We start from the raw sequence: 57,017 nt of genomic DNA, 5'->3' as shown, positions 1-57,017 counted from the left end.
GCGCCGAGGACGCTGCGCATGGTGATCGTCCCGCCGATGTCGGAGAACATCTGCACCGAGGCGGTCCACACGGTGTGATCGGCCGCGTAGCCGTGCAGGTCACCGGTGAGCTCGTGGTCGAACCGGGAGAGCGGGCCCCAGCCGGTCTGCACCAGGGCCGCGAGGGCGGCGAACAGTCCGGCGCAACAGACCGCGAGTGCCGCGTGCCGGAGCAGGTGGCGATCACGCGCGGTGATGATGGGCGAGCTGTTGGTCAGGTGCATGGCTGTCACCTTCCCAGCCGCCTGTGCCGAGCGCGCGCTGCGGTGATAGCGATTTGGCATCTTTTGTGCGGAGAACCTGCGTGCGCCGGTGCGGGAGCGCGGGTCCGCGCGGGAACGCGCCCGGCGCCGGCGGGGTTGTGCCTGACGGGGGCCGTGCGCGGGGTGCGCCGGAACGGTCCCGAAACGGCACCCGTGGTGCCCGCACGGTCACCCTCCGCTCGGAATCGGGGGAAAATCTCGCAGGATACTGCATCCCTGGAAGAATCTGAGCGACTTGGGAATGTTGTCCGGAATCTGTTCGTTGGATCGTTACGTGCAAGGCCCTCCGGGCCCGCATGTCGCGCCCTCCTGGGGGCAGGCAGCCAGACCTCGGCAACACCAGCAAAGGGAGCACAAGCATGGCCACCCGTGCCGTCGTTCGCGACAGGGCCGACCGGACTCGCGCGGCCCGCCCGACCAACTTCGAGGCCGACCGTGACCTGGTCGGCATGTATCTCGACGAGATCGCCAGGACACCCCTGCTCGATGCCGCCGAGGAGGTCGAGCTCTCGCTGCGGATCGAGGCCGGTGTCTACGCGCAGCACCTGCTGGAGGAGGGAGCGCTCCCCGAGGGGGTGCGACGCGAGGAGCTCGAGGCGATAGCCGAGGACGCCGAGCGTGCCAAGGACGTCTTCATCCGATCGAACCTCCGCCTCGTGGTCGCCGTGGCCCGGCGCTACCCGCGCAGTGGTCTGCCCCTGCTGGACCTCATCCAGGAGGGCAACGCGGGTCTGGTCCGCGCCGTGGAGAAGTTCGACTACGCCAAGGGCTTCAAGTTCTCCACCTACGCGACGTGGTGGATCCGCCAGGCCATCACCCGGTCGATCGCCGACCAGTCGCGCACCATCCGCCTGCCCGTCCACCTGGTCGAGGAGCTGGGCCGGATCCGGCGGGTGCAGCGGGAGAAGTCGAAGGAGCTGGGCCGTGAGCCCGAGCCGGCCGAGATCGCGGCCGAGCTGGACACCACCGAGACCCGGATCAAGGACGTGCTGGACTGGGCGCGCGACCCGGTCAGTCTGAACATGTCGGTCGACGACGAGGGCGAGACCCAGTTCGGCGACCTGGTCGAGGACACCGGGGCCACGTCCCCCGAGGACGCCGTGATGGTCATGCTCCGCCGCGAGGAGCTGGACGGCCTGATCGGGCGGCTGGACGACCGGACGGCGTCGATCATCCGCTCCCGTTACGGCATGGAGGACGGCCGCGAGCGCACTCTCACCGAGGTGGGCAAGCAGCACGGGCTGACCCGTGAGCGGATCCGCCAGATCGAGAAGCACGCGCTGGCGGAGCTGAAGAAGATAGCCGACCACGCGGGCTTCGAGGCCGCGTAGCAGCGGTCCACGGGTGTCGCGGACACGGCGTGCGGGAGCACGGCGCGCGGGGCGCCGGGTTGAGCGGGTGCGGACGGGTACGGCCCGGTGGGCCCGGTGCGGAGCGGTCCGCGCCGGGCCCACCGTCGTCCCGGGGCCGCGTCAGGGCCTTCTAGGCTTGGTGGGCGGGGGCGGACGGCGGCGGCGGGGTACGAGAGCGGTGGAGAAGACGATGGCGAAGGACACGACGGACGACCGGCCGGGCCAGGAGTCGGAGCCCGGCACGGCGCCCGGCACGGGGGACGGGTCGGCGCAGGCCGCCCCGAAGGCCCGGCCGGGCGCGGACGCGGCGGCGAAGGCCCGGCTGATCTTCGGCGACCCGCTGGACCGGCAGTCCCGGGACGACACCGACACCGGGTGGGGCGACCGCCCCGGGGCCGGGGAGAGTGGTGGACGGGGGCTGGACTGGTACCTGAGCCAGCGCCCGCCGCACCACGGGGACTGATCCGGAGGGACGGGACCGCCGGACCGGGCCCGGGCCCGGTCGGGTGCCGCAGGGTCGGGTGTCGCGGGGTCGGACGGCTCGGGGGTCGGGCAGCCCGGTCTTCAGGCGGCCCGGGTGACCAGGGCGTCGCGGATCTCGGTGAGCAGCAGGACCTCCTTGGCCTCGGCCTCGGCCTGGACCTCGGCCAGGGTCTTGCGCCGGGCGGTGAACCTGGTCATCGGCAGGATGAGGCAGAAGTAGACGACGGCGGCGGTGATCAGGAACTGCAGGGCCGCGCTGAGCACGCTGCCCCAGAGGATCGGGATTCCGGACGTGACCTCGCCGGTGGCGCTCACCTCACAGGGCCCTTTGAGGCAGGAGCTGTAGGACGCGAGGTCCTGGGCCCCGAACGCGCCGACGATCGGATTGATCACGCCCTTGACGAAGGCGTTGACGATGCTGGTGAAGGCCGCACCGATGACCACGGCGACGGCCAGTTCGACGACGTTTCCGCGCAGCAGGAATTCCTTGAAGCCCTTCATGCCGCGTGAACGACGAAGTCGTCCGCCGGTCACGGGTGATTTTCTCCCCCCTCCGCAGGACAACCCGTTCGGCCGACCGGCGGTGCCGATTCCGGCGGCCGCGAGTCCGCCCGGGCCGGTCCGAGGGCGAGTGCGGTCACCACCGCGAGCAGCAGTGCGGCCGGCACCCGGGGGCCGTACCCCAGCAGCTGTCGGAGTCGGCCGCGCGGCCCGGACCGGCCTCCGATCGGCGGGAACGAGGGCACCGGCTGCCGGGGTGGAACGGTCGGCGCGGGCAGCGGGGGGATCGGCAGCGGACGGGGCGGCAGGGCGGACGAAGCGGTGGTCACGGGCACCTCCACGGTCGGGCTCGGGGCTTGCGGTGCCCACTCTGGGCCGCCCCGCGCGACCGCCGGAACTCCGTTTCCAGAACCTGTGGACAACCCGGGCCTGTGGACAACGGGACCCACTCGCAGGGGTGAACCGGCCCGCCCCGCGCTGACAGAACCCGTCCTCCGCGACCCGTCCTTCGGGATCCGTGCTCTCCGCCCCGTCTTCCGGGACCAGCCTTCCGGGACCAGCCTTCCGGGACCCGCCTTCCGCGCCCCGCCCCGGCACCTGCCGCCGAACGCGCGAAAGGCCCGCCGCACCCGTGGAGAACGGGAACGGCGGGCCGTCCGAGAAGCTGGTGCCGCGGCCCGGCCGGAACTCAGCCGGCCGCCGGGGCGGGGCTGGCGGCGGGGGCCGAGGACCCCGACGAACCCGAGGAGCCCGACGAGGACGAGCCCGAGGAGGAGCTCGCGGGCGACGTCGACGACGAGGTCGACGACGAGCCGGAACCCACCGAGCTGCTGGAGGAGGAGCGGCTGTCGGTCCGGTAGAAACCGGAGCCCTTGAAGACGACACCCACCGCCGAGAAGACCTTGCGGAGCCGTCCCTGGCAGTCGGGGCACGTGGTCAGCGCTTCGTCGGTGAACTTCTGCACCGCCTCCAGGCCGTTGCCGCACTCGGTGCACTGGTACTGGTACGTGGGCACTTGTCTTCCTCCTGGCACTCTCGCCTGATGAGTGCTAACGATCCTCAATGATGCGGCATTCCGAAGGATCAGTCCAGCGACTCGAATGTGAGATGAGTCGGTTCCGGCCCCGGGGTCAGCCCTTGACGGCCCCCACCAGTCCGGCCGGGGCACCCCGTTCCACCGAGCCGGCGACCACCGTGCTGCGGGTTCCGGCCGGTACCAGCAGTCCCCGCAGCGAGAACAGGGCGATCAGGCCGAGGCCGGCACCGGCCACCGGTACCAGGAAGCCGACGGTCGGGCCGTGCGCGTCGATCAGCCGCCCGGCCGCCGTCGCGCCGGTCGCCAGGCCCAGACCGATGGCGCCGGTCAGCCAGGTGAAGGCCTCGGTCTTGGCGCCGTCCTCGACCAGCGTCTCGACCAGGGTGTAGCCGCTGATCAGGGTCGGGGCGATGGCCAGGCCGCAGACCAGCCCGGCGACCGACAGCGCGACCAGGTTCGGCATCGCCCACAGGGTCGAGCAGCCCAGCACCAGCAGGCCGTAGCTCATGACCATCCGCTGCTGGACCGACCGCCGCCAGGCGATCACGCCGTAGAGCACGCCGGCCACCATCGAGCCGCCGGCGAAGATGCCGTAGACGGTGCCGGCGGCGCCCTGCTGGCCGACCGAGTCGGCGAAGGCGTTCACCGAGACCTGCATGCCGCCGAAGACGGCGCCCACGCCCAGGAAGGTGCCGGCCAGTAGCCGGACGCCGGGCGAGGCGAGGGCCGAGGCCTGCCGGACACCGGGTTCGCGCACCACCCGGGCGGGCGCGGTGCGCCGCTGGGCCGCGAAGGCCAGACCGCCGACCAGGGTCAGCGCGGCCTCGGCGATCAGCCCGGTCGAGGGGTTGACCGAGGTTGCCACGGCGGCGGCCAGGATCGGGCCGACGACGAAGGTGAACTCGTCGGTCACGGACTCGAAGGCGAAGGCGGTGCTCACCTTGGCGGCGGAGGACGCGGAGGCGCCCTCGGCGGTGAAGGTGGAGATCCAGCGGGCGCGCACCATCGCGCCGATCTGCGGGACGCTCGCGCCGGCCGGGGCGGCGGCCAGGAACAGGCTCCAGGCCGGCGCGTGCCCGAGGGCGAGCGCGATCAGTGCGCCGACCGAGGCCGCGTGCACCAGGACGGTCGGGACGAGCACGGCGGCCTGGCCGTAACGGTCCGCGAGCCGCCCGGTCTGCGGGCCGATCAGCGCCTGGGCGACGGCGGCGACGGCCGCGACCGTGCTGGCGGTGCCGTACGAGCCGTGGGTGTCCTTGACCAGCAGCAGGATCCCCATGCTGAGCATCGCGTAGGGCAGCCGGGCGAGCAGCGCGGGGGTCAGGAACGTCCAGGCCCCGGGGGTGCGCAGCAGGGTCCCGTAGCCGACCCGGGCCGGCGCGGCGTCGGCGCGGCCCGTGGCATCGGCGTGGTCCGCGGCGCCCGTGGCCTCCGCGTGGCCGGCGGTGTCCGCGTGGTTCGCGGCGTCCGCGCTGCTCCTGGCATCCGCGGCGTCCACGGGGTTCCCGGGGTTTCCGGTGCTCCGGGCGTCCTCGACGCTCTCGACCGTTCGGCGGGCCGTCACGGTCGGTCCTTCCTGCTGCCTGGTAGCGCGGCAGGGCATGGGGTGGCCCCGACGGCGCCGAGAGTCGTCCTCTCGCGCGTCGACCGGGGTAGTTACCGGGCCGGTCCGGCGGTGGGCCGGGTCCGGGCCGCGGCCGCCGAGCGGTCGCGCCAACTCTGCTTCAGGCAGATGCTGGGGTGTGGTGTGTCAGCGAACAATGGTTATACGCGCGTAGATGTCGCGCTGAACTCGACACTACAGGACGGATCCAAAGTTGTCCTGTTAAGTCAAGGTGAACTCCGGGCGAGACCTTCAGGTCCTGCGTCCGTGCAGCCAGTCGGCCAGCTTGCCGCCCTTGTCCACGGCCCGCAGTCGCCGCTCGGCCGCCTCGCCCACCTCGTCCGTGGTGACGACCAGCAGCTCGTCCCCGCCGCGCAGCACGGTCGCCTTGTCGGGCACGAAGCTGCTGCCCTCCCGCACCACCAGGGTGACCGCCGCCCCGGTCGGCAGCCGCAGCTCGCCGATCTCCACGCCGGACATCCGGGAGTCCGGCGCCAGCGCGACCGACAACAGGTGTCCGTGCAGCTTCTCCAGCGGGGCGGACTCGATGCCGAGGTCCTGTCCCATCGACCCTTCGCCGATCCGCAGGCCCTTGGCGACCCAGGGCAGCGTCGGGCCCTGGAGCAGGGTGAAGACCACGACCAGGATGAAGACGATGTTGAAGACGTCCTGGGCCATCGGCGCGCCGGACACCATCGGGATGGTGGCCAGCACGATGGGCACCGCCCCGCGCAGGCCGGCCCAGCTGAGCAGGGCCTGCTCGCGCAGCGGCAGCCGGAACGGGGTGAGCGTGAGCACCACCGAGAGCGGCCGGGCGAGGAAGACCAGTACCGCGCCGATCACCAGCGCCGGCACCACGGCCGAGCCCATCGACTCGGGGGTGCAGAGCAGGCCGAGCAGCACGAACATGCCGATCTGCCCGATCCAGGCCAGGCCGTCGGCGAAGCCCCGGACGGCGGGGCCGTGCGGCAGCTTGGAGTTGCCGAGGATCACCGCGGTGACGTAGACGGCGAGGAACCCGGAGCCGTGCAGCAGCGCGCCGCCGGCGTAGCCGAGCACGGCCAGGGCCAGCACCGCGATCGGGTAGAGGCCGGAGGACGGCAGGGCGACGTGCTTGAGGCCGAACGCCCCGAGCTTGCCGACCGCGAGGCCGACGGCCAGGCCGATCGCCAGCTCGGCGAGGATCGTGCCGATCAGGACGTACCACGGCTCCGTGTCGCCGACGGCGGCGAAGGCGACGACCAGGATGACCACGGGCGCGTCGTTGAAGCCGGACTCGGCCTCCAGCAGACCGGTCAGCCGGCGCGGCAGCGGCACCGTGCGCAGCACCGAGAAGACGGCCGCGGCGTCCGTGGACGAGACGATCGCGCCGAGCAGCAGTGAGGTGCGCCAGTCCAGGCCGACCAGCCAGTGCGCCCCGGCCGCGGTGACGAAGACGCTGATCCCGACGCCGACGGTGGCGAGTACGGTGGCGGCCCCCATCACGGGTCTGGCCTCGCGCCAGTTGGTCTTGAGGCCGCCCTCGGCCAGGATCACCACCAGGGCCGCGTAGCCGAGCACCTGGGTGAGTTCGGCGTTGTCGAAGGAGACGCCGAGGCCGTTCTGGCCGAGCGCCACCCCGATGCCGAGGTAGATCAGCAGGCTGGGCAGGCCGGATTTGGTGGAGACGCGCACGGCGACCACCGCGATCAGCAGGATCACGGAGAACTCGAGCAGCAGCTGGTTCAGGTGGTCGACATTCACGCAGGGGCACCTCGGACGTGGCGGGGGCGGACGGGGTCCCGACAGGGGTGGCGACCGGGGGCGCCAATTACTCCCCTTGCGGATCGTTACTCAGTCTAACATTTTGCCATATCTTTAGGTTCATTGGCCACGCGTTTCCTCGGTCCGGGCCTCCGGCCTCCTGGTGACCTGCTCCGGTCCGCCGCCTCCGGTCTTCTCCGGCCCGCGCCCGCGGCCTCCCGCCGGCCCTCCTCGGGCCGCCTCCTGACCTCCTCCGATCCCACCGTGAGCGTCCCCCGTGCACGGCCGCCAGCCGAGTCGGCCTAATGTGGTGCCCTGTCACGGCCCCGTGCCCTTGACATGTCCGCCCGCCCCCCAGTGAGGACCGCAAGGACCCAGATGCCCCGCTCGAAAAAGTTCCGGCGCGCCCGTCTGATCGTGATCGTGCTGGTCGTACTGCTGGTGGCCGGCGCCGGCTACGGCGGCTACCGGGGGGTGGCCGCGGTCCGCGCGTCCTTCCCCGAGGTCGACGGCAGCGTCAAGGTGGCGGGCATGAGCGCGCCGGTCGACGTGAAGCGGGACGCCAACGGCATCCCCCAGCTCTACGCCGACACCTCCGAGGACCTCTTCCGGGCCCAGGGCTACGTCCAGGCCCAGGACCGGTTCTGGGAGATGGACGTCCGGCGGCACATCACCGCGGGCCGGCTCTCCGAGATGTTCGGCGACAGCCAGGTCGACACCGACTCCATGATCCGCACCATGGGCTGGCGCCAGGTGGCCCAGAAGGAGTTCGACACCCTCCTCGGCGCCGACACCAAGAAGAACCTCCAGGCCTACGCGGAGGGGGTCAACTCCTGGCTCGCCGAGCACCCGGGCGGCTCCGCCGCCTCGGTGGAGTACGGCGTCCTCGGCGTCGTCAACGGCGACTACAAGCCCGAGCAGTGGACCCCGGTCGACTCGGTGGCCTGGCTCAAGGCGATGGCCTGGGACCTCTCCGGGAACCTCCAGGAGGAGATCGACCGCTCGCTGCTCGCCCAGGACTTCAGCCCGGAGAAGATCGCCGAGCTGTACCCGGACTACCCGTACGCGCGCAACGGCACGATCGTGAAGACCGGCACCGTGAACGGCACCTCCTACAAGCCGGCCGACGGCTCGGCCCCGGCCGCCCAGGGGACCGCCGCCGGCACCGCCCAGGGCGCCGCCGCCTCCTCGGCACTGCTCAAGGGCGTCACCGACCGGATCGACGCGCTGCCCGAGCTGCTCGGCCGCAACGGCCAGGGCATCGGCTCCAACTCCTGGGTGGTGGCCGGCAGCCACACCACCACCGGCAAGCCGCTGCTGGCCAACGACCCGCACCTCGGTCCCGGCCTGCCCTCGGTCTGGTACCAGATGGGCCTGCACTGCCGGGCGGTCTCCCCGACCTGCCAGTACGACGTCTCCGGCTTCACCTTCGCCGGCATGCCCGGTGTGGTCATCGGCCACAACAAGGACATCGCCTGGGGCTTCACCAACCTCGGCGCCGACGTCACCGACCTCTTCCTGGAGAAGGTGACCGGCCCCGAGACCTACCTGGTCGACGGCAAGGAGAAGAAGTTCGAGCTCCGCAAGGAGACCATCAAGGTCGCCGGCGGCGAGGACCGCACCATCACCGTCCGCACCACCGAGACCGGCGCCCCGCTGATCTCCGACCCGAGCACCGAGCAGCAGAACGTCGGCAAGTACGCGCCCAACGGCGCCTCCGCCCCGGACCGGGGCACCGGCGGCTACGGCGTCGCCCTGCAGTGGACCGCGCTGATCCCGGGCCGCACCATGGACGCCGTCTTCGCGCTCGACCGGGCGAAGAACTGGGACGACTTCCAGAAGGCCGCCGCCGACTTCACCGTCCCGTCGCAGAACCTCGTCTACGCCGACGCCAAGAACATCGGCTACCAGGCCCCGGGCTACATCCCGGTGCGCGGCAAGGGCGACGGCCGCTACCCGGCGCCGGGCTGGGACTCCGCCTACCAGTGGAAGAAGGACCCGGTCCCGTTCAGCGCCATGCCCTGGAGCCTCAACCCGAGCAGCGGCTACATCGTCACCGCCAACCAGGCCGTGGTCGACCCGGGCTACAAGCCCGCGCTGACCACCGACTGGGAGTACGGCACCCGGGCCAAGGAGATCACCGACCAGCTCGAGGCCCGGCTGAAGAACAACGGCAAGATCTCGCCGGACGACATGCAGGACATGCAGCTCGACAACACCAGCATCCTGGCCAAGACCCTGGTCCCGATGCTGCTCAAGGTCGAGATCGACGACCCCTACGTGCGCGAGGCGCAGGACCTGCTGAAGGACTGGAACTTCCACCAGGACGCAGACTCGGCCGCCGCCGCCTACTACAACGGCGTCTGGCGCCAGCTGCTCACCCTCGCCTTCGGCCAGAAGTTCCCGGCCGACCTGCGGGCCGAGGAGAACTGCCTGCTGGTCCGCCAGCAGATCGACCCGACCAGGCCGGACAGCAAGTCGAAGATCGTCACCGAGTGCGGCACCCGTGACCCGGCCAAGGCCCAGCCGGACGGCGGCGACCGCTGGAACGAGGTCGTCCGGCAGCAGCTGGAGAAGCCCGACAGCGGCTGGTGGACGTACATCGACTCCCAGCACAAGGAGCAGAAGGGCCTGGACAACCTGCTGCGCGAGGCGATGACCAACGCCCGCCAGGAGCTCACCTCGCTGCTCACCAAGGACATCACCACCTGGAGCTGGGGCCGGCTGCACAAGCTGGAGCTGCGCGAGCGCACCATGGGCTCGGACAGCTCCTCGATCGGCTCGGGCGTCGTCCACCAGTTGCTCAACCGGGGCCCCTACCGGCTCTCCGGCGGTTCGGCGGCGGTCGACGCGGCGGGGTGGAACGCGGCCGCCGGGTACCAGGTGGACTGGATCCCCTCGATGCGCATGGTGGTCGACCTGAACGACCTCGACGCCTCGCGCTGGATCATCGTCGGTGGTGCCTCCGGTCACGCCTTCCACGAGAACTACAACGACCAGACCGACCTCTGGCTCAAGGGCAAGCTGCTGAGCTGGTCCTTCTCGCCGGACGCGGTCGAACGGGCGACCAAGCACAAGCTGACGCTGACCGCGGGCTGACGCCCGCCCGCCGTCCGGGCCCCGTGCCCCCGGATCCGTCCGGGGGCACGGGGCCCCGCCGTACCCGCCCGCCGTACTACCCGCCCGCCGTACCCGCCCGCCGGGCCTCACCCCAGCCGGTGGGCGCCGGAGGGGGTCAGCGCGAGGTCCACCGGCCGGTCGTGCGGCTCGGCCGGCACCCGTTCGAGCAGCTCGTGCTCGTACAGCAGCACCGCCAGCACCGGCCGCGCCCCGGACCGCTCCAGCCGGGCCAGCACCCGGTCGTACGAGCCGCCGCCCCGTCCCAGCCGCAGCCCCCGCCGGTCCACCGCCAGCCCCGGCAGCAGCACCAGCCCGGCGCCGGTCACCGCCTCTGGCCCGAGCCGCCCGCCGACCGGCTCCAGCAGGCCGCGCCCGGCCGGGGCCAGCGCCGCCGGCCCGGTGTACTCCGCCCAGTCCAGATCGTTGTCGGCCAGCAGGACCGGGAGCAGCACCCGCAGCCCGCGCGCCCGCAGCGCGTCCAGCAGCGGGCGGGTGCCCGGCTCGGTGCCCACCGAGACGTACGCGGCCACCGTGGCCGCCGCGCCCGTCGTCGCCCCCGCCGCCCCCGCCGTCGCGGCCTCCCCGGCCGGCACGGCGGCGGCCGCCAGCGCGCCGGCGTGCCCGGCCAGCGCCTCGGCGGCCCGCTCCCGCTCCTCGGCCGGGATTTCCCGCCGCTCGGACAGCAGCCGTGTCCTCAGCGCGCCCTTCTCGTTGTGCATGGGATGGTCCACCGTTCCTCCATCGCTCCGACCACGACCGCTCTGGACCCCTGACGCCTGTGCGACCGGGCCGCCCAGAGCCTGACACGCGGAAGGCAGCCCACGATGTCCACCCCGCTGCTGGTCCAGGCCCTGGCCGTGCTGAGCGCCCCCGCGCTGGCCGGCGCCGCCGTCCTCGGCGTCCGGCTGCGGCGCGGCGCGGCGCGCGCGGCCCGGCGCGAGACCGGGCTGCGCGAGCGCGTCGCCGAACTGGAGGAGCGCAACGCCGAACTGGAGCGCACCGCCTCCTGCGACCCGGTCACCGGCGTCTGGAACTACCGGCACCTCCAGCTCACCCTGGACCGGGAGATCGACCGGGCCCGCCGGGCCGAGCAGCACGAGCCGCAGGACGGGCCGCGTCCGCTGGCCGTGCTGCTGCTGGAGATCAACGGCTTCGACGCGGTGGTCGCCGAGCACGGCCGGACCCGGGCCGGGACGGTGCTGCGCGACCTCGCCCAGCGGCTCGGCATGGAGATCCGCCGCTCCGACACCCTGGGGCGGTACAGCGGCGAGGAGTTCCTGGTGGTGCTGCCGGACACCGGGGCCGAGGGCGCGGCCCAGGTCGCCGACCGCCTGGTCTGGTCGGTCCGCCGCCACCTGCTGCTGGACTGGTCCTCCGGCGAGCGGGCGGACCGCCGCCCGCACGGCAACGGCCTCACCGCCGCGATCGGCCTGGCGGTGCTCCCGGAGGACGGCACCCACGCCGCCGTCCTGCTGCGGTCCGCCGACCGGGCACTCGCCGCCGCCCGCGCCGCGGGCGGCGACTGCTGGCGCCCGGCCGCCCCGGTGGCCCTTTCGGGAAACGTTCCGGTGACCGGGGCGGCGGTCGTTTCCCCGCAGCCGGACGGAGTCTTCGCAGCCGAACGTGACCGTTAGGAAAAGCCGGGTAATCTGTCGCCCTGTGTCGGAGGGGACCCCCTCACCCCGCCCGGCACGTCCCCCTTGCCTGCCATCGCGGCCGGGTCCGGCGACGTGCTGCCCAAGCATCGGTCAACTGCGCCCGGTCAGGCGAAATACGTGCCTTAGTAAGGTAAACGCATGACGACGACCAACTCCCGTATCCCGGTCACCAAGGCAGTGGTCCCCGCGGCCGGTCTGGGTACCCGATTCCTGCCGGCCACCAAGGCCACTCCGAAGGAGATGCTGCCCGTCGTCGACAAGCCGGCGATCCAGTACGTCGTCGAGGAGGCGGCCTCCGCGGGCCTGTCCGACATACTGATGGTCACCGGCCGCAACAAGCGCGCCCTCGAGGACCACTTCGACCGCGCCTACGAGCTCGAGGAGCTGCTCGCCCGCAAGGGCGACCAGGACCGCCTCCGCCGGGTCCGCGAGTCCGTCGAGCTCGCCAACATGCACTACGTCCGCCAGGGCGACCCCAAGGGCCTCGGCCACGCCGTCTCGGTCGCCGAGCAGCACGTCGCCGGCCAGCCCTTCGCCGTCCTCCTCGGTGACGACCTGATCGACCCGCGCGACCCGCTGCTGTCCCGCATGATCGAGGTCCAGCAGGAGCTCGGCGGCTCGGTCGTCGCGCTGATGGAGGTCGACGCCTCCCAGATCCACCTGTACGGCTGCGCCGCCGTCAAGCCGAGCACCTTCGGCGAGGACGTCTTCCAGGTGACCGACCTGGTCGAGAAGCCGGAGACGGCCGAGGCCCCGTCGAACTACGCCGTCATCGGCCGGTACGTGCTCGACCCGTCCGTCTTCGACGTGCTGCGGGACACCCCGCCCGGCCGCGGCGGCGAGATCCAGCTCACCGACGCCCTTCGTGAACTGACCACCCGCCCGTCCGACACCGGCGGCCAGGTCCACGGCGTGCTGTTCAAGGGCCGCCGCTACGACACCGGCGACCGCTCGGACTACCTGCGCGCTATCGTCCGTCTCGCCTCGGAGCGCGAGGACCTCGGGCCGGAGTTCCGCACCTGGCTGCGCGAGTTCGTCGCCTCCGAGCTGCAGGACTGACACACCGACAGAGAGCGAGCGCGCCCATGACCGGGTCCACGGAGAGCGGTACCACCCCCGCAGCCTGCTGCGACGACTCCGCGGACCCGGCTCCGGCCGCCCGCCCCGGTGCCCGTCCGGACGGTCCGTGGACCGTGGACGAGCACCTCGCGGACGTCCTGGCCGCCGTCGGCCCGCTCCCCGCCATCGAGCTCCAGCTGCTCGACGCGCAGGGCTGCCGGCTGGCCGAGGACGTCGTCGCCGAGGGCGATCTGCCGCCCTTCGACAACAGCTCGATGGACGGCTACGCCCTGCGCACGCCCGACACCGTCGGCGCGGGCACCGCGTACCCCTCGGTGCTGACCGTGGTCGGCGACATCGCCGCCGGTGCCGGCGAACTCCCCGCGGTGGGCCCCGGCCAGGCCGCCCGGATCATGACCGGCGCCCCCGTCCCGCCCGGCGCCGGGGCCGTCGCCCCGGTCGAGTGGACCGACGGCGGCACCGGTTCCGGCCGCCCCGCCGACGCGATGGCCGCCGCGGTCGAGGGCGAGGAGGTCCGGGTGCTGCGCCCGGTCGCCGAGGGCGCCCACATCCGCCGCCGCGGCAGCGACGTCGCCGCCGGCAGCCGGGTGCTGACCGCCGGCACCCGGCTCGGACCCGCCCAGCTCGGCCTGCTCGCCGCGATCGGCCGGGCCACCGTCACTGTCCGCCCGCGCCCGCGGGTCGTGGTGCTGTCCACCGGCAGCGAGCTGGTCCAGCCCGGCGAGCCGGTCGGCCCCGGGCAGATCTCCGAGTCCAACAGCTTCACCCTCACCGCGGCCGCCCGTGACGCCGGCGCGATCGCCTACCGGGTCGGCGGCGTCCCCGACGACGCGGCCAGGCTGCGCGCCGTGCTGGAGGACCAGCTCGGCCGGGCCGACCTGATCGTCACCAGCGGCGGCGTCAGCGTCGGCGCCTACGACGTGGTCAAGGAGGTCTTCGCCGAGTACGGCGGGGTGGACTTCCGGCGGCTGCGGATGCAGCCCGGCAAGCCGCAGGGCTTCGGCCGGATCGGGCCCGGCCCCGGGGTGCCGCTGCTGGCCCTGCCGGGCAATCCGGTCAGCGCGTACATCTCCTTCGAACTGTTCGTCCGCCCGGCGATCCGCGCGATGCTCGGCGCCGAGGACATCCACCGCCCGGTGGTCCGGGCGCACTGCCCGGTGGCGCTGCGCTCGCCCGCCGGCCGCCGGCAGTTCCTCCGCGGCCGGTACTCGGCCGCGGACGGCCTGGTGGAACCGGTCGGCGGCGCGGAGTCGCACCTGGTCGGGGCGCTGGCCCGGGCGGACTGCCTGATCACCGTTCCCGAGGACGTCACCGAGCTGCCCGCGGGCAGCGAGGTCGACGTGGTGCTGCTCGGCGGCTGAGCACGGCCGAACTCCCCGCCGCGGCGGGGCCGTCCCACCGATGCGGCCCCTCCCGCGCCGGGACCGGGACGGGGGGTACGGTAGCGCGGTATTCGACCTGCGCGCCCCCTGGAGCCACCCGTGACCGCCTCACCCCCCGGCGACCGCCTCACCCATGTCGACGAGCAGGGCGCGGCCCGGATGGTCGACGTCTCCGCGAAGGACGTGACCGCCCGGACCGCCGTCGCGGCGGGCCGGGTCCGGGTGTCCCCGCGGGTGGTCGAGCTGCTGCGCGGCGAGGGGGTGCCCAAGGGCGACGCGCTGGCCGTGGCCAGGATCGCCGGGATCATGGGCGCCAAGCGGACGCCCGAGCTGATCCCGCTCTGCCACCCGATCGCGCTCTCCGGGGTGAAGGTCGAGCTGACCGTCGCCGACGACGCGGTGGAGATCACCGCGACCGTCAGGACCACCGACCGGACCGGCGTCGAGATGGAGGCGCTGACCGCCGTCGCGGTGGCCGGCCTCACCGTGATCGACATGGTCAAGGCCGTCGACAAGGGCGCCGCGGTGGAGTCCGTCCGGGTGCTGAGCAAGACCGGCGGCAAGAGCGGTGACTGGACCGCCCCGGAGGGGGAGGAATGAGAGCCCTCGCGGTCACCGTCTCCAACCGCGCCTCCGCCGGCGTCTACGCCGACCGGGGCGGCCCGCTGCTGGTCGAGGGTCTGCGGGCGATGGGCTTCACGGTCGACGGCCCCCGGGTCGTCCCGGACGGCGAACCGGTCGAGGCGGTGCTGCGGGAGGCCGTGGCGGCCGGCTACGACGTGGTGCTGACCACCGGCGGCACCGGCATCTCGCCGAACGACCTCACCCCCGAGATGACCGCCCGGGTGCTCGACCGGGAGATCCCCGGCATCCCCGAGGCGATCCGGGCGTACGGACGGGACACGGTGCCCACCGCCGCGCTCTCCCGGGGGCTGGCCGGCCTCGCCGGACGTACCCTGGTCGTCAATCTGCCGGGATCGACCGGCGGCGTCCGGGACGGCCTGGCCGTGCTGGCCCCGCTGCTCGCCCACGCCGTCGACCAGCTCGGCGGCGGGGACCACCCCCGGCCCGACACGGCAGCTTCCGGGAGCGCGCACTGAACGCCGGCTGGCCGGTGGAACTCCACGAGGGGGACGTCGTGCTGCGCCCGATCAGGGCGCGCGACCAGCGCGAGTGGCAGGAGGTCAGCCGCCGCAACCGGGACTGGCTGCGGCGCTGGGAGGCCACCGTGCCGCCCGGCCCGGCCGGTCTGGCGGCGGGCCCGCGCCCGACCTTCCGGCAGATGGTCCGCTATCTGCGGGCCGAGGCCTCGGCGGGGCGGATGCTGCCCTTCGTGGTGCTGTACCGGGGCCGGCTGGTCGGCCAGTTGACCGTCGGCGGAATCACCTGGGGGTCGATGTGCTCGGCCAATGTCGGGTACTGGATCGACGAGGCGGTGGCCGGGCGGGGCATCATGCCGACCGCGGTCGCGCTCTCGGTGGACCACTGTTTCCGCACTCTCGGCCTGCACCGGATCGAGGTGTGCATCCGGCCGGAGAACGGACCGAGCCGGCGGGTGGTGGAAAAGCTCGGCTTCCGTTCGGAGGGAATGCGGCCGCGCTATCTGCACATCGACGGCGACTGGCGGGACCACCTGGTGTTCGCGCTCGCCGCCGAGGAGGTCCCGGAGGGGATGCTGGAACGCTGGCGTTCCCTCAGCTCGGGCCGTCGGCCGCATAATTGAATGTATGTTCGAATGGAAATATCGATATGGCATCGGCGCGACGACGGACGGGCACAAATACCGGCAAAATAGTCGGAGAATCAGCTTGATCACACGACACGCCGTGCCAAATTGCTACCGGCCCCTCCTGCACGCCCGTACGGTGTGAATCGTGAGCAGTAGCGGCCTTATCTACGCCGTCATCGTAGGGGCCTGGGCCGCCTATCTGGTGCCGATGTGGCTCCGCAGGCAGGACGAGCTCAACGAGGCGCGCCCGACGGAACGCTTCAGCACCGCCATCCGCCTGCTGGCCGGGCGTTCGGCGCTGGAGCGGCGGGCGTCCCGGGCCCTGGGTGACGAACCGCGTGACGACGAGCAGAGCATGGACGGCCCCCCCGAGCGGGACGCGGCCGCCCCCGGCGACCCCGTGAACGCCCCGGACGCCCCAGGCGTCCCCGGCGTCCCCGACGGACGGACGCAGGAACCCGCGCCCGGCCGGCCGGCGGAACGCGACCGGGCCGAGCCGAGGCCCGCGCCCCAGGGCGGCGGCCCCGAGCGCCGGGCCCGGCTGCTGGCGCGTCGGCGCCGGATGGTCACCGTGCTGTTCCTGGCCTTCGCGCTGGGAGCGGTGGTCGCGGCCGTGGCCGGTCTGGCCTTCCTGTGGGTCCCCGCGGTCCCGGCCGCGCTGCTGACCCTCTACATCGGGCACCTGCGACGCCTGGAGCGCCAGCGGTACGCGGTCAAGCTGGACCGCACCCGCGCGGCCCAGGCCGCCGAGCGGCTGCGCAAGCGCGAGCAGCAGCGCGTCGAGGCCGGCCGCGCGGCCGCCGCCCCGGTGCCGGCCCCGGCGGCCGAGCCGGAGCGGCGCACGCCCGCCCCCGGCCGCGCGCGCCCGCACCTGAGGCTCGCCACCGAGGCGGACGCCGTACGGGCGGCCTCCGGGGGCGCTCCCGCGGCGGGCCCTGCCGGGGCCTCCGCCGCGACCTCGGCCGGGGGCTCCGCGGCTTCGGCCTCGGCCGTCGCGGAGGTCACCGAGCACGAGGAGTGGGTCGACGGCATGCGGGAGCGGGGCGCCGCAGGCCCGGACTCCTGGGAGCCGGTGCCCGTTCCGCTGCCGACGTACGTGACCGCGCCGGTGGCCCCCCGGGTCAACCGGGGGCTCGACCTGTCGGCGCCGGGCACCTGGACCGCCGGCCGCCCGGTCGAGTCCCGGAACACCCCGCTCTTCGACCAGTACGCCGAGCCGTCCGGGCCGGAGCCGCGGCCCCGCGCCGCCAACGAGTAGGACGCGCGGTCCGCGACCGCCCGCGAAGAGGCCCCCGCCGCCGGGGGCCTCTTCGCGTTCCGCCGCCCGTTCCGCCCCCGCTCCCGTCCCGCCGCGGGGGCGTCACCAGGAGGGTGGTCACGGACCACCTCGGAGAGGTGCTAAAGTTTCTTCTTGTTGGGGCTGTGGCGCAGTCCGGTAGCGCACCTCGTTCGCATCGAGGGGGTCAGGGGTTCGAATCCCCTCAGCTCCACCCAACGGAAGTCCCGCCCGATCGGAAGATCGGGCGGGACTTCTGCGTTGTGGGGGCGGACCGGCCGACGGGGGGTCAGCCGGGCCGACGGGGCGGGCTTCCGGCGGGCTGTGAGACGGATCACGTGCGGAGCGGCGCGGGGCCGGACCGACGCAGTGCAGGACCGGGGCGGCCGGGAAGCGGTGAGGGCCGGACCGGAGAGGTCTCCGGTCCGGCCCTCGGGGTCCGGGTGGGTCAGGAGCGGGTCAGGACTGGCCTGAGCCCGCGTACGGGCCCGGCTGCGGGGCGCCGGACTGCGGCGGCACCGAGCCGTAGCGGGCCGGCCGGCGGCCGCGCGGGTGGCGGGTCAGGGTGTAGCCGGCGACGCCTGCCAGGGCGGCCAGCACGCCGCCCGCCAGGGTCCAGAACCAGCGGCTGTTCCAGCCGGAGAACCAGCCGGTGTACCAGTGCTCCTCGGGCTCCTCGGGGGCCGCCGCCTTGGCCGTCGCGGCACCGCCGCCGGCCGGCGGGACCAGCGGGGCCTTCAGCTCGCCGCCCTCCGGCTGGGCGTTGTCCTCGTCGCCCTTGGCCGTCACCCGCAGCTGCACGGACGCGGCCAGGCCGAGGTCGGGCTGCGGGGCGTCGGCGACCGAGAGCCGGACGTAGTAGGTGCCGGGCAGCGGATCGCCGGACCACGGCTCGGCCCAGGAGCGGACCTCGCGCAGGGTGCAGCTGAGCGCCAGCGAGCCGGCGGCCTGCTCGGCGGTCGCGTTCTGGGTGCCGTCGGTGCAGGACTGGCGGCGGCGCAGCCCGTCGAACACCTCGACGTTCCAGGTCTGCGGCCCGTGCCGGTCGGCGGACGGGGCCAGGGCGACCGTGAGGTCCACCTTCGCGGTCCGGCCCTCGGCGGCGCCGAAGGCCCAGTACAGGTAGTCGCCGGTGGAGATGTCCACCTTGGCGTCCTGACCGGGTGCCAGATTGACGGCGGTCAGGAAGGAGGTGCCGGCCTTGTTGGCCGGGGCCGGGGTGCCGCTCGCGCTCGGCGAGGGCGAGGCGGCCGTGGCGGCCGGGGCCGCGAGCAGCAGCGCCGGGAGCGCGGTCAGGGCGGCCGCGGCGGTGCGGAGGAAGGTCGTACGCATGGTCAGTTCTCCTGCCAGACAGCGATCCGCCAGCGCGCGATCCAGCCGAACAGCAGGCCGGTCAGCAGGCCGGCCAGGGTGAGCACCAGCAGCAGGATCCAGCCGCGGCCCAGGCCCATCGCCGGACCGTCCGGGGCGGGGGAGGCGGCGGTCAGGTCGACCGTCAGCTCCAGCGGCAGGCCGGGGTCGGCCGCGGCGCCGGCCTGCGGGGCCAGCGAGTTGGAGACGACCAGGCAGACATTGGTCTCCGGCTTGCCGCTCGGCGAGGCGGAGGCGGTGGCGGAGGCGGTGGCGTAGCCCTTGGAGGCGTCGGCCGACCAGCGCAGGCCGGTGGAGACCACGTCGGTGCGGCTGCTGCCCGCGTCGGTGCCGCGGACCAGCTCCTGGCCGGTGGTGCTGGTGGCCTGGAGCAGGACTCCGTAGTCGCGGGCCACCGGGCGGTCCAGGGCGACGCTGACCGAGGCGCGCAGCTCCTGGCCGGCCTTGACCGGGACGCGGTAGACGCGGTGCTCGGAGAACTTCTCGCGGTCGCTGTAGACGCCCGGGGTGAGGACCGGCGCGGACTCGCACTTGTCGGTGCCGGCGGTCTTGACCGGGGTGACCGTGTAGGTGTCGTTGGAGCGGTCGACCAGCTGCTTCACCTTCTCGGTGAGCTGCTCCTGGGTGCGCACGTCGGTGTAGGTGCCGCCGGTGGCGTTGGCGATGCAGAGCAGCTGCTGGCGGGTCTTGTCGTCGTGGGCCAGGCCCAGGGTGTCGACCACCAGGTGGATGCCCTGGGAGGCGAGTTCGCGGGCGACGTCGCAGGGGTCGGGCGGGGTGCAGGTGTCCTCGCCGTCGGTGATCAGCACCACCCGGCGGGTGGTCTCGCCCTTGCCGAGGTCCTGGGCGGCGCCGCGCAGGGCCAGGCCGATCGGGGTGAAGCCGGTGGGCCGCAGGGTCGCGACGGCGGTCTTGGCCTCGGTCTTGTCGGTCTTCCCGACCGGGAAGAGCTGCTTGCTGTCCAGGCAGCCCTGGGCCTTGTCGGTGCCGGGGTAGTTGGCGCCCAGGGTGCGGATGCCGAACTCGGTCTCCGCGGGCAGGGCGTCGATGACGTCGCTCAGGGACTGCTGGGCCACCGAGATGCGGGTCTTGCCCTGGATGTCCGCCTCGCGCATGGAGCCGCTGACGTCCAGTACGAGATCGACCCGTGGGGCCTCCTTGCCGGCTTGGCCGGCTGATGGTTCGTCGGCATGGGCGGGCAGGCCGCTGAGCAGCGCCCCGCCCGTTATCGCCAGGGCGGCCAGCAGGCTGCCGAGCCTGGCCTTCGGTCGTCGTCCGGTAATCACCCGTCGATCCTAGGGACCATCAGTTCGCCGTGGCCAACGCGCGACAGGGCCGGACACACCGGGTGAACCGGGCGGAATACCCGCACAGTCCTCGTTAGGGTGGCGAAGGTGATGGGGGTGCCGCCCGTCCTCCCCGGTGGCCGTTCCGGCGGCGCCCGCAGCCCCGACTCCCAGGACGGTCCGTGGCGACACCCTCCGCCGTGACGAGAACCGCAGGCCGGCCGCGCCGTACCGTGCCGACCCGGCGCAACACCGAGCTCGCGCTGGTCCTCGCGGCGGTGCTGACGGCCGTGCTCGGCTACGTCCAGGTGGGCCTCAACCTCGACGGCGCGGTGCCGGCCGACGCCGCTGAGTACGGGGGCGCGCTGGGGGTGCTCGCGCTGCTGGCGCACGGCGCGGTCCGCCTGCGGGCGCCGTACGCGGACCCGCTGCCGCTGCCGATCGCGGTGCTGCTCAACGGTGTCGGACTGGTCGTCATCCACCGGCTGGACCGGGCCACCCCGGGCAACGCGGCGCCCACCCAGCTGCTCTGGTCCGGCCTCGGGGTGGGGCTGTTCGTCCTGGTGCTGTTCCTGGTGCGGGACCACCGACGGCTCCAGCGGTACGCGTACATCGGGGCGCTGGTGGCGCTGGTCCTGCTGGTGCTGCCGGTCTTCTTCCCGCCGGTCTACGGATCGCGGATCTGGATCACCTTCGGGCCGTTCTCCTTCCAGCCGGGCGAGTTCGCCAAGGTCCTGCTGGCGGTCTTCTTCGCCGCCTACCTGGCGGTGCACCGGGACGCGCTGGCGCTCACCGGGCGGCGGGTGCGGCGGCTGCGGCTGCCGCCCGGACGGGTGCTCGCACCGGTGCTGGCGATCTGGGCGGTCTTCGTCGGGGTGCTGGTGCTGGAGACCGACCTCGGCACCTCGCTGCTGTTCTTCGGCCTGTTCGTGGTGATGCTCTACGTGGCCACCGCACGGACCGGCTGGATCGCCATCGGGCTGTTCCTGGCGGCGATCGCGGCGGTCGGGGTCGGCCTGCTCTCGCCGCACGTGCACAGCCGGGTCGCGGACTGGCTGGACCCGCTCGGCTCGATCGCGGCCGGGCACGGGGCCAACCAGATCGCCCAGTCCCTGTTCGCCTTCGCCTGGGGCGGCGAGCTGGGCGCCGGGCTGGGGGCCGGGCACTCGGTGCTGATCGGCTTCGCCGCGAAGTCCGACTTCGTCCTGGCCACCATCGGGGAGGAGCTGGGGCTGACCGGGCTGGTGGCGGTGTTCCTGCTGTACGCGCTGCTGGTGTCGCGCGGGTTCCGGACCGGGATCGCGCTGCGCGACCCGTTCGGGCGGCTGCTGGCGATCGGGCTGGCGGCGCTGGTCGGGCTGCAGGTCTTCGTGGTGGCGGGCGGGGTGCTGGCGCTGATCCCGCTGACCGGGATGACGCTGCCGTTCGTCGCCCAGGGCGGGTCCTCCGTGGTCACCAACTGGGTGATCGTCGCGCTGCTGGTACGGATGAGCGACATCGCCCGACGGCCCGCCCCGGGGGAGGGGCGGTGAGCGGGCTCGGGGACGGGACCGGGAGCGGGCGCCGCGGGGCCGGTGGCGGGGGCGGTGCCCGACGGCCGGGCGGCGGGCCGCAGGGGCTGCCGGGGATCTCGGTGACCGGGCGCCGGGCCGGCACCTTCTGTCTGCTGCTGATCGTCGCGCTGTGCGTCCAGGCCACCCGGGTGCAGGTGTTCCGCGCCGACGAGCTGAACCACAACAGCGCCAACCAGCGACTCGTCCTCGAGCGGTACTCCCAGCCGCGCGGCGACATCCGGGTCGGGGCCGACAGCGTCACCGGCTCCGAGCCGACCGGCGGCCGGTACGACTACAGGCGCACCTACACCGACGGGCCGCTGTACGCGGCGGTCACCGGCTACTCCTCGCAGACCTACGGCAACAGCCAGCTGGAGGGCACCGAGGACGCGCTGCTCTCGGGCACCGACCCGGGGCTGGCGAGCTGGGCGGTGTGGGACGCGGTGGCCCGGCGGCAGAACCCCGGCGGGGACGTCCGCACCACGGTCGACCGGGCCGTCCAGGAGGCGGCGGTGCGCGGGCTCGGCCGGCAGAAGGGCGCGGTCGCGGCGGTCGAGCCGGCCACCGGGCGGATCCTGGCGCTGGCCTCCACCCCGTCCTACGACCCGGGGAGCTTCGGCGGCACCTCGGCCGAGGACCGGGAGGCCTGGAGCCGGCTCCGGAGCGACCCCGACCAGCCGATGCTCAACCGGGCGCTGCGGCAGACCTACCCGCCCGGCTCGACCTTCAAGGTGGTGACCGCGGCGGCGGCGCTGGAGAGCGGGGTGGTCACCGATGCCGACGCGCCGACCGACACCCCGCACCCCTACCTGCTGCCGGGCACCTCGGTACCGCTGGTGAACGACTCGGCGGCCTGCGACGAACCGGGACAGTCGCTGGCCACCGCGATGGTGCTCAGCTGCAACAGCGTGCTCGGCCACCTCGGGGTCGAGGTGGGCCTGCGGCGGATGTCGGCCGCGGCCGAGGCCTTCGGCTTCAACGACGCCCGGCTCGACGTCCCGGTGCGGGCGGCCCGGTCGAACTTCGACACCCGGATGGACGACTCGCAGCTGGCGCTCTCCTCGATCGGCCAGTTCGACACCGCCGCCACCCCGCTGGTGATGGCGATGGTCGCGGCGGGCATCGCCAACAACGGCACCGTGATGCGTCCACAGCTTGTGGACAGTCTGACCGCCGCCGACGGCACGGTGGTGCGGTCGGTGCGGCCGTCCGTGTACCGGCAGGCGGTCGGCGCCGGCACCGCCGGGCAGGTGCGCCGGATGATGGTCGACGCGGTGGAGAACGGCACCGGACGGGCCGCCCGGATCGACGGCGCGGTGGTCGGCGGGAAGACCGGCACCGCCCAGCACGGGGTGGACAACACCGGGACGCCGTACGCCTGGTTCATCGCCTGGGCGGCGCCGGCCGGCTCGGCCGGGGTGCCGCCGGTGGCGGTCGCCGTGGTGGTCGCGGACAGCGACGCGACCGAGGTGACGGGCGGGGGGCTGGCGGCCCCGGTCGCACGCGCCGTGATGCAGGCGGCGCTGGCCCGATGAGTCCCTTACCGATGGCGGTGACCTGCTGCTTTATCGCCTCGTCGAGAGATCCGCCGTCTGCGAAGTGTCCGGTTTGTACATGCCGATGCGACGGTTCGTACAATGCGCGCGCCGTGACTGTTCGTTTGCGACACTGGTGCTTTCGCGCGGTACTGTCCCATCTTTGTTCGGTTGGTCCCCGATGGCACCCTTCGGTGCGTCGAGCGGCCGGCCACTAGGACACCCTCCCCCGCCTAGAAGGACACCCCCGTTTTGGCCCCGAACACGCTCGGCGCACGCCTCCTCAGGCGCAAGCCCGTCTCCACCCTGATCGCCGAGAGCGAAGGCCGTGAGGGCCCGCCCGCCGGGGCGCCCGAGGAGGGCGGCCGTTCCGGCATCCACCTGCGTCGCTCGATCGGCCTCTGGCAGCTGTCCGCGATCGGCATCGGCGCCACCATCGGCACCGGCATCTTCTTCGTGCTGAACAGCGCCGTGCCGTCGGCCGGCCCAGCCGTCATCCTCTCGTTCGTGATCGCGGCCGTCACCGCCGGCCTCACCGCGCTCTGCTACGCCGAGATGGCCTCCGCGATCCCGGTCAGCGGGTCCTCCTACTCCTACGCCTACGCCACCCTCGGCGAGGGCGTGGCCTTCGGCGTCGGCATCTGCCTGCTGATGGAGTACGGCGTCTCGGCCTCCGCGATCGCGGTCAGCTGGGCCGAGTACCTGAACAAGTTCTTCGACCTGGCGTTCGGCTTCAAGATCCCCGAGGCGATCGCCGGCGCGCCCGACGACACCCACTGGTTCAACCTGCCGGCGCTGCTGCTGGTCGCGATGGTCTGCTTCCTGCTGATCCGCGGCGTCAGCGAGTCGGTCAAGGTCAACACGGCCATGGTGGCCGTCAAGATCCTGATCCTGCTGCTGTTCATCGGGGTCGCCCTGACCGGCTTCCACTCCGGCAACCTGACCCCGTTCATGCCGCTGGGCATCGGCGGCGTCCAGGTCGCGGCCTCCAGCATCTTCTTCTCCTTCATCGGCCTGGACGCCGTGTCCACCGCCGGTGAGGAGGTCAAGAACCCCCGGCGCACCCTGCCGATGGCGATCATCATCTCGCTGGTGGTGGTCACCGTGCTCTACATCCTGGTGGCCCTGGCCGGCATCGGCGCCCAGCCCTGGCAGAAGTTCGACGGCCAGGAGGCCGGCCTCGCCCAGATCCTCCAGGACATCACCGGCCAGAGCTGGCCCGCGATCCTGTTCGCGATCGGCGCCATCGTCTCGATCTTCTCGATCACCCTGGTGGTCATCTACGGCCAGACCCGGATCCTGTACTCGATGGGCCGCGACGGCATGCTGCCCAAGCGCTTCGCCGAGCTCTCGCCGCGCACCGGCACCCCGGTCTGGAACACCATCGTGGTCGGCCTGGGCGTCGGCGTGCTCGCCGCCTTCGTCCCGCTGGCGCGGCTGGCCGACATCACCAGCCTGGGCACCCTGATCGCCTTCTCGGTGGTCTCGATCGGCGTGATCGTGCTGCGCCGCACCCAGCCCGACCTGCCGCGCGGCTTCCGGGTCCCGGGCTACCCGGTCGTCCCGCTGGCCAGCGTCGGCTTCTGCGTCTACCTGATCACCGGTCTGCACGCGGACACCTTCGCGGCGGGCGGCGTCGCCCTGGTGGTCGCGGTGGCCGTGTACTTCGGCTACAGCATCAAGCACTCCAAGCTGGAGCGGGCCGGGGAGCGGGCGGACGCCGGCTCCACGGTCGGCTGAGCGGCCGGCACGCCGTGCACGGGGCCGTCCGGGGAACAGCTCTCCCCGGGCGGCCCCGTCCGCGTCCGCACGGGCGTTCCCGCGGCTGTTCCCGGCCGTTCGCCCGCCGGTGTCCCGGCCGCGGCCCGGGCCCGTGGCGCCGGACACTCGTGCCCGCCACATGGCGACAGGGCACCACCCCCGGCCCTAACCTTCCACCATGGTGAGCACCCGCACGCCCGGCTTCTCCCGCCCGCGCGGCCGCTTCACCGGCCGGAGCACGACGCCGACGGCGCCCGTTCCGGCCGCGCCCCCGACCGGAGCCGGACGACCGCCCGGAGACCGGGGCCACCGGTCGTTCCCCCGCCAGCGCGGCGAGGAGGGCCCGCCGTCCCCGCCCGATCGGCTGAATCCGGCCCGGCTCGCCGGACACCGGGGCGTCCAACTGCTCGGCTGCCTGGTCGCGGCCGGCTGGGCGGCTGGCTTCCCGATCGTCTCCGACCTCCCCAACCAGCGTCTGTGGGGCACCCTCGCGGCCCCCGCCTACCTGCTCGCCGGGCTGTTCTGCCTGGTCCTCCCGCGCCGGGTCGCGGCCCGCGCCGCCGCCGCGGCGGCCCTGCTCGGCGCCGTCCTGGTGCCGCTGGTGGTCCTCGTGCTGCAGGGCCGCCACCAGTCCGAGGTGATGGTGGTCGAGCGCTCCGCGCGGCTGCTCTTCAGCACCGGGAGCCCCTACCTGCCGGATCCGGTGGTGGTGACCGACTACAACCCCTACCTGCCGGCGATGTCGCTGTTCGGGGTGCCGCGGGCGCTGCTCGGCGACGGCAACGCGCTCGCGCGGCTGGCCGGGGACGCCCGGATCTGGTTCGCGCTGGCCTTCGTCGCCTGTCTGCTGGCGAGCTGGCGGCTGCTGCGGCCGAACCGGGACCGTGCCCCGCTGCTGCCGCTGACCGTGCTCACCGCCTCGCCGCTGGTCGCGCTGGCGCTGGTCGGCGGCGGGGTGGACCTGCCGCTGATCGGCCTCTGCTGCCTGGCGATGGCGCTGGCCGAGCGGGACCGGACCATCGCCGCCGGACTGGTGCTGGCCCTGGCCGGGACGCTGAAGTGGACGGTCTGGCCGGCGCTGCCGGTGGCCGTCCTGCTGCTCTGGCGGCTCTACGGCCGACGGCCGGCCGCCCGGGCCGGGCTCGCCGCGCTCGGCGCGGCGTGCGCCGTGATGGTGCCCTACGTCCTGACCCGGGCCGAGGAGCTGCGCGACCAGGTGGTGCGCTTCCCGCTCGGGCTGACCGCGATCCAGACGCCGGCCGGCAGCCCGCTGCCCGGCAAGGTGCTGGCCGGCTTCGGGCCCACCGGGCACACCGCCTCGCTGGTGCTGCTGACCGTGGGCGGGCTCGGGGTGACGATCTGGCTGCTGGCCCGGCCGCCGGTCTCCGCGATCGCCGCCGCCGACCTGCTGGCCACCGGGCTGGCGATCGCCTTCATGCTGGCGCCGGCCGGGCGGTTCGGGTACCTGGCGCTGCCGGCGGTGCTGGTGATCTGGCCCCGGCTGGCGGCCCGGCGGTGGAGCGGCGCCCGGCCGCCGGTCCGGCCGGCCTGCCTGCTCAACCAGGCCGGGCCCGCCCTGCCGGTGAGGTAGGACGGGCCCGGTCCGGGGTCGGCGTGCGCCGCCCGGGTCAGCGGTTGCCAGCCGCCTTGATGATCGAGGCGACGGCGGGGCCGGCCGCGTCCACGCCGTGGCCGCCGCCCTCGACCTCGGAGGCGATCGCCAGGTTGCCCCGGTAGGCGGTGAACCAGCTGTTGGTGGTGGCGATGCCGGTCGCCTCGGCCGAGCCGGTCTTGGCGCCCGCGTTGTCGGAGATCCCGGCCATCACGTCCTTGGCGGTGCCGCCGGTGGCGGTGGCGGCCATCATCTGGCGCAGCTTGCCGGCGACGTCGGGGCCGAGGTCCCGGGGGGCCTTCTGCTGCGGCAGCTCGGCGACCAGGATCGGCTGCTTGAAGGAGCCGCTCTGCACGGTGGCCGTGATCGAGGCGATGGCCAGCGGGTTCATCTGGACCTTGCCCTGGCCGATCGACTGCATGGCCTGCTCGTCCTTGTTGGTGCCGGCGTCCGGCACCACCGCGTCGAAGCTGGGCAGACCGGTCTGCCAGTTCAGGCCGATGCCGTACACGTCCTTGGCCGTGGTGGTCAGCGCACCCGGCTTGAGGCTGGTCAGGCCCTGGTCGATGAAGGCGGTGTTGCAGGAGATCATGAAGTCCTGCTGCAGGGTGTTGTTCGGGTACGCGTCGGGGAACGAGTTCGGGATCTTCTTCGGGTTGCTGCTCAGCGTCGGGCAGGCCACCGGGGTGTCCGGGTTGACCCCGGCCTCCAGCAGGGCGGTGGAGGTGAGGATCTTCAGCGTGGAGCCCGGGGCGAGCTGGCCCTGGAAGGCCCGGTTCAGACCGGTGACCGGCGCGTTGGCGAAGGCCAGGACCTGGCCGGTGCTCGGCTCGATGGCGACGATCGAGCCCTTCTTGCCGCCCAGGTCGGTCATCGCCTTCTCGGCGGCGGCCTGCAGGGTGTTGTCGATGGTCAGCTTGAACGGCTTCGGCGGCTTCGGGTCGACGATGGTGAACAGCCGGTCCGGCACGCTGTTCGGGTCGGCCGCGTTGGTGATCACCACGCCGGTGCCGTTGTCGCTCTGGTCCTTGTTCTGGTCCGCGAGCAGCTTGGCGACCTTGGCCTGCAGGGTCGGGATCAGCGGGGTGATCGAGGGGCTGCTCAGCGGCTTGTTGTTGCGGTCCACCACGTTGCCGGCCAGCGGGGGCAGCGGCTGCACGCCGATCGACTCGCCCGGGGCCAGGTGCGGGTGGATCACCGAGGGCGCCCAGTGCACGGCCGGGGTGTTGTCGCTCATCTTCACCACGCCGAGGAAGCCGCTGTAGTCCCAGACCCGGTTGGTGCCCTCGAACTCGGCGCGGGCCTTGAAGCCCATCAGCACCCCGGTCGGGGCGGCCGGGGCGGAGGCCGACGGCGAGTCGGTGGGGAGCGGGCCGCCGGGGGTCGGCGTGGCCGGGGCGGTGGTCGGGGCCTTGGGCGCGGCGCTCGGGGAGCCGGTGGCCGCGGCGAAGGCCGCCGGGGTGGCCGGCCCGGCCGGGGCCAGGGTGAGCCCGCTCGGCTTCACCTGGTCCCGGAACGCGGTCAGCGCGGTGGTCGCGCCCGCCGGGTCGTCGGTCAGCGAGGCCGCCTTGGCGATGTCGCCGGCCGCCCACGCGTCCAGGAAGTCCTTGGTGCCCGCCGCCGCCTGCTCGGCGCTCGGGGGCTCGGCGACCACCGTGCGCGCCTTCTTGGCGGCCGGGGCGTCCTTGTCGTCGGAGCCGCCGACGAGGCTGTACGCCCCGTAGCCGCCCGCGGCGAGCACGGCGACGGCCACGCCGGTGATCAGGCCGGTCTTCGCGCCATTGCGCATGGTGATGTTCCCCCAAGGGTCAGGCGGTCGGGCCGCAGCCGGACGTGGCCGGATGCGCGTTCGGAGTCCACCCTAGGCAGCCTGACTCCGTGCCCCGGTGAAAGGACGGGGTCTTGTGACGGATCTGGTACGTGTCGCGCACCACTCCGGTACGCTCCGCCGCCCGGCACCGCCCCCGGCGCGCCCCCGGCGTCAGATCCAGGTGTTGAACCACATCCGCTTGCGCCAGTCCTCCATCGGGATCGTCTCGCCCGTGTACAGGGGGTGGAAGAAGAGGAAATTCCACATGATCAGCAGGACCACCAGGCCGGCCGCGGTGCCGCCGATGATCCGGCGGTCCCGGGAGGCCCCGGCGGGTCCGACCAGCGCCCCCAGCAGCATGGTCACCGCGAGCACCAGGAAGGGCACGAAGCAGACCGCGTAGAACAGGAAGATCGTCCGCTGCTGGTAGGCGAACCAGGGCAGGTAGCCGGCGGCCAGGCCGCAGAGCACCGCGCCGGCCCGCCAGTCGCGCCGGGCCGCCCACCGCCACAGGCAGTAGACCAGGGCGATCACACCGGTCCACCAGAGCAGCGGGGTGCCGATGCCGAGCACCTCGCGGGCGCACTCGTTCACCGTGCAGCCGGCCGCGCCCTGCTTCGGCGACTCGTAGAAGAAGGACACCGGCCGGCCCAGCACCAGCCAGCTCCAGGGGTTCGACTGGTAGGTGTGCGGGTCGCTCAGATGGGTGTGGAAGTCGTAGACCGTCGAGTGGTAGTGCCAGAGCGCCCGCAGACCCTCCGGGATCCACGGGAAGTCGGTCGAGCGGCCGACCGCCCAGTCCCGGCCGTAGCCGCCCTGGTTCGGCACCGTGCTGCTGGCGAACCAGCCCCACCAGGAGGCGATGTAGACCGCCACCGGGACCACCACGAGCGAGACGAAGGCCGGTACCGCGTCCCGGACCAGGGTCCACCGGTAGGGGCGGTCGGCCCCGGCCAGCCGGCGCGAGCCCGCGTCCCACAGCACCGTCAGCAGACCGAAGGCGGCCGCCACGTACAGGCCGCTCCACTTGGTCGCGCAGGTCAGACCGACGCAGACACCGGCCGCGATCCGGTACGGGCGCCAGCCCAGGTTCATCCGGTGGGCGGTCGCCGCGTCCGGGAGGCCGTCGCCGAGGGCGCTCAGCCGGGCGGCGATCCGGGCCCGGGTGCGGTCGCGGTCCAGCAGCAGGAAGCCGAAGGCGGCGACGATCCAGAACATCACCACCAGGTCCAGCAGCGCCGACCGGCTCATCACGAAGTGCAGGCCGTCGACGGCGAGCAGCAGGCCCGCCACGCAGCCCAGCAGGGTCGAGCGGAACAGCCGGCGGGCGATCCTCGCCAGCATCAGCACCGACAGGGTGCCGAGCAGCGCCACCGCGAACCGCCAGCCGAAGGGGTTCATCCCGAACAGCTGCTCGCCGGCGCCGATGATCCACTTGCCGACCGGCGGGTGCACCACGTACGACGGGTTCGACCGGTAGGGGACGGGGCCGCCGGACATGATCTGTTCGTTGGCGCCGTCCGGCCAGCTGATCTCGTAGCCGCCGTGCCAGAGCGCGTAGGCGTCCTTGGCGTAGTACGTCTCGTCGAAGACGATCGCGTTCGGCGAGCCGAGGTCGGCGAACCGCAGCACGCCGGCGAACAGCGTCACCGCGAGCGGACCGAGCCAGCCGGACCAGCGGCAGAGCCAGGACCACAGCGGTGCCGGCAGGGCGAGGCCGAGCCGGAGCAGCAGCGGGGACGGCGGCACCCGCTCCGGCGTCACGCCCGGGCCGTCCGGCATCGGCGGGACCAGGCGCTCGGCCGTGGTCGCGGCGGGGGCCGGGGCGTAGCCGAACCGGGCCAGGCCGCGCAGCCAGGCGGGGCGCGGCGGGGGCGGGGCGGGTATGGAGCCGTCCGGGGAGTCGGGGGCGGGGCCGCCGGGCTCGTCCGGGCCGCCGGGACCGTCGGCGGCGTCGCCGGCCGGGTCGCGCGGGCCCGGCAGGGCGGGCGACGGCTGGTCCGCCAGGACCGGCCCGCCGACGCCACCCCGCGCGGTGAGGTCTGTACCAGTGGGCGTCTGCGCCGCCGTGTCGCCGTTCATCCGCCACATGGTAGGGGTGCGTCATGACGCTGGGACGGCTCCCTCCGAAGCTGCCCGAATCGTCACCAAAAGCGCCCGGCGGCCGGTTGCTGGAAGGATGGGGTCCGTGACAGGAGTACTGGTACTGGCAGGAACCCCCATCGGCGACGTCGCGGACGCCCCGCCCAGGCTGCTCACCGAGCTGGCCGCGGCGGACGTCATCGCGGCCGAGGACACCCGGCGGCTGCGCCGGCTCACCCAGGCGCTCGGGGTGACCCCGGCCGGGCGGGTGGTCTCCTACTTCGAGGGCAACGAGGTCGGGCGCACCCCCGAGCTCGTCGAGGCGCTGCTCGGCGGGGCCCGCGTCCTGCTGGTCACCGACGCCGGGATGCCGTCCGTCTCCGACCCCGGCTACCGGCTGGTGGCCGCCGCCGTGGCCGCGGACCTCAAGGTGACCGCGGTGCCGGGACCGTCCGCGGTGCTCACCGCGCTGGCGCTGTCCGGGCTGCCGGTCGACCGGTTCACCTTCGAGGGCTTCCTGCCCCGCAAGACCGGCGACCGCGCCCGGCAGCTGGCCTCGATCGCCGCCGAGCCGCGCACCATGGTGTTCTTCGAGGCCCCGCACCGGATCGCGGAGGCGCTCGCCGCGATGGCGGAGGCGTTCGGCCCCGAGCGGCCGGCCGCCGTCTGCCGGGAGCTGACCAAGACCTACGAGGAGGTCAAGCGCGGTCCGCTCGGCGATCTGGCCGCGTGGGCGGCCGAGGGGGTCAGGGGAGAGATCACGGTGGTCGTGGCGGGCGCGCCGCCGGCCGCGCCGAAGGAGCTGGGCCCGGCCGAGCTGGCCCGGCTGGTGGCCGTGCGGGAGGAGGCGGGGGAGCGGCGCAAGGAGGCGATCGCGGCGATCGCGGCCGAACTCTCGCTGCCCAAGCGCGAGGTGTTCGACGCGGTGGTGGCGGCCAAGAACGCCGCCGCGGGCGGAGCCGGCTGAGCGGTCGCCCACCCCCGGCCGGGGCGTCGGCGGGCGATCCGGTCGGGAACGGTCGTCGAACGGCCGGGGAACGGTCGGAAAGCGCCTCGACAGGCGTCTGAGCTGCGAGTACGCACGGTTCGTGGGCGAGGTGCCGCCGGGCCTGCGGGCGCGTACCTTGGAGAGAAGGCCCCGGATAAACGCCCGTCGAGCTGAAGCTTCGGTCGAGGTTTTCGGACAGGACCCACCCTTTCGTATAGGGCTTCCCAACCCCCCTCCAAGTCTTCACAAGACGGGCATCGACCGGGACGTTCCGGGCATTTGCTGGGATGGAAAGACCCAGCCGGGCGAGCGCCCGGCGGGCGCTGGGAGACGGCTATGAGCGAGACGATCGGTAGCCCCCGCGGTGGCAACGCCCTGAGCGACCCCGGCCCGAGCGGCGCCGGCCCGAGCGGCCGGTCGCACACCCCCGTCGAGACCGTCCGGGAGGCCTACTCCTTCGTGTGCCTGAGCTGCGGGTACGGCTGGGAGCAGGCGTACGACATCGAGCACCACGTGGCCCGGGACGGGCGCGTCGTGTTCGAGTACCACGCCAACGGAGTCCGGGTGCCGTCGCCGCTGCTCAAGCCGGCCTGCCCGGGCTGCGGCGGCCACACCGTCCGGATCATGCGCGAGGGCCGGGTGGCCGGGCAGGACCAGCCGTGGCAGCACGCCCCCGGGTACTCGTCGCACGCCGAGCCGGCCCTGCCCGCCGACGCGGCGCGGCCGGTCCGCACCGCCCCCTCGGGCGGGCGCTGGGCGCGGTTCTGGGCGCGGATGCGGGGCTGACGGTGGCAGCGGCGGTCGGGCCCGTACCCGGGCCCGACTAAGCTTGCCGACCATGGCGGCCACTGCAGACCACAGCACCACCGGGGGCACCACTCCCGCGTACTACGTCACCACCCCGATCTACTACGTCAACGATCGCCCCCACCTGGGCCACGCGTACACCACCGTGGCGGGCGACGTGCTGACCCGCTGGCACCGCCAGCGCGGCGAGCGGGTGTGGTACCTGACCGGCACCGACGAGCACGGTCAGAAGATCCTGCGCACCGCGGAGGCCAACGGCGTCACCCCGCAGGAGTGGTGCGACAAGCTGGTCGAGGAGGCCTGGAAGCCGCTCTGGCAGCACCTGGAGATCGCCAACGACGACTTCGTCCGCACCACCCAGGAGCGCCACACCGCCCGGGTGCAGGAGTTCGTCCAGGACCTGTACGACAAGGGCGAGATCTACAAGGGCGGTTACTCCGGCCCGTACTGCGTCGGCTGCGAGGAGTACAAGCTCCCCGCCGAACTGCTCGACGGTGCCACCGAGGGCGAGAAGCTCTGCCCGATCCACAAGAAGCCGGTCGAGTGGCTGGAGGAGGAGAACTACTTCTTCCGCCTCTCCGCGTACGGCCCGAAGCTGCTGGAGTTCTACGCCGAGAACCCCGGCTTCATCGCCCCCGAGACGGCCCGCAACGAGGTGCTGCGCTTCGTCGAGCAGGGCCTGCAGGACCTCTCCATCTCCCGCTCCACCTTCGACTGGGGCGTCCCGCTGCCCTGGGACGACAAGCACGTCCTGTACGTGTGGGTGGACGCGCTGCAGAACTACATCACCGCGGCCGGCTACGGCGCCGACCCGGAGCGGTTCGCCGAGCTGTGGCCGGCCTCGGTGCACCTGGTCGGCAAGGACATCCTGCGCTTCCACGCGGTGATCTGGCCCGCGATGCTGATGGCCGCGGGGCTGCCGCTGCCGAAGCGGGTCGTCGCCAACGGCTGGCTGATGGTCGGCGGCGAGAAGATGTCCAAGTCCAACCTGACCGGCATCGCGCCCACCGATCTGACCTCGCACTTCGGCGTGGACGCCTACCGCTACTACTTCCTGCGGGCGATCCCGTTCGGCACCGACGGCTCGTTCTCCTGGGAGGACTTCACCGCCCGGTACACCTCCGAGCTGGCGAACGACTTCGGCAACCTCGCCTCCCGGGTGGCGGCCATGGTCGGCAAGTACTTCGACGGCGTGCTGCCGGCCGCGGCGGCGCCGGGCGCCGCCGAGCAGGCCGTCGCCGAGGGCCTGGCGGCCGCGGTCGCGACCGCGGACCGGAAGATCGGCGAGGAGCTGGACTTCGCCGGGGGCCTCGCGGCGATCTTCGAGTTCGTCAAGCAGGTCAACGGCTACCTCACCGAGCAGGAGCCGTGGAAGGTCGCCAAGGACGACTCGGCCGAGGGCCGGGACCGGCTGGCCACCATCCTCTACACGGCGGCCGAGTCGCTGCGGGCCACCGCGGTGCTGCTCAACCCCGTCATGCCGGCCACCGCCGAGAAGCTGTGGGAGTCGCTGGGCGCCGCCGAGGGCCTGGGCGCGCTCGCGGGCCAGACCGTCGCGCAGGCGGCGCAGTGGGGCCTGCTGCCGGTCGGCGCCACCGTCACCAAGGGCGAGATCCTGTTCCCGCGACTCGAGGAGAAGCCGGCCGCCTAGGGGCCGACCCCGGGGCCGGAGGAGGACGACCGATGCCGAAGAAGGACGACGAGCGTTCCACCCCGCCGCCGCTGCCGGCTCCGCTGGCGGTGGCGGTGGCGGACTCGCACACCCATCTGGACATGCAGTCCGGCACCCCCGAGGAGGGCCTCGCCAAGGCCGCCTCGGTCGGGGTGACCACCGTCGTCCAGGTCGGCTGCGACGTGCCGGGCTCGCGCTGGGCCGCCGAACTGGCGGCCCGGTTCGAGCAGGTGCACGCCGCCGTCGCCCTGCACCCCAACGAGGCGCCGAGGATCTTCCTCGGCGACCCCGACGGCTGGTCCGGGCAGCGGCGCGAGCCGGGCGGGCAGGCCGCGCTCGACGCGGCGCTCGCCGAGATCGACGCGCTCGCGGCGCTGCCGCACGTCCGCGCGGTCGGCGAGACCGGCCTGGACTACTTCCGCACCGGTCCGGAGGGTGTGGAGATCCAGAAGGAGTCGTTCCGCCGCCACATCGCGATGGCCAAGCGGCACGGCAAGGCCCTGGTGATCCACGACCGGGACGCCCACGAGGACGTCATCGCCGTCCTGCTGGAGGAGGGCGCGCCCGAGCGGACCGTCTTCCACTGCTACTCCGGCGACGCGGAGATGGCCAAGGTCTGCGCCGAGCACGGCTGGTACCTCTCCTTCGCCGGGCCGGTCACCTTCAAGGCCAACCAGCCGCTGCGGGACGCCCTGGCGGCGACCCCGCTGGACCGGGTCCTGGTCGAGACCGACGCCCCCTTCCTCACCCCGCACCCCTACCGCGGCCGGCCCAACGCGCCGTACCTGATCCCGGTCACGGTGCGCTCGATGGCGGACACCCTGGGCCTGCACGAGGACGAGCTCGCCACGGCGATCGCGGCGAACACGGCGCGGGCCTTCGGGTACTGATCCGATCGAACGAAAGTCGGGTTCCGAAGGAACGATTCGGCACTCCTGGTGGCTTCCTAGGCTGGCTAGCATGAGTGCAGTGAGGGAGGTGGCCATGACCGCCATGCCGATCGACTGGATGTACCCGCCGTCCCAGGGCTGGACGTACGAGCAGGTCAGGGAACTCGATCTGCCTGTCGACTGGGAACTGGTGGACGGAGCCGTCGTGGTTCGGGGGATGACGAAGTGGTGGCATGACCAGGTGCGCGATCAGCTGCTGATCGCGTTGTCCGGTGTGCGCACCGCGCCACACGTCGTGAACGTCGAGCGGTGCGTGCTGCTTGACGAGTACAACACTGCCAAACCTGATGTTGTGGTCATCGACAGGACCGGCCTCGACTTCTTCGAGCTGGAGTGCATCCCACCGGAGTCGGTTGCGCTGGCCGTCGAGGTGGTCTCGCCCGGATCCCAGGTTGCGGACCGCTTCCGCAAGCCCGGGCAGTACGCCGACAAGGGCATCCCCTACTACTGGCGGGTCGAGCGCGGAATCGACAACCTGCCGATCGTGCACGAGTTCCACCGGGACGAGGAGAAGGGTGTCTACCTGCCCGTCGCCCAGCACGAGGGCGTGCTGCGGACGTCGGTGCCGTACCCCGTGGAGATCGACCTCGCGGCGGTCGTCGAGCTGTGAGGGGGCGGCGCGCCCGTATCCTTGGCGGGTGAGCACCACCGACCCCACCTCTGACAACAATCTGCTCGGCGCCGCGGACATCCGGGCGCTCGCGGAAGCGTTCGGCGTGAAGCCGACCAAGCAGCGCGGGCAGAACTTCGTCATCGACGGCAACACCGTGCGGCGGATCGTCCGGGCCGCGGAGGTGACCGGCGAGGACACGGTGGTCGAGGTCGGGCCCGGGCTCGGGTCGCTGACCCTCGCCCTGCTGGAGGTCGCCCGGCACGTCACCGCGGTCGAGATCGACCCGGTGCTCGCCCGGCACCTCCCGGACACCGTCGCCGCCCGGATGCCCGGCAAGGCCGACTCCTTCGACCTGGTGTTCAGCGACGCCATGCTGGTCACCGAGCTGCCCGGCCCGGCGCCGACCGCGCTGGTCGCCAACCTGCCGTACAACGTGGCCGTGCCGGTGCTGCTGCACATGCTCGCCACCTTCCCCACCATCGAGCGGACCCTGGTCATGGTGCAGAGCGAGGTCGCCGACCGGCTCGCCGCCAAGCCGGGCAACAAGGTCTACGGCGTCCCCTCGGTCAAGGCCAACTGGTACGCCGAGGTGAAGCGCGCCGGAGCGATCGGCCGCAACGTCTTCTGGCCCGCCCCCAACGTCGACTCCGGGCTGGTCTCGCTGGTCCGCCACGACCCGCCGAGCACCACCGCGAGCCGCGAGGAGGTGTTCGCGGTCGTCGACGCCGCGTTCGCCCAGCGCCGCAAGACCCTGCGGGCCGCGCTGGCCGGCTGGGCCGGCTCCGCCGCCGGGGCCGAGCAGGCGCTCGCCGCCGCCGGCATCGACCACAAGCTGCGCGGCGAGATGCTCACCGTCGAGCAGTTCGCCGCCATCGCCGAGCACAAGCCGGAGTAAGGGTTTCCCAGTGACCGTCACGGTACGCGTGCCCGCCAAGGTCAACGTCCAGCTCGGGGTCGGCGGCCTGCGCGCCGACGGCTTCCACGACCTGGCCAACGTCTTCTTCGCGGTCGCCCTCGGCGACGAGGTGACCGCGACGGCCGGCGAACCCGGCACGGGTGTCACCCTCAGCTGCACCGGGCCGGACGCCGACGCCGTGCCGCTGGACGACAGCAATCTCGCGGCCCGCGCCGCCCGGCTGCTCGCCGCCCACCACGGCCTCGCCGCCCCCGATGTGCACCTGCACATCGCCAAGGCCATCCCGGTGGCCGGCGGCATGGCCGGCGGCAGCGCGGACGGCGCGGCCGCGCTGGTCGCCTGCGACGCCCTGTGGGGGCTCGGCACACCCGTCGGGGTGCTGCTGGAGCTCGCCGCCGAACTCGGCTCGGACGTGCCGTTCGCCCTGGTCGGCGGCGTCGCCCTGGGCCGCGGCCGGGGCGAGATCCTGGAGCCGCTGCCCGTCGCCGGCACCTACCACTGGGTCTTCGCGGTCGCCGACGGCGGCCTGTCGACGCCCGCGGTCTTCCGCGAGTGCGACCGCCTGCGCGAGGAGGCGGGCACCGGCTCCAGCGACACCGAGGTGGTCACCCCCGACGCCGACCCGGCGCTGCTCGCGGCCCTCGCCGACGGCGACGCCGTCGCCCTGGCCACCGCGCTGGCCAACGACCTCCAGCCGGCCGCCCTGTCGCTGCGCCCCGCCCTCGCCGCCACCCTGCGGGCGGGCACCGAGGCCGGCGCGATCGGCGCCCTGGTCTCCGGCTCCGGGCCGACCTGCGCCTTCCTGGCCAAGGACGCCGACGGCGCCGAGGCCGTCGCGGCCGCGCTGCGGGCCTCCGGCAGCTGCCGCGCCGCGCACGCCACGTACGGGCCGGTGCCGGGCGCGGCGGTGACGGCGGGGGAGTAGCGGCGGACGCCGGGTCGGGCAGCCGGGCAGCCGGGTCGGACGGCCAGCCGGGTCGGACGGGCAGCCGGTCGGACGGGCAGTCGGAGCGGGGCGGGCGGGACGCCGGGCCGGCCGGGTGGGGAGCCGCAGCGGGAGGGCAGTCGGAGCGGGCCCACTAGGCTGGGGAGGATCCGGACCTCCGCCCGAGCCCGGACCGTCGAACCCAGGAGCGCAGCACACGTGGCCGTCAACCTCGCCACCATCGAGTCCGTCACGAAGGTGTACGGCACCCGGGCCCTTCTGGACGGGGTCAGCCTCGGCGTCAGCGAGGGGGACCGGATCGGCGTCGTCGGACGCAACGGTGACGGCAAGACCACCCTGATCCGGATGCTCGCCAAGCTGGAGGAGCCGGACGGCGGGCGGATCACCCACGTCGGCGGCGTGGAGATGGCCGTCCTCACCCAGCACGACTCGCTGGACCCCGAGGCCACCATCCGGCACGAGGTCATCGCCGGTCGCGCCGACCACGAGTGGCTCGGCGACGCCCGCATCCGCGACATCGTCGAGGGCCTCTTCGGCGGCCTCGACCTGCCCGGCTTCCCCGACGGCCTGGACACCGTCATCGGCCCGCTCTCCGGCGGCGAGCGCCGCCGGATCGCCCTCGCCAAGCTGCTGCTCGGCTCGCCCGACCTGATCGTGCTCGACGAGCCCACCAACCACCTCGACGTCGAGGGCATCGCCTGGCTCGCCCAGCACCTCCAGAACCGCCGCTCCGCGCTCGTCTGCGTCACCCACGACCGCTGGTTCCTCGACCAGGTCTGCACCCGGATGTGGGACGTCCAGCACGGCTCGGTGCACGAGTACGAGGGCGGCTACTCCGACTACGTCTTCGCGCGCGCCGAACGCTCCCGGATCGAGGCCACCGAGGAGCAGAAGCGCCAGAACCTGGCCCGCAAGGAGCTCGCCTGGCTGCGCCGCGGCGCCCCGGCCCGGACCTCCAAGCCGCGCTACCGGATCGAGGCCGCCAACGCGCTCATCGCCGACGTGCCCGAGCCGCGCGACAAGAGCGAGCTGATGAAGTTCGCCAACGCGCGCCTGGGGCGGACCGTCTTCGAGGTCGAGGACATCACGGTCAAGGCCGGCCCGAAGCTGCTGCTGGAGAACGTCACCTGGCAGCTCGGCCCCGGCGACCGGATCGGCCTGCTCGGCGTCAACGGCGCCGGCAAGACCTCGCTGCTGCGGGCGCTGCGCGACGCCTACACCTCGGAGGGCGACATCCAGCCCGCGTCCGGTGTGGTCAAGGTCGGCAAGACGGTGCGGTTGGCGTACCTCTCCCAGGAGGTCGCCGAGCTCGACCCGGCCACCCGGGTGCTGCAGGCCGTCGAGCAGGTCCGCTCCCGGGTCGACCTCGGCAAGGGCCGGGAGATGAGCGCCGGCCAGCTGTGCGAGCAGTTCGGCTTCGGCAAGGACAAGCAGTGGACGCCGGTCGGCGACCTGTCCGGCGGCGAGCGGCGGCGGCTCCAGCTGCTCCGGCTGCTGATGGACGAGCCCAACGTGCTCTTCCTCGACGAGCCCACCAACGACCTCGACATCGAGACGCTGAACCAGCTGGAGGACCTCCTCGACGGCTGGCCCGGTTCGATGATCGTCATCAGCCACGACCGCTTCTTCATCGAGCGGACCACCGACGTCACCTACGCGCTGCTCGGTGACCGGCGGATGCGGATGCTGCCGAACGGCGTCGACGAGTACCTGCAGCGGCGGGCCGCGATGGCGGCGGCCGCCGCCGCTGCGGCCGCGGCCTCGGTGGCGTCCGGCGCGAGCGGTGCCGCCGCAGCGGGCGGCGCGGAGGACTCGGCGCCCGCGCTGTCGGGCGGCGACCTGCGGGCGGCGAAGAAGGAGCTGCAGAAGCTGGAGCGCCAGATCGCCAAGCTGGACCAGAAGGAGTCCAAGCTGCACGCCCAGCTCGCCGAGCACGCCGCCGACTTCTCCAAGGTCGCCGAGCTGGACAGCGAGCTGCGGGCGGTCCGGGACGAGAAGGAGGAGCTGGAGATGACCTGGCTGGAGCTGGCCGAGCAGGTCTGACCGGGGCCGGGTCGTCCGGCCGGGTCCGGCCGGGGCCGGCGGCTCGGCGGGTAGGGCGGGCGACTCAGCGGGTAAGGCGGGCGGCTAGCGGCTCGGGCGGTCGGCGAGCAGGGTGTCCAGTTCGTCCGCCGCACGGCCCAGCGCACTGCGCGAAGGGTCGTGCGGCCGGGTCGGCCGCGCCGCCGCCCCGGTCGGCGGACGGTGCGCGCGCGCCGCGGCCGTCAGCTCGTCCAGCGCCCGGCCGACCCGCTCCACCTCCGCCCGCTCCGGCACCCGCCCGCCGTACCGGCGCTGCGCCGCGAACGCCGCCACCGCACCGCTCAGCCGCTCCAGCGCGGTCGTCGCCGGCAGCCACTCGGCCGCCAGCCGGCCCGTCGGCGGCGGCTCGGCCAGGCCCCGCTCCACCTCCGCGCGGGCGTCCGCGAGCGCCCGGTAGGCCGTCCGCCGCAGCCACACCTCGGACCGGGGCTCCGGCCCGTCCTGCCGCACCACCGAGGCCAGATAGGCCTTCAGCGCGGCAGCCGCGGACACCAGCCGCGGTTCGATCCGGTGCCGCGGCCGCTCCGGCCAGAGCAGATGGCCGAACAGCAGCACGATCGCACTGGCCAGCACCGTGTCCAGCACCCGGGGCCAGAACTCGGCGGCGCCGTCCTGCCCGCCCAGCTGGAGCAGGACCAGCGCCATCGGCGTCATCACCACGGTGTTCAGCCCGTAGTGCGCCGCCGTCGCGTACGGCAGCAGGGCCACACAGAGCGCGGCGATCGCGACCAGTGCCCACGGACCGGGAGCCAGCGACAGCACCGCCGCCGTCACCGCCACCCCCAGCACCGTCCCCACCGCACGGCTCACCGACCGCAGGAACACCGAGCCGAGGTCCGGCTTCAGGACGAAGGCGATCGTCATCGGCACCCAGTAGCTCCGGCTCAGCGGCACCGTGGCCATCAGCGCCGCGCCCACCGCGATGCACAGCGCCAGCCGCGCCCCGTACAGGGCCGCCCCGGGCGAGACCAGCCGCACCCGCAGCCGCCACGGGTCCGGCGGGGGTGCGGGAGCGGTGCCCAGTGCGGCCTCCCGGCCCGCGACCGTCGCCGCGGCCGCGCGCAGCGCCGCGTCCAGGGCCTGCCGGGACGGAGTGTCGGGCGCCCAGTCCGGCACGGGCACCTCGCCGTCGGGTCCCGGGCCGGTGCCGCGTTCGGGCCCGTCAGCGCGTTCGGGCCCGGTGCCGCGTTCCGCCGGGACGCCGCGTTCCACCGCGCGGGCCAGCAGGACCGGCACGGCGGCCACCTCGGGCGGCACCGGCCGGCGGGCCCACAGCAGCCCGGTGGCCGCCTCGGTGGCGGCGAGCGCGGCCCGGTACATGGTGTGGACGCGGTGGGCGGCGGGGCCGGGCGGGTTCCCGGGGTGCCGGGGGAGGGGCGGGAGCACGTCCTGCAGCTGGTTCAGCCGGGCGGTCAGTACCTGGCGGGAGGCCGACCCCTGGGGAGTCCCGAGATCGGCGAGCATCCGGCCGAGCGCGTCGTACACGGCGGCGAGCGCGCGCACACCCGGGTCGGCGCCGGGCGCCCGGCGGCCGCGCAGCGGCACCCCGAGCAGCAGCACCAGCACCGCACCCGCCGGCAGCACCGCCGCGGCGGCCCACCACGGGTGCGGCAGCGGCATGCCGCTCCCCAGCGTGGCGGAGACGAGCAGCAGCAGCCCCGCGGCCGAACCGCGCGGGCCCGTCGCACTCAGCGCACCGGAGACGAAGGCCGTCACGGTCAGACCGGCGCCCAGGGCGAGCGGGCCGGCCTGGGCGTGCTGGAGCGCGCTGCCGACCAGCATGCCGAGTGCCGAGGCCGGTACGGCGGTGGCGATCCGGCGGGCCCGCAGCCGGACCGGCTCGACGCGGTCGTTCATGGTCGCGTGCATCGCGCCCAGCCCGGCGAACACCCCGAGGTCCACCCGGTGTGCCAGCAGCCCGGCGGTCAGCGCCAGCGCCATGGCGAGCGCGGCCCGGGCCATCGGCGCCCACGGCAGCGGCGGCCGGGCCGGGCGGGCGGCCCGGGCCCACCAGGGGGTGGCGGGGGTGCTGGGGGTGGTGGGGACTGTGGGGTCGACCGGGGTGTTGGTGGGCATGCGGGGCGTCCGATCCGCGGCGGGGCCGGGGCCCGGTGGGTGCGGGGCTGGGCGGCGGCCCGGGGCGCTGCTGTGCGACGCTGCGCGGCAGTGGAGGTCTCGTCCGGTGCGACCGGACCCGGCCAGTCTAACGGCGCCCGCCGCCCGGGCGGCCCCGTCCCGGCACGGGGTGGACGTGTCAAGTTCGTACCGATCGCGTTCAGGCGGGGCACGGGCCCTGCCGGTCCGACGGAGGTGGTGGCTACGATGATTGAGGCGCCGTCCGTCCCGATGGGAGGACGGTTCTGCCGGATCGACCCGACGGAGCCGATGGGCCGGATCGATCTGTGCGGCCGGTAGGACCGAGCAGTTGACGGTGTGTGTCGCGGTGCGGCGACCTGCGGGGGCCGCGCCGTGCACGGGGGAGAGGTGGATTGCTGTGCCAGGCGAGGCTGGACCGGGAGGCGCGGGCTGGGCCGACGGCCCCGACGGTGAAGTGACGCCGTGGACGCTGAGCAACAGTTGGATCGGTCGCGTGGTCGGCCAGGTCCAGGTCGACGTCAGCGCCAACGCGCTGGTGGCGGCGTTCGGGTCCAAGGACGTCAAGATCGAGCTCGACACGCTCACCAACTTCAAGAAGAAGGTCGACGCGCTGCTGGCCTCGCTGGAGGGTTCGGAGGCGGCGCAGCACAAGATCAAGGAGCAGAAGCTGCACGCCGGGAACCTCGGCAGCGGCTTCCACGAGTCCGCCGACCTGATCGCCGCGTACGAGAAGACGCACGCGGCGATCGCGCAGCTGTCGAAGTCGTTCGCGGAGCAGATCGACAGGATGAGCAAGGCGGTCGCGCAGACGGCGGGGAGCTACGGCAACAACGAGGAGCACCAGACGGCGGCGGTCAAGGCGGTCGCGACGGACGCGGCCGGCGGGCCGGGGTCGAAGAGCGGTGACTACTGATGGTGCGCATGTCTGTGGGCGCGGCCGGGACGGGGGACAACTGATGGCGGGCGGAACGAACTTCGAAGGCATCAATCATCCGCAGCTCAAGTCCATGGTGGCCGGCAGCGATCCGTCCAAGGTGACCGGTCGTGGCAACCAGCTCAAGGCCGCCGGGCGCGTCCTGGACGAGCTCAGCAAGGCTCTGGCCGCCCATGTGACCCAGATCCAGTGGGAGGGCCCGGCCGCCGAGAACTTCAAGTCGTGGGCGAGTGACCTGCACAAGTCGGCGTCCATGATCAGTGAGTACTCGAAGGGCGCGGGCGACGCGATGGTGCAGGCCGGCGAGGCCTTGAGCAGCGCGAAGACCGGCGTGCCGGAGGTCCCGACCAAGGACATCGACACGGTCAAGCGGCACTCCGAGCAGCCGTGCCTCAAGCCTTCGCCGTTGAGCATCGCCGGATTCGGCAACCCGTCCGTCTCCACCGACGCGATCATGAAGAAGGAGGACCCGACCTGGGTCTCCTACACGGAGGCCGCGGCGGCGCAGAAGCGGGTGGACACCGCGCACCAGGAAGCCATCCACCAGATGGAGAAGCTGGGACAGGCGTACGAGGCGGCGACGACCCAGCTCAACTCGCTCAAGATGCCCGATCTGCCAGGTACTCCCGATGACGGGCCGAAGGCGGTCGACGGAGGAACCGAGGTGCCGGTGGGGTCCGGTGGCGGACGCTACGGCTCCGGCGGAAGCAGCCGAGGTACCCGCAGCGGCAATACCGGCGGCAGCGGCTACAGCCCGCCCTCCGGTGGCGACAGGAGCGGTGGCGGTTCCGTGCCGCCGCGTCCGCCGGTGCTGGTGACGCCCGGGCCGACCCCGCCCGGGAAGGTCACGCCGACTCCGCCGCGGCACGGCACTCCGGTGCCGCTGCCGGGTGACCCGAACACGCCGGGACCGGTGCCGACGGGACCGACGCACCCCGGGGACCGTCCCGGCACCGGGCTGGACAGCCTGCCGACGGTGCCGACCCTGCCCGGCCCGACCGGGCCGGGGACTCCCGGGGGCGGTCCCGCACCGATGTACCCCCAGGGCGGCGGCCCCGGGCACCCGGGTACGCCCGGTGGCGGTCCCGGCGGGTTCCCCGGCGGGGGGCCGATCCCGTTCGGCGGGACCGGTCCGTTCACCGGTGGGACCACTCCGCTGAAGAGCGGCGGAGGCTCGGTGCCGCCGGGCCGGACCGGCACCGTCGGGGGCGGCCTGCCGACGAAGAACGGCGGTCCGGGCGCGAGCAACGGCGGCACGGTCTTCGGAGCGCGCGAGGCCCAGGGCCGGTCCGGCGGGTCCGGTGCCGGCGGTTTCGGCGGTCCGGGTGGCGGCATGCACCAGGGCGGCGGCCACGGTGGTGGCGCTGTCGGCGGTGCGCGCGGCCGGGGCTACAGCTCGACCGGCGGTGGCGTGATCGGCGGGGCGAAGGGGCCGGTGGCCGCCGGGGAGTTCACCCCGGGCGGCAGCGGCCTGCGCAACCGGGCGGCAGCAGCAGGTGCGGCGGCTGCCGAGGGCGCGGCGCGGCCGGGCCAGAACGGGATGATGGCCCCGGGCATGGCGGGCGGTGCGGGTGAGCGGCGCGAGCGCGACCGCCGCAACCGGGCCGACTACCTGCACGAGGACGAGGAGACCTGGACCAGCGGTACTCCGAAGAGCAACCCGGGCGTGATTGAGTAGTCCGGAACGACTGCCCGGCCACTGGGACTCCCGGTGGCCGGGCAGTCCTGCGCGGGGCGCGGTCCTGGCTCGATGGGGAAAGTGACGAGGGAGCAGCGATGCGGCGGATGAACGTAGGGGTGCGGGGATTCGCCGCAGCGATGGCGGCGGCCGGGATCGTGGCCGGGCCGACTGTGGGCCCGGCGGCCGCCGTGGACTCGATCCGCGATCAGCAGTGGCACCTGGACACCATGAAGGCGCCCGAGATCTGGCAGGCGAGCAAGGGGCAGGGGGTCACGGTGGCGGTGGTCGACGGAGGCTTCCGGCTCGATCATCCGGATCTCGTCGGTCAGCTGCTGCCGGGCAAGGACCTGAGCGGACTGCCCGGTGGGATCGGTGTGGACAAGAGCGGTCACGGCACAGGCATCGCCGGTCTGATCGCGGGATCCGGCAAGGGCCTCGGGGGGAAGGGCGCGTACGGCCTGGCACCGGACGCCAAGGTGCTCCCGATCAAGATCAACATCAACGACGACCCGGCACAGCCGATCGACGCATCCGGCTACCTCAAGCAGGTGAGCCAGGGAATCACGTATGCGGCGGACCAGGGGGCGAAGGTCATCAATGTCTCCTCGGTCGCCGGTTCCTCCGGGGTTTCCGCGGGGGACGTCGCAGAGCTCGAGAAATCCGTGAAGTATGCCAACGGGAAGGGGGCGCTGGTTGTCGCGGGTGCCGGAAACAGTGGACAAGAGGGAAATCCCGCCCTCTATCCCGCCGCGTTGCCGAGCATTGTCGCGGTAGCTGCGGCCGACCGGGCGGGAACGGCCACCGACGAGTCCGAGCACGGCCCGCAGATCGACATCGCGGCTCCCGGAGTGGACATCTACACGTCGTGTGTCGCCGAGTCCGGCTACTGCAAGAAGCACGGGACCTCCGATGCGACCGCGCTCGTCTCGGCATCGGCGGCGCTGCTCTGGGCGGTTCACCCCGATTGGGCTCCGAATCAGATCATCCGGGTGCTGATCGGAACTGCCGGGAAGCCCAAGGACGGGTCGAGCCGAACGGATTTCATCGGCTACGGAATCGTCCGTCCTCGGGTCGCGCTGCAGACGCCGGGGGACCCGGGCTCCGCCGATGTGAGTCCGCTGGTCGAGCCCTCGGCCAGCGCGACATCCGTGGAGCCGTCCACACCCACCGCCGCCTCCCAGAGCCCGGAGGCGCAGCCCGCCCCCACCCCGCCGCCCCCGGCGTCCGCCGCCCCCGCGGCCGAGCCGAAGGACGACGGCTCGTCCCCGGCGCTGGTGGCCGCGGTGGTCGGCGGGTTGCTGCTGGTGGCCGGAGCGGCCGTGGTGGTCGTACGGCGGAGGGGCGGCCGGTCCGCCCGTTGAGCGGGCGGCGCCGGGGGGCGTGGGGTCCGGGGCGGGGCGCGGGTGTCACCCGGGTGGGCGCTGTCGGGGGTGGGGCGTCCTCGTCAGGGTTGGGGGTATGGGTGCGACGGGGCAGATGCGGCGGGCCGCTGCGGCGGCGCTGATCGGTACGGCGATCGAGTTCTACGACTTCTTCATCTACGGCACGGCGGCGGCGCTCGTCTTCGGGGAGGTGTTCTTCCCCGAACTGGGCACGGTCGGCGCGTTGTTGGCGGCGTTCTCGGTGTACGCGGTGGCGTTCCTGGCGCGGCCGCTGGGGGCGGTGGTGTTCGGGCACTTCGGGGACCGGCTGGGGCGGAAGACCACCCTGGTGGTGTCGCTGCTGCTGATGGGGCTGTCCACGGCGGTGGTGGGGGTGTTGCCGGGGTACGCGGCGTGGGGGTGGTGGGCGCCGGTGGTGCTGGTGGTGCTACGGGTGTGTCAGGGGGTGGGACTGGGCGGGGAGTGGGGCGGTGCGGCACTGCTGGTGGCGGAGAACGCGCCGGCCGGGCGGCGGGGGCGGTACGGGGCGTATCTGCAGTTGGGGCCGACGACCGGGTTCGTGCTGGCGAACGGGATCTTCCTGGTGCTCCAACTGTGGCTGGACGAGGCGGCGTTCAGGTCCTGGGGCTGGCGGGTGCCGTTCCTGGCCTCGCTGGGCCTGGTGGCGGTGGGGCTGTTCGTGCGGCTGCGGCTGGAGGAGACGCCGCTGTTCCGGGGCGAGCCGCGGACGGGGGCCGAGCGGGCGCCGGTGGTGGAGGTGCTGCGGGGGCACTGGCGGACGGTGCTGGCGGGCTGCGGCGCGATCACCGTGGGGTACGCGCTGTTCTACCTGACCACGACGTACTCGCTGGCCTACGCGACGACGGGGCTGGGGGTGCCGAGCACGGTGGTGCTGTCGATGCTGCTGGCCGGCGCGGTGGGGAAGGGCGTGACGGTGTGGCTGAGCGCGAGGCGCAGTGACGCCTGGGGGCGCCGGCGGACGCTGCAGGGGGCGACGGGGCTGGCGGTGGTGTGGTCGCTGGTGCTGTTCCCGCTGCTGGAGACGGAGCGGCGCGGGCTGATGTTCCTCTCGCTGGCGGGGGCGATGGTGGTACTGGGCTGTCTGCTGGGACCGTTGGCGGCGTTCCTGCCGGAGCTGTTCCCGACCCGGGTGCGGTACACGGGGGCGGCGCTGACCTACAACCTGGGCGGGGTGGTGGGCGGGGCGACCACCCCGCTGATCGCGACCAGGCTGACCGGGACGTACGGGACGGCGGAGCCGGTGGGCTGGTACCTGGCGGGGTGCGGGGTGGTGGCGCTGCTGTGCCTGCGGCTGCTGCCGGAGACCGGCGGAAGGGACCTCTCGGCGGTGTCCGGGCCGGCCGTCCGGGCTGCCGGGACCGATTTCCCATTCCGCCCCCCTGCCGTGTAATGTCTTCCTTGTTCGAGCGAACGGGCGGAGCGGAAGCGAAGCCGGGGAGTTCGGACAGGCAACAGGCCCCTATAGCTCAGTCGGTAGAGCGTCTCCATGGTAAGGAGAAGGTCTGCGGTTCGATTCCGCATGGGGGCTCGGTCAGGACCCCCGCCATCGAGGCGGGGGTCCTTTTCGTTGTGCTCGTCCGCCGGTGGCGGTGAGACGGTCTGGCACGTCGGGTACGGAATGCGCTGTGATGGTGCGTCACCGGCCGCCCGCTCCCGCCGGGCGGGGCCGCGGGCGGGACGCCGACCTGGAGGGGTCTCATGGGTGTTCGCCTCGTGGTGGTCGACGACCACCGGTTGTTGGCCGAGGCGCTGGCCACCGCGCTCCAGCTGCGGGGCCACCGGGTGCTCGCGGTGGGGTCGCCGGCCGCGTCGGCGGCCGATCTGGTGGCGGGTCGGCGTCCGGAGGTGTGCCTGCTGGGGGTGGCCGCGCCGGCCGACCCGGGGGCGTTCGACGGCTTGCGCAGGATCCGCCGGGAGCGGCCCGAGGTGGCTGTCATCGTGCTCGGTCCGGTCGGTGAACTCCGGGGCGTGGCGGGCGCGTTCGCGTCCGGTGCGGCCGGGTACGTGCCGAGCGACGAGCGGATCGAGGTGGTCGAGCGGGCGATCGCGCGGGCCCGGGCCGGTGAGGCGGCGGTCACGGTGGAGGTGCTGCGCGGCGCGTTCGACCAGTTGCTGAGACCGGCGGCGGAGCCGGACGACGAGGCGGTCCGGCTGCTGCGGCTGCTCACCCGGCGCGAGGTGCAGGTGCTGGCGCGGATCGCGGACGGCGAGGACACCGCGGCGATCGCGGCGGGGATGCGGATCGCCGCCAGCACGGCCCGCACGCACGTCCAGCGGGTGCTGATGAAGCTCGGTGCCCGGACCCGGTTGGAGGCGGCGGCGGTGGCGGCGCGGACCGGTCTGCTGGACCGGATGGCGCGCGGTTGACGGACGGCCGTCCGAGTGGTCCGAGCACCCCCGGTGGGCAGGGAGAATGGGCCACAGTCGTACGAACGTCCCCGATGGTCCGCCGACCGCGGACCATCGCCCGCTGGAGGTCGCATCATGAGTAAGTACCTGGTCACGGGTGGCGCCGGCTATGTCGGCAGCGTGGTCGCCGCCCACCTGCTGGAGGCGGGGCACCGGGTGACCGTCCTGGACGACCTCTCGACCGGCTTCCGGGAGGGCGTGCCGGCCGGGGCCGAGTTCGTCGAGGGGCGGATCCAGGAGGCCGGCAAGGTCCTCGACGGCTCCTTCGACGGCGTGCTGCACTTCGCGGCCTCCTCCCAGGTCGGCGAGTCGGTCGTGGACCCGGAGAAGTACTGGCGCAACAACGTGGCGGGCTCGCTGGAGCTGATCTCCGCGATGCGCGCCGCGGGCGTGCGCAAGCTGGTGTTCTCCTCCACCGCCGCTACCTACGGCGAGCCGGAGTCGGTCCCGATCGCCGAGACCGCCCGCACCGCGCCCACCAACACCTACGGCGCCACCAAGCTGGCCGTGGACCACCTGATCACCAGCGAGGCCGTCGCCCACGGCCTGGCCGCCGTCTCGCTGCGCTACTTCAACGTGGCGGGCGCGTACGGCGCGTACGGCGAGCGGCACGACCCGGAGTCGCACCTGATCCCGCTGGTCTTCCAGGCCGCGCTCGGGCAGCGCGAGCACATCGCGGTGTACGGCGACGACTACCCGACCCCGGACGGCACCTGCATCCGCGACTACATCCACGTCGCGGACCTCGCCGACGCGCACCTGCTGGCGCTCGACGCCGCGAAGCCGGGCGAGCACCTGATCTGCAACCTGGGCAACGGCAGCGGCTTCTCGGTCCACGAGGTGATCGAGTCGGTCAAGCGGGTCACCGGCCGGGAGATCCCGGTGGTGGTCTCCGGCCGTCGCGCCGGCGACCCGGCGGTCCTGGTGGCCTCCGCCGAGCGTGCCCACCAGGCCCTCGGCTGGACCCCGCGCCGCCCGAACCTGGACGACATCGTCGCCGACGCCTGGAAGTTCACCCTGGAGAAGAACGCCGGCTGAGGCGCGGGCCGGGGCCTGCCCCGGCCCGGCGGACGACCGGGCGCCGCTCCCTCCCGTACGGCGAGGGGCGGCGCTCCGGCGTTCCCGGCGCGGCTCCGGGTGCGTTCCGGGCGTGGCGGCGCGGCTCCTGGCGCGTTCCGGGCGCGGCTCCCACCGGGGTTCCCGGAGTCGGCGGAGCGGGCGGGACATCGCGCCGGGAGGCCGCATCTGGGCACCAAGTCACGCCAATTTCGCACCTCCTGACGAAACTTCACCAAATCCCCACCGAGCCCGCGCCCACCCCGTACGCTGATTCCGGTACCGGTGGGGGTCGGCACCTCGGCCCTTCCGGGCACCCGGGAGGTGAGCGGCGCAGGAGCGCCCGGACGGCGGCGGCGGGACCGGCGCGCCGTCCCGGACGCGGGCCGGAGCTGAGCAGGGGGGAAGTGACGATGGGGCGGATCCGCGTCCTGGTGGTCGACGACCACCGGATCTTCGCCGAGGCGCTGGCCGCGGCACTCGCCGCCGAGCCCGATGTCGAGGTCGGTGCGGCGGGCAGCGCGGCCGCCGCGGAGCGGGCGCTGGAGCGTGCCGCCGCCGAGGGCCGGGTGTTCGACGTGGTCCTCGTCGACGCCGACCTCGGGGTGGCGGAGGCCGCGGCCGCCCGCAAGCCGCGCCAGGCGGGCGCCGAACCGCCCGACGCCGTCCGCCGCCGACCGCCGGCGGCGGTGCCCCCGCCCCGTCGGCCGGCGGTGGCCCAGGCCGTCGGACCGCCCGCGACGGCCGTCCCTCCCGGGGCCGCGGGTCCGCCCGGGGCCGTCGTCCGCCATCCGGCCGACCGTCGCCCGGCCGCTCACCCGGCCGGGCCGCTCACGGCGGAACCGCATCCGACGGCGCCGGTGATCCCGGTGGCCGCCCCGGCGGTCCCGGCGGCCGTCCCGGCCGCCGGCCAGATTCCCGACGGCATCACCCTGCTGGCCCGGATCCGCCGCCACCATCCCGGCCTGCGGGCGATCGTCCTGGCCACCGCCGACGACCCGCACCGGGCCGCCCGCGCCCTGCACGCGGGCGCCACCGGCTGGGTGGCCAAGGAGAGTTCGCTGGCCCGGCTGCTGGCGGTGATCCGGGGGGTCCTGCGGGACGAGACCCATCTGCCGCCCGCGCTGCTGACCGGCGTGATCCGCGAACTCACCACCGCCCGCCGGGACCGCACCGAGAGCGAACGGCTGGTCGACACCCTCACCCCGCGGGAGAAGCAGATCCTGCGCTGCATGGTCGCGGGCCTCGGCCGGCAGGCCGTCGCCGAGCGGCTCTACCTCTCCCCGCACACCGTTCGTACGCACATGCAGAACGTCCTCGGCAAGCTCGGGGTGCACTCCACCCTGGCCGCCGTCGCGGTGGCCCGCCGGGCGGGCGTCAGCCCGTCCGAGCTCGCGGCTCCCGCTGTTCCGCCGTCCGTCGCCACGACCACCTCTCCCGGCCCCGGCTGATCCGTCCGTCCGTCACCCCAGCACCACCGGTTCGGCTCCGTCAGGTCAGGGAATTCCGGAGGACAGATGTCGCCGCACAGTACTTCCGCACGCCCGCACCCGACGCCGCACGGCGCCGACGGGGGCCCGGACAAGAACGCGAACGCAACCGCGGGTGTCCCGGGCGGCGGCCCGGAGTCGCCGGAGGGCGCGCCGGGGCCGTCGGCCGTCGGCCGCGCCGCGCCGCCCAAGGGGATGCGCACCCTGGTGGTCGGCGCCGGGGCGGCCGGGACCGCGCTGGTGCGCGACCTCGGCCGCGCCCCGGAGTTCGGCCTCGACCCGATCGGCCTGCTGGACGACGACCCGGCCAAGGCCGGGCAGTCGGTGGACACCGTGCCGGTCCTCGGCACGCTCGCCGATCTGACCGCGCTCGCGGTCGAGCACCGCGCCCAGGTCGTGGCACTGGCGATCCCCGGGCTCGCCCCGCAGCGGGTCCGGGCGCTGGCCACCGCGGCCGCGGCGGCCGGGGCGGCCGTCCGCTACCTGCCCTCCTTCCTCGCCGCGCTGCGCCGCGAGGTGGTCGGTTCGGACATGCGCAGCCTGGACGTCAACCGGCTGATCGGCCGGCACGAGGTGCATGTGGTCTCCGCCGACGTCCGGGACGTGATCGAGGGCCGACGGGTGCTGGTGACCGGCGCGGGCGGCTCGATCGGCAGCGAACTCTGCCGCCAGGTGCACGCGTTCAACCCGAGCGCGCTCTACATGCTGGACCACGACGAGTCCAATCTGCACCGGCTCCAGCTGGAGATCTGGGGCGAGGCGCTGCTCACCGACGACTCGCTGGTGATCGCCGACATCCGGGACCGGCCGCGGATCCAGCAGATCTTCCGGGACCTGGAGCCCGAGGTGGTCTTCCACGCCGCGGCCCACAAGCACCTGCCGCTGCTGGAGCGCCACCCCAGCGAGGCGGTGAAGTCCAATGTGCTCGGCACCGACCACCTGGTGGAGGCGGCGCTGGCCACCGGCGTCGAGCGGTTCGTGCTGATCTCCACCGACAAGGCGGCCGATCCGACCTCGGTGCTCGGCGCCAGCAAGCGGCTGGCCGAGCTGATCGTCCAGGCCAATGCCAGGGACGCCCGCAACCTGGGCACCGGGGTGTTCTCCGCCGTGCGGTTCGGCAATGTGCTGGGTTCGCGCGGATCGCTGCTCTCGGTCCTGGCCGAACAGCTGCGCAGCGGCGGGCCGGTGACCGTCACCCACCCCGACGTCACCCGGTTCTTCATGACCATCGAGGAGGCGGTCGGCCTGGTGCTGGAGTCGGGCCGGATGGCGCGCGGCGGCGAGGTGTTCGTGCTGGACATGGGCGAGCCGGTGCGGATCGTCGACCTGGTGCACAACTTCGCCGAGCAGGTGCAGCTGGCCCGGGACGAGGTGGAGATCCGCTACACCGGGCTGCGGGCCGGGGAGAAGCTCAACGAGGCGCTGTTCTCGGAGGACGAGGAGCGGCTGGCGACCGAGCACGCCCGGATCTACGCCACCGTCGCGGACACCGCGGGCGGGCCGGAGGACCTGGCCGGCGGGCTGACCGGGCTGTACGGGGCGGCGGCGGTGAACAGCGACGACGAGGTGCGCCGCCGGCTGGCCGAGCTGCTGCCGGGCTACCGCACGCCGGAGCCCGCGCCCGCCCCGGTGCCGGCGCTCAGCACGCCCTATCCGGACGGTTTCTGACCGGCCGGGCGTCCGGCCGTACGGGGCCCGACCCGACGCCGTCCGGGCGGGACGGGGCGGCTCAGGGGATGTTGTCGAAGGGTGCGACCAGCTGCCGGAGCAGTCCGGCGAGCTCGCCCTGCTGGGTGGAGGTCAGCTGGGCGAGCAGTTCGCGCTCGTGGGCGAGCAGCCCGGCGAGGGCCTGGTCGGCGCGGTCGCGCCCGTCGTCGGTGAGCCGGACCAGGACGCCGCGCCGGTCGTCGGGGTCGGGCAGCCGCTTGACCAGGCCCTTGCCGGTGAGCCGGTCGATCCGGTTGGTCATGGTGCCGGAGGTGACCAGGGTCTGGGTGAGCAGCTGGCCGGGGGAGAGCTGGTACGGGGAGCCGGCCCGGCGCAGGGCGGTCAGGACGTCGAACTCCCAGGGCTCCAGCCCGTGCTCGGCGAAAGCGGTGCGGCGGGCGCGGTCGAGGTGGCGGGCGAGCCGGCTGACCCGGCTGAGCACTTCGAGCGGTTCCACGTCGAGGTCGGGGCGCTCTCTGCGCCATGCCGCGACCAGTCGATCGACCTCGTCCTCCATGGCGATCAGTGTATCGGGGGTTGTGTCGATGTGAAGTCTCTTGACATCGAGAAATCCAGCCTGAAAGCTGGGGATATATCTTGATGTCGAGATACTTGCGAGGCCGATCATGAGCTCCCCCGTCTGGGACCCGCGCCAGTACCTGCGCTTCGCCGACGAACGGACCCGCCCGCTGCGCGATCTGCTCGCCCGCGTCCCCGCCCTCCCGCACGAACCGGCGGCCACCGTCCTGGACATCGGCTGCGGGCCCGGCAACTCCACCGCCGTCCTGCGCGAGCGCTGGCCCGGGGCCCGGATCACCGGGATCGACAACTCCGCCGAGATGCTCGACGCCGCCCGCGGCGGGGGCGAACCCGGCGCGGACTACCTGCTCGCCGACGCCGCCGACTACGACCCGGCCGGGGCGGCGCCCGACGCGATCGTCTCCAACGCGACGCTCCAGTGGATCCCCGGGCACCTCGGGCTGCTGCCGCGCTGGGCCGGGGCGCTCCGGGCCGGCGGGGTGGTCGCCTTCCAGGTGCCCGGCAACTTCGACGCGCCCAGCCATCTGCTCCTCGCCGAGCTGCGCCGGTCCCCCCGCTGGCGGGGTCTGCTCGGCGTGGACGCCGTCCGGGCCGGCGTCCACGAGCCCGGGGTCTACCTGGACGCGCTCACCCGGGCCGGCTGCGCCGCCGACGTCTGGGAGACCACCTACAGCACCCTGCTCACCGGGCCGGACCCGGTGCTGGAGTGGGTCAAGGGCACCGCCCTGCGCCCGGTCCTGACCCGGCTGACCGACGGGGCCGAACGGTCCGCGTTCCTCGCCGAGTACGGGGCGCTGCTGCGCGAGGCCTACCCGGCCGGGCCGCACGGCACGGTCTTCCCGTTCCGGCGGATCTTCGCCGTCGGGGTGAAGCGGGCCTGACCGTCGCGGCGGAGCGGGGCCGACTGCCGGGGGGCGAGGCCCGACCGCCGGGGCGGAGCGGGTCCGGCCCCGGGGGAGCGGGGCGGAGCGGGCCTGACCCCGGACGGTGTCCGGGGCGGGGCCTCAGGCCTTGCGGTCGCCGACCAGCTTGGGGTGCCGCTCCATCCCCTCCAGGCCGTGCCAGGCCAGGTTCACCAGATGGGCGGCCACCTCGGCCTTGTCCGGCTTGCGCACCTCCAGCCACCACTGGCCGGTCAGCGCGACCATGCCCACCAGCATCTGCGAGTACATCGGCGCCAGCCGCGCGTCGAAGCCCCGGGCCTTGAACTCCAGCCCGAGGATGTCCTCGACCTGGGTGGCGATGTCGCTGATCAGGGAGGCGAAGGTGCCCGTCGACTGGGCGACCGGGGAGTCCCGGACCAGGATCCGGAAGCCGTCCGTCGAGGTGTCGATGTAGTCCATCAGCGCGAACGCCGCCTGCTCGAGCAGCTCGCGCGAGTGCCCCCCGGTCAGCGCCCCCGTCACCATGTCCAGCAGCAGCTGCATCTCGCGGTCGACGACCACGGCGTACAGCCCCTCCTTGCCGCCGAAGTGCTCGTACACCACCGGCTTGGACACCCCGGCCCGCTCGGCGATCTCCTCCACCGAGGTGCCGTCGTAGCCTCGCTCGGCGAACACCGTGCGCCCGATCTCCAGCAGCTGCTCCCGGCGCTGCTTGCCGGTCATCCGCACCCGGCCGCCCCGCCGGCGCGGTGCCGACGCAGCGCCGTCCGCCCCGGCGGTGGCACGCGGACGGTTCTGCGCCTGGCCGGGCGCGGCGTCCGTCCGCGTGCTCTGGTGGCCGCCTGTGCTGTCTGCGCTGCTCCCGTTCACCCCTACATCATGCTGCAGGTGCGCCCTCATGCGGCGCGGCGGGCGGCGATCCGCTGCGCGTCCGGCCAGCGGACGTCCCGGACCCAGCCCGCCAGCTCGAACCAGCGGATCAGCCGGGCCGAGGAGTCGATCTGACCGCGCAGGACGCCGTGCCGGGCCGAGGTGGGGTCGGCGTGGTGCAGGTTGTGCCAGGACTCGCCGCAGGAGAGCACGGCCAGCCACCAGACGTTCCCGGAGCGGTCCCGGGAGCGGAACGGCCGGCTGCCGAGCGCGTGGCAGATCGAGTTGATCGACCAGGTGACGTGGTGCAGCAGCGCCACCCGGACCAGCGAACCCCAGAAGAAGGCGGACAGCGCCCCCTGCCAGGAGAGCGTGACCAGCCCGCCGACCAGCGGCGGCAGCAGCATCGACACGGTGGTCCAGAGCCAGAACAGCCGGGAGATCCGCCTTATGGCCGGGTCGGCGATCAGGTCGGGCGCGTACTTGAGCTGCGGGGTCTGCTCCTCGTCGAAGAGCCAGCCCATGTGCGCCCACCACAGGCCCTTGAGCAGGGCGGGGACGGTCTCGCCGTAGCGCCAGGGCGAGTGCGGGTCGCCGTCCTTGTCGCTGAACCGGTGGTGCTTGCGGTGGTCCGCCACCCAGCGCACCAGCGGGCCCTCGATCGCCAGCGAGCCGGCCACCGCGAGGGCGAGCCGCACCGGCCGGTTGGCCTTGAAGGCGCCGTGGGTGAAGTAGCGGTGGTAGCCGACGGTGATGCCGTGGCAGGTGAGGAAGTACATGACGGTGGCGATCGCGAGATCGGTCCAGCCGAGGCCCCACCCCCAGGCCACCGGGACGGCGGCGACCAGGGCGGCGAAGGGAACGGCGATGAACAGCCCCAGCGCGATCCGCTCGGCGGCGCCCTGCCGCTCCCCGCCACGGGTGGCGGAGAGCAGCTGCGGGTCGGTGCCGTCGGCCGGGGCGCTCGCGGCGTCGGCGGGTGCGGCCGGGGCCGGTACGGAGTGGTCGGGAGTGTCGGGTCCGGGAGGTGAGGTGTCGAGGGGGCGCGCGGAATCGGCGTGCGCCTCGCCGGCCTGGATGGTCATGGGCGTCCCTTGAAGGGGGGAGAGGACGGAGGCTACGTATGCGTAACCTACGGAATCGTAGGTTGCTCGCCGCCATCGAGGGAATACGCCGCCGGGCGGCGCTTGAGTGAATTCACCCGACTGGATGGATGACCGGCCGCGGGCGGGAGGCCCCCCGGGGGAGAGCCGTGAGGAGGTAGATGTGACGGCCCATACCCCGTAGTCTTGGCGCAGCGCGCCCCCCGGTGACGGGAGCGGACGCGCCGGTCCCGGATCGTCTAAGGGCAGGACAGCTGGTTTTGGTCCAGCTTATGGGGGTTCGAATCCTCCTCCGGGAGCCATCTGCGGGCCGGTCGGCCCGGCCCGGTTCGTGGCGGCTCCGTGACGACTCCCGGGGCCGGGAGGCCGGACATTCTCCGCGCACTATCCTCGAAGCCGCCGGGTCGCCGACGTGCGGGTCCCGTCCCCGGCTGCTCTGCCCTCCCCGTGTAACCGAATGAGGAGCCTCCCCCCGTGAGTGCCAATTCGCCTGCCGCCGTTGTCGTGCTCGCCGCCGGTGGCGGGACCAGGATGAAGTCGAACCGTCTGCCGAAGGTGCTGCACGAGGTGTGCGGGCGCTCGCTGGTCGGCCACGCGGTCGCGGCGGCGGAGGAACTGACGCCCGGGCAGCTGGTCGTGGTGATCGGGCACATGCGGGAGAAGGTGGCCGAGCACCTGTCGGCGCATCACCCGGGTGCCCGTGCCGTGGTGCAGGCCGAGCAGAACGGCACCGGCCACGCCGTGCGCACCGCCCTGGAGGCGCTGGCGGCCGACGGGATCGAGCTCGACGGCACCGTGATCGTCACCACCGGGGACGCCCCGCTGCTGACCGGCGGGACGTTGCGCGCGCTGGCCGGGGCGCACGCCGAGCAGGGCAACGGCGTCACCGTGCTCACCGCCGTGGTGCCGGAGCCGTTCGGCTACGGGCGGATCCTGCGCGACGAGGCGGACGGCGCGGTCGCCGCGATCGTCGAGGAGAAGGACGCCTCGGACGCCCAGCGGGCGATCGACGAGATCAACTCCGGGGTCTTCGCCTTCGACGCCAAGCTGCTGGTGGGCGCGCTCGCCGAGGTCACCACGGACAACGCGCAGGGCGAGGAGTACCTGACCGACACCCTGGAGATCCTGCGCCGGGCCGGCCACCGGGTGGGCGCCGTGGTCGCCGCGGACTACCGGGACATCCTGGGCATCAACGACCGGGTCCAGCTGGCGCACGCCCGCCGGCTGCTGAACGACCGGCTGCTGGAGCGGGCGATGCGGGCCGGCGTGACCGTGGTGGACCCGGCGACCACCTGGTTCGACGTCCAGGTCTCCTACGAGCCGGACGCGGTGGTGCTGCCCAACACCCAGCTGCAGGGCACGACCCACCTGGGCGAGGGCTGCGAGGTGGGCCCGAACTCCACTCTCAAGGACACCCGGATCGGCGCCGGCGCCCGTGTGAGCAACACCACCGCGGACGGGGCCGAGGTCGGCGAGCTCGCCACCGCCGGCCCCTACGCCTACCTGCGCCCGGGCGCCCGGCTGGCCCGCAAGGCCAAGGTCGGCACCTATGTCGAGGTGAAGAACTCGGAGCTCGGCGAGGGCGCCAAGGTCC

Annotated in this window: 46 protein-coding genes and 3 tRNA genes (2 of these 49 cut by a window edge); 35 read left to right on the top strand and 14 right to left on the bottom strand. The window is 73.7% G+C overall.

All coding sequences use genetic code 11. From position 1 onward, the window contains the following. Window positions 1-263: the 5' portion of a phosphatase PAP2 family protein gene (locus BLU95_RS17355; protein WP_159424911.1), read on the bottom strand. The gene continues 640 nt to the left of window position 1, outside the view; the window shows 263 of its 903 coding nt (coding positions 1-263); it begins with the start codon at window positions 261-263; its stop codon lies off the left edge, out of view. 398 nt (window positions 264-661) lie between these two features. Between BLU95_RS17355 and BLU95_RS17350 the strand changes: the two genes are divergently transcribed. Continuing rightward, window positions 662-1,633: a sigma-70 family RNA polymerase sigma factor gene (locus tag BLU95_RS17350; protein ID WP_093860824.1), complete on the top strand. Its 972-nt coding sequence runs from the start codon at window positions 662-664 to the stop codon at window positions 1,631-1,633. Between the two features lie 211 nt (window positions 1,634-1,844). Beyond that, window positions 1,845-2,117, top strand: coding sequence for a hypothetical protein (locus BLU95_RS17345; RefSeq protein WP_093860823.1), 273 nt, complete (start codon window positions 1,845-1,847; stop codon window positions 2,115-2,117). A 101-nt stretch (window positions 2,118-2,218) separates the two neighbouring features. Here the strand turns inward: BLU95_RS17345 and mscL are convergent, their stop codons facing one another. From mscL to BLU95_RS17325, 4 genes are all read right to left on the bottom strand, one after another. Continuing rightward, entirely contained in the window at window positions 2,219-2,638 is a 420-nt protein-coding gene (mscL, locus tag BLU95_RS17340; RefSeq protein ID WP_093860822.1) for a large conductance mechanosensitive channel protein MscL, read from the bottom strand. Window positions 2,639-3,326: 688 nt separating this feature from the next. Continuing rightward, window positions 3,327-3,653, bottom strand: coding sequence for an FmdB family zinc ribbon protein (locus BLU95_RS17335; protein WP_093860821.1), 327 nt, complete (start codon window positions 3,651-3,653; stop codon window positions 3,327-3,329). Window positions 3,654-3,768: 115 nt separating this feature from the next. Then, complete coding sequence (locus tag BLU95_RS17330; RefSeq protein ID WP_231978783.1) at window positions 3,769-5,028, bottom strand: MFS transporter; 1,260 nt, start codon at window positions 5,026-5,028, stop codon at window positions 3,769-3,771. A 501-nt stretch (window positions 5,029-5,529) separates the two neighbouring features. Next, window positions 5,530-7,020, bottom strand: coding sequence for a potassium/proton antiporter (locus tag BLU95_RS17325; RefSeq protein WP_093860819.1), 1,491 nt, complete (start codon window positions 7,018-7,020; stop codon window positions 5,530-5,532). Window positions 7,021-7,398: 378 nt separating this feature from the next. Here BLU95_RS17325 and BLU95_RS17320 point away from each other — a divergent pair, with 378 nt between their 5' ends. Continuing rightward, entirely contained in the window at window positions 7,399-10,119 is a 2,721-nt protein-coding gene (locus tag BLU95_RS17320) for a penicillin acylase family protein (protein ID WP_093860818.1), read from the top strand. Window positions 10,120-10,226: 107 nt separating this feature from the next. Here BLU95_RS17320 and BLU95_RS17315 read toward each other — a convergent pair whose 3' ends face one another. Beyond that, window positions 10,227-10,859, bottom strand: a complete 633-nt coding sequence (locus BLU95_RS17315; RefSeq protein WP_093860817.1) for a 5-formyltetrahydrofolate cyclo-ligase — start codon at window positions 10,857-10,859, stop codon at window positions 10,227-10,229. 105 nt (window positions 10,860-10,964) lie between these two features. On the opposite strand from BLU95_RS17315, the gene BLU95_RS17310 reads away from it, so the two are divergent. The 8 genes from BLU95_RS17310 (at window position 10,965) to BLU95_RS17275 (ending at window position 17,479) form a co-directional block, all read left to right on the top strand. Then, window positions 10,965-11,774, top strand: a complete 810-nt coding sequence (locus BLU95_RS17310; RefSeq protein WP_093860816.1) for a GGDEF domain-containing protein — start codon at window positions 10,965-10,967, stop codon at window positions 11,772-11,774. A 162-nt stretch (window positions 11,775-11,936) separates the two neighbouring features. After that, window positions 11,937-12,857 carry a UTP--glucose-1-phosphate uridylyltransferase GalU gene (gene galU / locus BLU95_RS17305; RefSeq protein ID WP_093860815.1) on the top strand — a complete coding sequence of 307 codons (921 nt, stop codon included), beginning with the start codon at window positions 11,937-11,939 and terminating at the stop codon, window positions 12,855-12,857. 26 nt (window positions 12,858-12,883) lie between these two features. Then, window positions 12,884-14,239 (top strand): molybdotransferase-like divisome protein Glp, encoded by a 1,356-nt coding sequence (gene glp / locus BLU95_RS17300; protein ID WP_093860814.1) that lies wholly within the window; start codon window positions 12,884-12,886, stop codon window positions 14,237-14,239. Window positions 14,240-14,359: 120 nt separating this feature from the next. Further along, entirely contained in the window at window positions 14,360-14,860 is a 501-nt protein-coding gene (moaC, locus tag BLU95_RS17295; RefSeq protein WP_030393484.1) for a cyclic pyranopterin monophosphate synthase MoaC, read from the top strand. Next, a complete protein-coding gene (locus tag BLU95_RS17290) occupies window positions 14,857-15,360 on the top strand; it encodes a MogA/MoaB family molybdenum cofactor biosynthesis protein (RefSeq protein ID WP_093860813.1) in 504 nt (167 codons plus the stop codon). Before moaC ends, BLU95_RS17290 begins: the two co-directional genes overlap by 4 nt. 14 nt (window positions 15,361-15,374) lie before the next feature. Continuing rightward, a complete protein-coding gene (locus BLU95_RS17285) occupies window positions 15,375-15,983 on the top strand; it encodes a GNAT family N-acetyltransferase (protein WP_093860812.1) in 609 nt (202 codons plus the stop codon). Between the two features lie 151 nt (window positions 15,984-16,134). Then, window positions 16,135-17,247 (top strand): divisome protein SepX/GlpR, encoded by a 1,113-nt coding sequence (gene sepX, locus BLU95_RS17280; protein WP_093860811.1) that lies wholly within the window; start codon window positions 16,135-16,137, stop codon window positions 17,245-17,247. Window positions 17,248-17,405: 158 nt separating this feature from the next. Continuing rightward, window positions 17,406-17,479 (top strand) — tRNA-Ala (locus BLU95_RS17275). A gap of 245 nt (window positions 17,480-17,724) precedes the next feature. On the opposite strand, the gene BLU95_RS17270 is transcribed toward BLU95_RS17275, so the two are convergent. Together BLU95_RS17270 and BLU95_RS17265 are read right to left on the bottom strand one after the other, a co-directional pair. Continuing rightward, a complete protein-coding gene (locus BLU95_RS17270) occupies window positions 17,725-18,597 on the bottom strand; it encodes a peptidase (protein ID WP_093860810.1) in 873 nt (290 codons plus the stop codon). Window positions 18,598-18,599: 2 nt separating this feature from the next. Beyond that, window positions 18,600-19,922 carry a VWA domain-containing protein gene (locus tag BLU95_RS17265; protein ID WP_093860809.1) on the bottom strand — a complete coding sequence of 441 codons (1,323 nt, stop codon included), beginning with the start codon at window positions 19,920-19,922 and terminating at the stop codon, window positions 18,600-18,602. Window positions 19,923-20,122: 200 nt separating this feature from the next. Here BLU95_RS17265 and BLU95_RS17260 point away from each other — a divergent pair, with 200 nt between their 5' ends. From BLU95_RS17260 to BLU95_RS17245, 4 genes are all read left to right on the top strand, one after another. Continuing rightward, complete coding sequence (locus BLU95_RS17260) at window positions 20,123-21,454, top strand: FtsW/RodA/SpoVE family cell cycle protein (RefSeq protein WP_231978610.1); 1,332 nt, start codon at window positions 20,123-20,125, stop codon at window positions 21,452-21,454. A 101-nt stretch (window positions 21,455-21,555) separates the two neighbouring features. Next, on the top strand, window positions 21,556-23,010 hold the full coding sequence (locus BLU95_RS17255) for a penicillin-binding transpeptidase domain-containing protein (protein WP_400752853.1): 1,455 nt from the start codon (window positions 21,556-21,558) through the stop codon (window positions 23,008-23,010). 252 nt (window positions 23,011-23,262) lie between these two features. Further along, entirely contained in the window at window positions 23,263-24,750 is a 1,488-nt protein-coding gene (locus BLU95_RS17250; RefSeq protein ID WP_197698767.1) for an amino acid permease, read from the top strand. A 199-nt stretch (window positions 24,751-24,949) separates the two neighbouring features. After that, complete coding sequence (locus BLU95_RS17245) at window positions 24,950-26,362, top strand: glycosyltransferase 87 family protein (protein ID WP_093860807.1); 1,413 nt, start codon at window positions 24,950-24,952, stop codon at window positions 26,360-26,362. A gap of 37 nt (window positions 26,363-26,399) precedes the next feature. Here the strand turns inward: BLU95_RS17245 and BLU95_RS17240 are convergent, their stop codons facing one another. Both BLU95_RS17240 and BLU95_RS17235 read right to left on the bottom strand, forming a co-directional pair. Then, a complete protein-coding gene (locus BLU95_RS17240; RefSeq protein ID WP_093860806.1) occupies window positions 26,400-28,172 on the bottom strand; it encodes a penicillin-binding transpeptidase domain-containing protein in 1,773 nt (590 codons plus the stop codon). 192 nt (window positions 28,173-28,364) lie between these two features. Continuing rightward, entirely contained in the window at window positions 28,365-30,275 is a 1,911-nt protein-coding gene (locus BLU95_RS17235) for a dolichyl-phosphate-mannose--protein mannosyltransferase (protein ID WP_093864934.1), read from the bottom strand. A 97-nt stretch (window positions 30,276-30,372) separates the two neighbouring features. Here BLU95_RS17235 and rsmI point away from each other — a divergent pair, with 97 nt between their 5' ends. The 8 genes from rsmI to BLU95_RS17195 all read left to right on the top strand — a co-directional run bounded on the left by rsmI (window position 30,373) and on the right by BLU95_RS17195 (window position 39,210). After that, the gene (gene rsmI / locus BLU95_RS17230) at window positions 30,373-31,242 is read left to right on the top strand and encodes a 16S rRNA (cytidine(1402)-2'-O)-methyltransferase (protein ID WP_093860805.1); all 870 of its coding nucleotides are present in this window, start codon (window positions 30,373-30,375) and stop codon (window positions 31,240-31,242) included. Between the two features lie 357 nt (window positions 31,243-31,599). Continuing rightward, the gene (locus tag BLU95_RS17225; protein ID WP_093860804.1) at window positions 31,600-32,049 is read left to right on the top strand and encodes a hypothetical protein; all 450 of its coding nucleotides are present in this window, start codon (window positions 31,600-31,602) and stop codon (window positions 32,047-32,049) included. Between the two features lie 52 nt (window positions 32,050-32,101). After that, window positions 32,102-33,721, top strand: a complete 1,620-nt coding sequence (metG, locus tag BLU95_RS17220) for a methionine--tRNA ligase (protein WP_093860803.1) — start codon at window positions 32,102-32,104, stop codon at window positions 33,719-33,721. A gap of 32 nt (window positions 33,722-33,753) precedes the next feature. Next, window positions 33,754-34,632, top strand: a complete 879-nt coding sequence (locus tag BLU95_RS17215) for a TatD family hydrolase (protein ID WP_093860802.1) — start codon at window positions 33,754-33,756, stop codon at window positions 34,630-34,632. A gap of 70 nt (window positions 34,633-34,702) precedes the next feature. Further along, window positions 34,703-35,302, top strand: coding sequence for a Uma2 family endonuclease (locus BLU95_RS17210; RefSeq protein ID WP_231978609.1), 600 nt, complete (start codon window positions 34,703-34,705; stop codon window positions 35,300-35,302). A 28-nt stretch (window positions 35,303-35,330) separates the two neighbouring features. Next, on the top strand, window positions 35,331-36,200 hold the full coding sequence (gene rsmA / locus BLU95_RS17205) for a 16S rRNA (adenine(1518)-N(6)/adenine(1519)-N(6))-dimethyltransferase RsmA (protein ID WP_093860801.1): 870 nt from the start codon (window positions 35,331-35,333) through the stop codon (window positions 36,198-36,200). 10 nt (window positions 36,201-36,210) lie between these two features. After that, window positions 36,211-37,146, top strand: coding sequence for a 4-(cytidine 5'-diphospho)-2-C-methyl-D-erythritol kinase (locus tag BLU95_RS17200; RefSeq protein ID WP_093860800.1), 936 nt, complete (start codon window positions 36,211-36,213; stop codon window positions 37,144-37,146). A gap of 219 nt (window positions 37,147-37,365) precedes the next feature. Continuing rightward, window positions 37,366-39,210 (top strand): ABC-F family ATP-binding cassette domain-containing protein, encoded by a 1,845-nt coding sequence (locus BLU95_RS17195; RefSeq protein WP_093860799.1) that lies wholly within the window; start codon window positions 37,366-37,368, stop codon window positions 39,208-39,210. Between the two features lie 84 nt (window positions 39,211-39,294). On the opposite strand, the gene BLU95_RS17190 is transcribed toward BLU95_RS17195, so the two are convergent. Next, window positions 39,295-41,325, bottom strand: a complete 2,031-nt coding sequence (locus tag BLU95_RS17190; RefSeq protein WP_093860798.1) for an FUSC family protein — start codon at window positions 41,323-41,325, stop codon at window positions 39,295-39,297. Between the two features lie 418 nt (window positions 41,326-41,743). Here BLU95_RS17190 and BLU95_RS17185 point away from each other — a divergent pair, with 418 nt between their 5' ends. The 9 genes from BLU95_RS17185 (at window position 41,744) to BLU95_RS17145 (ending at window position 51,987) form a co-directional block, all read left to right on the top strand. Next, the gene (locus tag BLU95_RS17185; RefSeq protein WP_159424910.1) at window positions 41,744-42,259 is read left to right on the top strand and encodes a DUF2563 family protein; all 516 of its coding nucleotides are present in this window, start codon (window positions 41,744-41,746) and stop codon (window positions 42,257-42,259) included. Between the two features lie 43 nt (window positions 42,260-42,302). Then, complete coding sequence (locus tag BLU95_RS17180; protein ID WP_093860796.1) at window positions 42,303-43,958, top strand: WXG100 family type VII secretion target; 1,656 nt, start codon at window positions 42,303-42,305, stop codon at window positions 43,956-43,958. Between the two features lie 98 nt (window positions 43,959-44,056). Further along, the gene (gene mycP, locus BLU95_RS17175; protein ID WP_231978608.1) at window positions 44,057-45,322 is read left to right on the top strand and encodes a type VII secretion-associated serine protease mycosin; all 1,266 of its coding nucleotides are present in this window, start codon (window positions 44,057-44,059) and stop codon (window positions 45,320-45,322) included. Window positions 45,323-45,419: 97 nt separating this feature from the next. Then, window positions 45,420-46,754: an MFS transporter gene (locus tag BLU95_RS17170; protein WP_093860794.1), complete on the top strand. Its 1,335-nt coding sequence runs from the start codon at window positions 45,420-45,422 to the stop codon at window positions 46,752-46,754. 65 nt (window positions 46,755-46,819) lie between these two features. Further along, window positions 46,820-46,892: transfer RNA gene (locus tag BLU95_RS17165), tRNA-Thr, on the top strand. Window positions 46,893-47,062: 170 nt separating this feature from the next. Continuing rightward, window positions 47,063-47,731 carry a response regulator transcription factor gene (locus BLU95_RS17160; protein WP_093860793.1) on the top strand — a complete coding sequence of 223 codons (669 nt, stop codon included), beginning with the start codon at window positions 47,063-47,065 and terminating at the stop codon, window positions 47,729-47,731. A 117-nt stretch (window positions 47,732-47,848) separates the two neighbouring features. Further along, window positions 47,849-48,811 (top strand): UDP-glucose 4-epimerase GalE, encoded by a 963-nt coding sequence (galE, locus tag BLU95_RS17155; protein ID WP_093860792.1) that lies wholly within the window; start codon window positions 47,849-47,851, stop codon window positions 48,809-48,811. A 431-nt stretch (window positions 48,812-49,242) separates the two neighbouring features. Beyond that, window positions 49,243-50,280 (top strand): LuxR C-terminal-related transcriptional regulator, encoded by a 1,038-nt coding sequence (locus BLU95_RS17150; RefSeq protein ID WP_093860791.1) that lies wholly within the window; start codon window positions 49,243-49,245, stop codon window positions 50,278-50,280. Between the two features lie 66 nt (window positions 50,281-50,346). Next, window positions 50,347-51,987, top strand: a complete 1,641-nt coding sequence (locus BLU95_RS17145) for a polysaccharide biosynthesis protein (RefSeq protein WP_231978607.1) — start codon at window positions 50,347-50,349, stop codon at window positions 51,985-51,987. Window positions 51,988-52,048: 61 nt separating this feature from the next. Here the strand turns inward: BLU95_RS17145 and BLU95_RS17140 are convergent, their stop codons facing one another. After that, a complete protein-coding gene (locus BLU95_RS17140; RefSeq protein WP_030398043.1) occupies window positions 52,049-52,543 on the bottom strand; it encodes a MarR family winged helix-turn-helix transcriptional regulator in 495 nt (164 codons plus the stop codon). 109 nt (window positions 52,544-52,652) lie between these two features. On the opposite strand from BLU95_RS17140, the gene BLU95_RS17135 reads away from it, so the two are divergent. Further along, entirely contained in the window at window positions 52,653-53,447 is a 795-nt protein-coding gene (locus tag BLU95_RS17135) for a methyltransferase domain-containing protein (RefSeq protein WP_093860790.1), read from the top strand. Window positions 53,448-53,570: 123 nt separating this feature from the next. Here BLU95_RS17135 and BLU95_RS17130 read toward each other — a convergent pair whose 3' ends face one another. Next, window positions 53,571-54,173 carry a TetR/AcrR family transcriptional regulator gene (locus BLU95_RS17130; protein WP_030398041.1) on the bottom strand — a complete coding sequence of 201 codons (603 nt, stop codon included), beginning with the start codon at window positions 54,171-54,173 and terminating at the stop codon, window positions 53,571-53,573. A gap of 173 nt (window positions 54,174-54,346) precedes the next feature. Next, a complete protein-coding gene (locus BLU95_RS17125) occupies window positions 54,347-55,405 on the bottom strand; it encodes an acyl-CoA desaturase (RefSeq protein ID WP_093860789.1) in 1,059 nt (352 codons plus the stop codon). Between the two features lie 246 nt (window positions 55,406-55,651). On the opposite strand from BLU95_RS17125, the gene BLU95_RS17120 reads away from it, so the two are divergent. Together BLU95_RS17120 and glmU are read left to right on the top strand one after the other, a co-directional pair. Further along, window positions 55,652-55,725 (top strand) — tRNA-Gln (locus BLU95_RS17120). Window positions 55,726-55,897: 172 nt separating this feature from the next. Continuing rightward, window positions 55,898-57,017 carry the 5' portion of a bifunctional UDP-N-acetylglucosamine diphosphorylase/glucosamine-1-phosphate N-acetyltransferase GlmU gene (glmU, locus tag BLU95_RS17115; RefSeq protein WP_093860788.1) on the top strand. Its footprint extends 338 nt past the window's final position, so only the first 1,120 of its 1,458 coding nucleotides appear in the window; its start codon is at window positions 55,898-55,900; its stop codon lies beyond the right edge, outside the window.

It is taken from the genome of Streptomyces sp. TLI_053, assembly GCF_900105395.1.
Taxonomy (GTDB): domain Bacteria; phylum Actinomycetota; class Actinomycetes; order Streptomycetales; family Streptomycetaceae; genus Kitasatospora.
This window is presented reverse-complemented; position numbering and strand designations above follow the sequence as displayed.

What these genes read in the sequence shown, in the direction of transcription:
- BLU95_RS17350 (WP_093860824.1), top strand. Translation starts at nt 662, where the DNA reads ATGGCCACCCGTGCCGTCGTTCGCGACAGGGCCGACCGGACTCGCGCG.
- BLU95_RS17345 (WP_093860823.1), top strand. Translation starts at nt 1,845, where the DNA reads ATGGCGAAGGACACGACGGACGACCGGCCGGGCCAGGAGTCGGAGCCC.
- mscL (WP_093860822.1), bottom strand. Translation starts at nt 2,638, where the DNA reads ATGAAGGGCTTCAAGGAATTCCTGCTGCGCGGAAACGTCGTCGAACTG.
- BLU95_RS17320 (WP_093860818.1), top strand. Translation starts at nt 7,399, where the DNA reads ATGCCCCGCTCGAAAAAGTTCCGGCGCGCCCGTCTGATCGTGATCGTG.
- BLU95_RS17315 (WP_093860817.1), bottom strand. Translation starts at nt 10,859, where the DNA reads ATGCACAACGAGAAGGGCGCGCTGAGGACACGGCTGCTGTCCGAGCGG.
- BLU95_RS17310 (WP_093860816.1), top strand. Translation starts at nt 10,965, where the DNA reads ATGTCCACCCCGCTGCTGGTCCAGGCCCTGGCCGTGCTGAGCGCCCCC.
- galU (WP_093860815.1), top strand. Translation starts at nt 11,937, where the DNA reads ATGACGACGACCAACTCCCGTATCCCGGTCACCAAGGCAGTGGTCCCC.
- glp (WP_093860814.1), top strand. Translation starts at nt 12,884, where the DNA reads ATGACCGGGTCCACGGAGAGCGGTACCACCCCCGCAGCCTGCTGCGAC.
- BLU95_RS17290 (WP_093860813.1), top strand. Translation starts at nt 14,857, where the DNA reads ATGAGAGCCCTCGCGGTCACCGTCTCCAACCGCGCCTCCGCCGGCGTC.
- BLU95_RS17270 (WP_093860810.1), bottom strand. Translation starts at nt 18,597, where the DNA reads ATGCGTACGACCTTCCTCCGCACCGCCGCGGCCGCCCTGACCGCGCTC.
- BLU95_RS17245 (WP_093860807.1), top strand. Translation starts at nt 24,950, where the DNA reads ATGGTGAGCACCCGCACGCCCGGCTTCTCCCGCCCGCGCGGCCGCTTC.
- BLU95_RS17240 (WP_093860806.1), bottom strand. Translation starts at nt 28,172, where the DNA reads ATGCGCAATGGCGCGAAGACCGGCCTGATCACCGGCGTGGCCGTCGCC.
- BLU95_RS17235 (WP_093864934.1), bottom strand. Translation starts at nt 30,275, where the DNA reads ATGAACGGCGACACGGCGGCGCAGACGCCCACTGGTACAGACCTCACC.
- rsmI (WP_093860805.1), top strand. Translation starts at nt 30,373, where the DNA reads ATGGGGTCCGTGACAGGAGTACTGGTACTGGCAGGAACCCCCATCGGC.
- BLU95_RS17225 (WP_093860804.1), top strand. Translation starts at nt 31,600, where the DNA reads ATGAGCGAGACGATCGGTAGCCCCCGCGGTGGCAACGCCCTGAGCGAC.
- metG (WP_093860803.1), top strand. Translation starts at nt 32,102, where the DNA reads ATGGCGGCCACTGCAGACCACAGCACCACCGGGGGCACCACTCCCGCG.
- BLU95_RS17215 (WP_093860802.1), top strand. Translation starts at nt 33,754, where the DNA reads ATGCCGAAGAAGGACGACGAGCGTTCCACCCCGCCGCCGCTGCCGGCT.
- BLU95_RS17210 (WP_231978609.1), top strand. Translation starts at nt 34,703, where the DNA reads ATGAGTGCAGTGAGGGAGGTGGCCATGACCGCCATGCCGATCGACTGG.
- BLU95_RS17190 (WP_093860798.1), bottom strand. Translation starts at nt 41,325, where the DNA reads ATGCCCACCAACACCCCGGTCGACCCCACAGTCCCCACCACCCCCAGC.
- BLU95_RS17180 (WP_093860796.1), top strand. Translation starts at nt 42,303, where the DNA reads ATGGCGGGCGGAACGAACTTCGAAGGCATCAATCATCCGCAGCTCAAG.
- mycP (WP_231978608.1), top strand. Translation starts at nt 44,057, where the DNA reads ATGCGGCGGATGAACGTAGGGGTGCGGGGATTCGCCGCAGCGATGGCG.
- BLU95_RS17170 (WP_093860794.1), top strand. Translation starts at nt 45,420, where the DNA reads ATGGGTGCGACGGGGCAGATGCGGCGGGCCGCTGCGGCGGCGCTGATC.
- BLU95_RS17160 (WP_093860793.1), top strand. Translation starts at nt 47,063, where the DNA reads ATGGGTGTTCGCCTCGTGGTGGTCGACGACCACCGGTTGTTGGCCGAG.
- galE (WP_093860792.1), top strand. Translation starts at nt 47,849, where the DNA reads ATGAGTAAGTACCTGGTCACGGGTGGCGCCGGCTATGTCGGCAGCGTG.
- BLU95_RS17150 (WP_093860791.1), top strand. Translation starts at nt 49,243, where the DNA reads ATGGGGCGGATCCGCGTCCTGGTGGTCGACGACCACCGGATCTTCGCC.
- BLU95_RS17145 (WP_231978607.1), top strand. Translation starts at nt 50,347, where the DNA reads ATGTCGCCGCACAGTACTTCCGCACGCCCGCACCCGACGCCGCACGGC.
- BLU95_RS17140 (WP_030398043.1), bottom strand. Translation starts at nt 52,543, where the DNA reads ATGGAGGACGAGGTCGATCGACTGGTCGCGGCATGGCGCAGAGAGCGC.
- BLU95_RS17135 (WP_093860790.1), top strand. Translation starts at nt 52,653, where the DNA reads ATGAGCTCCCCCGTCTGGGACCCGCGCCAGTACCTGCGCTTCGCCGAC.
- BLU95_RS17130 (WP_030398041.1), bottom strand. Translation starts at nt 54,173, where the DNA reads ATGACCGGCAAGCAGCGCCGGGAGCAGCTGCTGGAGATCGGGCGCACG.
- BLU95_RS17125 (WP_093860789.1), bottom strand. Translation starts at nt 55,405, where the DNA reads ATGACCATCCAGGCCGGCGAGGCGCACGCCGATTCCGCGCGCCCCCTC.